The organism is Pseudomonas sp. Ost2 (assembly GCF_018326065.1).
In the GTDB taxonomy this organism is placed as follows: domain Bacteria; phylum Pseudomonadota; class Gammaproteobacteria; order Pseudomonadales; family Pseudomonadaceae; genus Aquipseudomonas; species Aquipseudomonas gingeri.
On the sequence record NZ_AP021904.1, the window covers coordinates 1,799,651 to 1,855,276 of the forward strand.

Sequence of the window (55,626 nt, forward strand, 5' to 3'; positions counted from 1 at the left end):
GATATGAGATGTTCATTCCATGAGTGAGAACCCCGTTTTTGAGCGCGCCACGCGTTTTCTCGGTGCACTGCGGCATTGCCAGGTTCTCGGCCTGTCCCTGCACAGTGCCGATACCCGTGGATTGACCTTGATCCTGCCCTACAGCCCGCAGATCGTCGGTGATCCCCAGAGCGGCGTGATCCATGGCGGTGCCCTGACGTCGCTGATGGACACCGCCTGTGGCATGGCGACCCTGTGCGTCCTGCCCGAGTTCGAAGTCTGTCCGACCCTCGACCTGCGGATCGACTACATGCACCCCGCGCAGCCGGGCCAGGACGTCTACGGCTTCGCCGAATGCTACCGAGTCACCCGCGACATCATTTTTGCCCGCGGTTTTGCCTACCAGGATGATCCGGCAAACCCCATCGCCCATGTGGTCGGGACCTTCATGCGCATGGGCAAGGGTATCAAGGGCAGCCAGCGCTTCGGTGGCTCGATCAACGGAGGAGCGGCATGAGCAACGACTTCAAGGACCTGCTCCAGCAGGCACACCAGCAAGGCGACTATGGCCAGCTCCTGCAACGGATTCCCTACGCCAAGCTGATCGGCATCGAATGCTCCCGCCTGGGGGACGAGTTGCTGTTCCGCCTGCCGGCGAACAGGGAAAATATTGGTAACCCTTTGTTGCCGGCGATCCATGGTGGTGTCATCGCCGGCTTCATGGAACTGGCGGCCGCCCTGCACCTGCTGGTCTTCACCGGTTCGCCCGGGGTGCCCAAGGTCATCGACTTCTCCCTCGACTACCTGCGTGCCGGGCAGTTTCGCGATACCTATGCCAAATGCCAGGTATGTCGCCAGGGCCGACGGGTGGCGAATGTCGCCATTACCGCCTGGCAGAGCACCGAGGCCGAGCCGATTGCCACCGCCCGGGCCCACTTCAAGATCGAGGAAACACTCCCCAGCACTTGAAATCCCCACCATAGCCCCCAACTTTGATGACAACCCGCCGCCAACCCTCAGGGGGGCGGCCACTGCCATCCAATTGGAGTTTGATGACCATGAGTGTGGAAACTCAAAAGGAAACCCTGGGCTTCCAGACCGAGGTGAAGCAACTGCTGCACCTCATGATCCATTCGCTGTATTCCAACAAGGAAATCTTCCTTCGCGAATTGATCTCCAACGCCTCCGACGCCGTCGACAAATTACGTTTCGAAGCCCTGTCCAAGCCTGAGTTGCTGGAAGGTGGCGCCGAACTGAAAATCCGCGTGAGCTTCGACAAGGACGCCAAGACCGTCACCCTCGAAGACAACGGTATCGGCATGAGCCGCGACGATGTGATCACCCACCTGGGGACAATCGCCAAGTCGGGCACCGCCGATTTCATGAAGAACCTCTCGGGCGACCAGAAGAAGGATTCGCACCTGATCGGCCAGTTCGGCGTGGGCTTCTACTCGGCCTTTATCGTCGCCGACCAGGTCGAAGTGTTCAGCCGCCGTGCCGGCCTGTCGGCCAGCGAAGGCGTGCACTGGTCTTCCAGGGGCGAGGGCGAGTTCGAAGTCGCCACCGTGGAGAAAGCTGACCGCGGCACCCGCATCGTCCTGCACCTGAAGTCCGGTGAAGACGAGTTCGCCGATGGCTGGCGCCTGCGCAATATCATCAAGAAGTACTCCGACCATATCGCCCTGCCGATCGAACTGCCGAAAGAAACCGCGGCCGCCGAAGGCGAAGAGAAACCGGCGCTGGAATGGGAAACCGTCAACCGTGCCAGTGCCCTGTGGACCCGTCCGCGCACCGAGGTGAAGGACGAGGAGTACCAGGAGTTCTACAAGCACATCGCCCATGACTATGAGAACCCGCTGAGCTGGAGCCACAACAAGGTCGAAGGCAAGCTGGAATACAGCTCGCTGCTCTACGTGCCGGCCCGTGCGCCGTTCGACCTGTACCAGCGCGAGGCACCGAAAGGTCTCAAGCTGTACGTCCAGCGCGTCTTTGTCATGGACCAGGCCGAGTCCTTCCTGCCGCTGTACCTGCGCTTCATCAAGGGCGTGGTCGACTCCAACGACCTATCCCTGAACGTATCGCGAGAAATCCTGCAGAAAGACCCGATCATCGACTCGATGAAATCGGCGCTGACCAAGCGTGTCCTCGACATGCTGGAAAAACTGGCGAAGAACGAGCCCGAGCAATACAAGGGCTTCTGGAAGAACTTCGGCCAGGTCATGAAAGAAGGCCCGGCCGAAGATTTCGCCAACAAGGAAAAAATCGCCGGCCTGCTGCGTTTCGCCTCTACCCAGGGCGAAGAAGGCGAGCAGGTGGTGTCCCTGGCCGAGTACCTGGCACGCGCCAAGGAAGGCCAGGACAAGATCTACTTCCTGACCGGCGAAACCTACGCCCAGGTCAAGAACAGCCCGCACCTGGAAGTCTTCCGCAAGAAAGGCATCGAAGTGCTGCTGCTGACCGATCGCATCGACGAGTGGCTGATGAGCTACCTCAACGAATTCGACGGCAAGAGCTTTGTCGACGTGGCACGGGGTGACCTGGACCTGGGCAACCTGGACTCGGAAGAGGACAAGAAGGCTGCCGAGGAAGTCGCCAAGACCAAGGAAGGCCTGGTTGAGCGCCTCAAGACCGCCCTGGGCGACGCTGTCAGCGAAGTGCGGGTTTCCCACCGCCTGACCGACTCGCCGGCGATCCTGGCCATTGGTGAACAGGACCTGGGCCTGCAAATGCGCCAGATCCTCGAAGCCAGCGGGCAGAAGGTGCCGGACTCCAAGCCGATCTTCGAATTCAACCCGACCCACCCGTTGATCGAGAAGCTCGATGCCGAGCCGGACGAAGACCGCTTCGGCGACCTGTCCCATATCCTGCTCGACCAGGCGGCCCTGGCGGCCGGCGACAGCTTGAAGGACCCGGCGGCCTATGTGCGCCGACTGAACAAGCTGCTGGTTGAACTGTCGGTTTGATCACGCTGTAGAAAAACCCGCTTCGGCGGGTTTTTTAATTTCCAGATGTCCTTGCGGAGTGTGCAATGAGCCAAATCACTGTGAGTTCTGTGGCCTATCAGATTGATGGCCAGTCCTACGAGGGTCGCCTGGCCTTCGATGCCAGCCACCAGGGCGCCCGCCCGGGGCTGTTGATGGCACCCAACTGGATGGGGGTCAGCGCCGGCGCGGAAAAGATTGCCGAGGCCGTGGCTGCCAAGGGTTATGTGGTGCTGATCGCTGACCTCTACGGGCAGTCGGTTCGCCCGCAGAACGGCGACGAGGCGGGTGCGGCGATGATGCCGCTGAAGAACGACCGGGCCGAATTGCGCAAGCGCATGCAGGCGGCGTTCGAGGCGTTGCAGGGGCAGGGCCTGGCGGCGGTCGACAAGTCGAAACTGGCGACTTTCGGTTTCTGCTTCGGCGGTTGCTGCTCGCTGGAACTGGCCCGTACCGGCGCGCCGTTGAAAGCGGCGGTGTCGTTCCACGGCACCCTGGATACGCCGAACCCGGCGGATGCGCGGAACATCAAGGGCGCGGTCCTGGTGCTGCACGGCGCGTCCGACCCGTTGGTGCCGAAGGAACAACTGCCGGCATTCGAGGACGAGATGAACGCCGCCGGTGTCGATTGGCAGCTGTTGAGCTACGGCGGTGCGGTACACTCCTTCACCGATCCGCATGCCAACGTACCGGGCAAGATGATGTACGACGCGAAGACCGCCAGCCGCGCCTTCGTCTCGATGCATAACCTGCTGGAAGAAGTGTTCAAGGGCTGACTCTTGTCGCAGCCCTGACGGCCTCTTCGCGGGCAAGCCCGGCTCCCACGGGTTTTGTGTTCGGTCGCTGAACCGCGGTGCGACGCGATCCCTTGTGGGAGCTGGCTTGCCAGCGATGAGGCCCTTGAGCCCCACGGCGCCCATCCGGACGCCATCGCCAGCAAGCCGGCTCCCACGGGTTTTGTGTTCGGTCGCTGAACCGCGGCTCGGCGCGATCTCTTGTGGGAGCTGGCTTGCCAGCGATGAGGTCCTTGAGCCCTACGGCGCCCATCCGGACGCCATCGCCAGCAAGCCGGCTCCCACAGTTTTGCGCCAGACGGGGTCCCTGTAGGAGCTGGCTTGCCAGCGATGAGGCCCTTGAGCCCCATGGTGCCCATCCGGACACCATCGCCAGCAAGCCGGCTCCCACAGTTTCGCGCCAGACGGGGTCCCTGTGGGAGCGGGCTTGCCCGCGAAGAACGATAACGCGGTCCCCCGACCTACCGCGGCAGGGCGATCCGCTCGCTTTCCCCCGGGACCGTCGGCCAGTCCCCGGCCGCCCAGCGTGCCCGCGCCTGATCGATCAAGGCCGGATCGCTGGCGACGAAGTTCCAGTTCATCCGCCGTGGTCCATCCAGCGGCGCCCCGCCAATCATCACCAGATGACACTCGCCCGCGGCGAACAGCGTGGGACTTTCCCCGCCCGGCAGCACCACCAGGCTGCGCGGCGCCAACGGCTCACCGTCCAGCTCGACCTCGCCGTCCAGCACGTACAACGCCCGTTCCTCGTGTTCATCGGGGATCAGCAGGGTGGTTGCCGTGTCCATCCACACCTCGGCATAGACCGTGGGCGACAGCACCGGCACGGGTGACGTCAGACAGAAGCCGCTGCCGGCGATCAGGCGGATCCTCACCCCCAGGTTGTCGCTGGTGGGCAGGCTGGCGGCGGGGTGATGGCTGTAGTGCCCCGGTCCCTGTTCATGCTCCCTGGGCGATGCCAGCCAGACCTGCAGGCCATGCAGGGCCGAACCGCTGGCCATCAGTTCGGCCGGCGTCCGCTCGACGTGGGCAATGGCGCTGCCGGCGGTCATCCAGCTGACTTCGCCGGGGCCTACCCGCTGCTCGGAACCGAGGCTGTCCTTGTGCAGCAGTTCGCCCTCGAACAGGTAGGTCAGGGTCGACAGGCCGATATGCGGGTGCTGCCGGATATTCATGCCGCTGCCCGGTGGATAGCGGGTTTCCAGCATATGGTCGAAAAACACGAAAGGCCCGACGCTGCGGCACTGGGCCGAGGGCAGGGGACGCAGGATCGGTTGACCTTCGACATCCTCGGCGCGAGGACGAATCACCAACGGTGTGTTCATGGGGCTTCCAGGCTCGGCGGGCAATGCGCAGAGCATAACCCGCTTTTTCGCCGCCGCCCTTACTGACTGAAGGCGCCTTCGGACAGCAGGGTTTCGATGCTGACTTCGCTGGTGGTCATCAATTTGTGGATCGGGCAGCGGTCGGCGACCTTGTGCAGCTCATCGCGCTGGGCATCGCTCAGCACGCCCTTGAGGGTGAGCTTGACCAGCAGGCCGTATTTGCCCTTCTGCTCCTGGCTGTTGTCGCGCTTGACCTCGACCGTGACGCCGGTCAGCGGGATGCCTTTCTTCTGCGCGTAGAGCTTCAGGGTCAGGGCCTTGCATGCACCCAGGGCGGCGTCGAAGTAGTCGTGGGGTTCCGGCGCGGAGCCTTCGCCACCGGCGGTTCTGGGCACATCGGCGAACAGCTGGTGATCATCGATCTGCACGCTGTGAAGAAAACCTTCGCTCGATTCGGTGTTGATGGTGATGGTCATGACATACCTCAGGCAGAGAGTGACGGGAAAAGACCCTGAACCTTATAGAACACTCCACCGGGGCGGTGTTCAGCTTTTTTCGCGTCCGCACGCCCTTGTGGAGCGCATATCGGACTTCTTGGGCGCTTTGATATCACGCTTTCGTCTAACGCAAATGTTGCAAATGCCTCTACCGTTGAAGACAGCGTGATAGCGGGTGGATGCCGCGTTTTTTGCCGAAGTTTTGCGACGAAACCGTTGTGAGCGAAGTTTTTTACATGAAGTCTTGCGGAGGGAGCCGAAGCGATGAGCAGTATCCGGAGTTTGAACATAGCGCCACGGGCGGGCCTGGGGTTTGGCCTGCTGGCGTTGATGGTGTGCCTGCTGGGCGGCTTTGCCCTGTTGCAGATGGGCAATATGCGCCAGCAGTCCGAAGCGGTGGAAACCAACTGGTTGCCCAGTGTGATGGCGGTCGGCGAGATCAGCCAGGATCTGCTGCGGGTCCGGGCGTTGACCCTGCGCCTGCTGCTCAACCGCGATCCCCAGGCCCTGGCGGAGAACGAAGCCAAGCTCAATCAACTGAAAAGCGGCCTGGACAAGGCGCAGGGGCGTTATGAGGCGCTGATGTCGTTGCCTCGGGAGCAGGAGATGTTCGAGCGTTTCAAGGGCGTCGAGCAGCAATACCTCCAGCGCCAGCAGCAGGTCATGGCCTTGTCCGGAGAGGGGCGGCTCGAAGACGCGGTGCGTATCGTCAACGGCGAGATGAACCAATTGGCCGATGAAATGGCCACGACCCTGCATGAGCTGGTGGAACTCAACAAGCACCATGCCACCCAGGCCACGGACCTGGCCCAGGCCGTGTTCAGTCGCTCGCGGATCTGGGTCGCCGGGATGATTGCCCTGACCGCTCTGATCACCGTCGGCCTCGCGCTGCTGCTGACCCGCAGCATCGTCCTGCCGCTGGCGCAGTCGCTGGGGGTGGCCGAGGTGGTGGCCTCCGGCGACCTGACCGCGGTGATCGATGTCGACGGCCACGACGAGCCGGCGCGCCTGCAGGCGGCGCTCAAGGACATGCAGCAGCGCCTGCGGGAGACGATCCGGCAGATTTCCGATTCTTCCAGCCAGTTGGCCTCCGCTTCCGAAGAGCTCAGTTGCGTCACCGAGGATGCCACCCGTGGCTTGCACCAGCAGAGCCTGGAGATCGAGCAGGCGGCCACCGCGGTCAACCAGATGACTGCGGCAGTGGAGGAAGTGGCGAGCAACGCGGTGGCGACGTCCGAGGCCTCGCGCGAGTCCGACCGGATTGCCCAGCATGGTCGCGAGCAGGTACGCCAGGCGGTGCTGTCCATCGAGTCGCTGGCCGATGACGTCAGTGGCAATGTGCTGCAGGTCGAGGACCTGGCGCAGAAGGTCTATGGCATCAGCAAGGTGCTGGAGGTGATCCGTTCGGTGGCCGAGCAGACCAACCTGCTGGCGTTGAACGCGGCCATCGAGGCGGCCCGGGCCGGGGAGGCCGGGCGCGGTTTCGCCGTGGTGGCCGATGAGGTGCGCGGGCTGGCCCATCGTACCCAGCAATCGACCCAGGAAATCGAGCAGATGATCGGGGCGATCCAGCAGGGCACCGAGCAGGCGGTCAGCGCCATGCAGAAAAGCAATGGCAGGGCCCGTTCGACCCTGGAAGTGGCCAAGGCCGCAGGCGATGCCCTGGATGAGATCGCCGCGGCGATCACCCTGATCAACGAGCGCAATATCGTGATTGCCAGCGCCTCGGAGGAGCAGGCGGCGGTGGCGCGGGAGGTGGACCGCAACCTGATGAATATCCGCGACCTGGCCCTGCAGACCTCGGCCGGGGCCAACCAGACCAGTGCGGCGAGCCAGGAGCTGTCACGGCTGGCGGTGGACCTCAATGGCCTGGTGGCACGCTTCTCGGTGTAAGAGCGCCGTGGCCTGTGGCACAGACTTGTAGGAGTGGGCTTGCCCACGAAGAACGATAATGCGCTGTATCTGAAACACCGCTTCGCGCCATTCGCGGGCAAGCCCACTCCCACACAAGCGGGGCTGATATTTCAGGCAAAAAAAACGCCCCGAACCGGTCGGGGCGTTTTTCATCTCGCGATCAGGTCGGGCTTACTTGCCCTGCCAGCGCTTCAGGACCAGGGTGGCGTTGGTGCCGCCGAAGCCGAAGCTGTTGCTCATCACGTTGTTCAGCTCGACGTTTTCGCGGGTCTTGGTCAGTACCGGCAGGTCGGCGACTTCCGGGTCCAGCTCGTCGATGTTGGCGGAACCGGCAATGAACTTGCCTTCCATCATCAGCAGGCAGTAGATCGCTTCGTGAACGCCGGCGGCGCCCAGGGAGTGACCGGACAGGCTCTTGGTCGAACTGATGGCCGGGGCCTTGTCGCCGAAGACTTCACGCACGCCCTTCATTTCCGCGACGTCGCCGACCGGAGTCGAGGTGCCGTGGGTGTTCAGGTAGTCGATCGGACCGTCAACGGTGGCCATTGCCATCTGCATGCAGCGCACGGCGCCTTCGCCGCTTGGCGCAACCATGTCGTAGCCATCGGACGTCGCGCCGTAGCCAACGATCTCGGCGTAGATCTTCGCGCCACGGGCCAGGGCGTGTTCCAGCTCCTCGACCACGACCATGCCGCCGCCGCCGGCGATGACAAAACCGTCACGCTTGGCGTCGTAGGCACGGGAGGCCTTTTCCGGCGTGTCGTTGTACTGGGTGGACAGGGCGCCCATGGCGTCGAACAGGAACGACTGGCTCCAGTGCTCTTCTTCACCGCCGCCGGCGAAGACGATGTCCTGCTTGCCCATCTGGATCTGCTCCAGCGCGGTACCGATGCAGTGGGCACTGGTGGCGCAGGCGGAGGAGATCGAGTAGTTCAGGCCCTTGATCTTGAACGGCGTGGCCAGGCACGCGGAAACAGTGCTGCCCATGGTGCGGGTCACGCGGTATGGACCGACGCGCTTCACGCCTTTTTCGCGCAGGATATCCAGCGCTTCCATCTGGTTCAGGGTCGATGCGCCGCCGGAGCCGGCCACCAGGCCGGTACGCGGGTTGGAAACCTGCTCGTCGGTCAGGCCGGAGTCGGCGATCGCGTCCTTCATGGCCAGGTAGGCATAAGCCGCCGCGTGGCCGACGAAGCGATAGATCTTGCGATCGATCAGTTCTTCGAGGTTGAGGTCGATGGAGCCGGAAACCTGGCTACGCAGACCCATTTCGGCATATTCCGGGTTGAAGCGGATGCCAGGGCGGCTTGCACGCAGGTTAGCGGAGACGGTCTCTTTGTCATTGCCCAGGCACGAAACGATGCCCAGACCAGTGATAACGACGCGGCGCATGCGGATAACCCTTAGAAGTTGTCAGTGGAGGTGAAAACGCCGACCCGGAGGCCTTCGGCGGTGTAGATCTCGCGACCGTCGACCGTCACCGAACCGTCGGCGATGGCCAGGTTCAGCTTGCCCTTGAGGACGCGCTTGATCTGAATGTTATAGGTGACCTTCTTGGCGGTCGGCAGGACCTGGCCGAAGAATTTCACTTCGCCCGAACCCAGCGCGCGGCCGCGGCCCGGCAGGCCCTGCCAGCCGAGGAAGAAGCCGACCAGTTGCCACATGGCATCGAGGCCCAGGCAGCCCGGCATCACCGGATCGCCTTCGAAGTGGCAGGCGAAGAACCACAGGTCCGGGGTGATATCCAGCTCGGCGACCAATTCACCTTTGCCGTACTTGCCACCCTCTTCGCTGATATGGGTGATGCGATCCACCATCAGCATGTTCGGGGCGGGCAGTTGCGCGTTACCTGGGCCGAACAGCTCACCGCGACTGCAGCGAAGCAGATCTTCCCGGGTAAAGGCGTTTTGTTTGGTCATGCGAGCTCCTCAATAATCCCATGCGGCAGGGTGGGGCAAATCTTCCCGGCCGATCGAAGCCTTCATGCCTCGAATCGACAGCCTACTCATAGACTATTGCGTTGTAGTGAAAGTCACAGCACAAGGGACATGAATGTACACTTGTGCACTGAAATTATTATTCAAGCCGGTTTCATGGCTCGTTTGGGTGCCTAAGACTGCCGCACTTTCGCCTTTCACGCCAGTCGCACATCGTATTCAAGGTACCCAACGCCGCAGAATCTGTTGCAGATCAGTGCGTTTGAAGGGCTTGGCCAGGTAATCGTTCATGCCCGCCACCAGGCACTGCTCGCGGTCGCCCTGCAAGGCGTTGGCGGTCAGGGCGATGATCGGCAACTGCGCGCCGTCGGGCAATTGGCGGATCTGCCGGGTGGCCTCGTAGCCGTCGACGAGCGGCAGCCGGCAGTCCATCAGGATTGCCGCGAAATCGCCGGTTTTCGCCAGCTCGACCGCCTCGATGCCGTCATGGGCCAGGCTGACCTCGAAGCCCAGGCTGCGCAACATGGCTTCGATGACGGTCTGGTTCACCGGGTTGTCCTCCACCAGCAGGACCTTGCGCCCTTCGCCGTGGCCGGCCAGCAGCTGCGGCAAGGCCTCGGGCTCGACCTGGCGGTACAGGGCGAGGGGGATTTCCAGGGTGAACACCGAACCCTGGCCCTCTTCGCTGCGCGCATGCAGGGTGCCGCCCATGCGCTCGGCCAGGGTCCGTGCAATCGGCAGGCCGAGGCCGGTGCCGCCATAACGCCGGGAGATCGAGCTGTCGGCCTGCTGGAAGGCATTGAACATCAGTTCCAGCCGTTCGGCGGAAATGCCGATGCCGCTGTCGCGCACCGTGCAACTGAACCAGATCACCTCATCGTCCAGGCCCTGCCAGGCCGGCTCGATACTGACGCTGCCGTGCTCGGTGAATTTCAGCGCATTGCCGACCAGGTTGACCAGGATCTGCCGGATCCGTGTCGGGTCGCCCTTGACCTGCAGGTTGTGCAGGCCCGGCGGGAACTGCAGGTTCAGTTGCAGCCCGCGTTGCACGGCACTGTGCTGGAAGGCCTGGGCACAGCTGCTGATCAGCTCGCCGAGGCCGAAAGGAATATGTTCCAGTTCCAGGGCCGAGCGCTCGATCCGCGAGAAATCGAGGATGTCATTGATGACCTTGAGCAGGTGCTCGGTGGACTCCGAGGCGAGGGTCGCGTACTCGGCCTGTTCGTCGGTCATCTCCGTGGTTTCGAGCAGTTGCAGCATGCCCAGCACGCCGTTCATCGGGGTACGCAACTCGTGGCTCATCATGGCCAGGAAGTCGGACTTGGCATTGTTCGCCCGTTCCGCTTCCTCGCGGGTCTGGATCAGTTGCGCGATGGCCTGGTGCTGTTCGCGACTGGCTTGTTCGAGGCCGGTGGCCAGGTTGTTGATATGCCGCGCCAGGTCGCCGAGCTCGGTGTCATCCGGCACCGGCAGCGGGGTCTTGTAGTCGCCCTGCTGGATGGCCTTGACCGCGTGGCCCATGGCGCTGATCGGCTGCGACAGGTTGGCCGCCAGGCGGCGGGCCAGCAGGAAGGTGAAGAGCAGGGCGAACAGCGCCAGGATCCCGGCCTTGAGCAGGATTTCCTGCTGGCGCTGGTTGAAGGCGTCGTTGGACATGCCGACGATCACCCGCCCCAGGTAATCCTCGCCCGCGGCCACGGCGGCGCCACTGGTGCCTTGCAGGAAATCGCTGTCGAGCTGGATGCGTTGCAGGCGCACGGGGGCCTGGAACACTTCGACCTGTTGCGCGCGACTATGGCTTTCCGAGGGTTGCTCGACATAGACCAGGATGTTGTTGCTGCGGTCCTGGACTTCGAGGAAACGCACATGCGGAGTGGTCAGGCTGGCCTTCATCAGGCTTTCGAGCACTTCATTGTTACCAGATATGACGCCGTACTCCGTGGCCGGTGCCAACTGGTTGGCGATCAACTGGCCGGTGTGATTGAGTTCCTGGCGCAGGTCCTGGATCCGCACGAAAGTGAAGAAGCTGATCAGCAACAGGGTCAGCAGCAGGGCCGGGCCGAGGCTGATCATCTGGGTACGGGCGTTGATGCCCCAGTGCCGGCGCAGGTTCATGGGTGGGATTCTCCTTCGGCCAGCCGGGTGGCGACCGAGACTTCGTCGATCGGCTCCAGGCTCAGCGAGCGGGCAACCTGCGGATTGCTCAGTATTTTGAAACGCGGGGGGTAGAGCGTGCGCGGCCAGCTGTTGGGGGATTGGTCGAGCAGCTTGTCGAGGATCGCCAGCCAGTCGTTCTGGTCGCTGTAGCTGCTGGCCAGGCTGCCGGCCTTGACGAAGCCGGCGTTCGGCCCGATCAGCGCCAACTGCCGGGAATAGCTGCTGAGCAGCAGGTTTTTCGCGGTCTTCGGGTTGTACAGCGTCGCATCGTCGATCCCCAGCAACACGTCGCTGCCGCGCAACAGGTTCTGCAGGGGGCGGCTGTCGGCGGTATCGTCCCAGCGCTGGGGGACGATTTCCAGTCCCAGCGGCTGGGCCGCCTGACGCAGTTCCGCGAGGAGGAACTCGCTGTCATCGTCATACAGCACGCCGACCCGTCGCGCCTGCGGCAACACCGCGTTGATCAGGTGCAATTGTCGCGAGGGCGGTGGATCGCTCCAGAGCAGGCTGAGCTGGTTCGGCAACTGTTCGCCGAGGCGCTGGCGCGCTTGCAGGCGGCTGATGCGCAAGACCAGGGTGGCCGGGCCCTGGCGATCGCCCAGGCGCCAGTCGAGGCTGGGCGGGTCGAGCAGGATCAGGCGTGTCCCTGGCGGCAGTTGGCTCGGCGGCGGCAGTTGCCCGAAAGGCACGAAGCGTACCCGGTCCTCGGGGCGCTGCTGCGCCAGGGCGCTGGTAAAGGCCTGTACCCCGGAACTGTCCTCGGCGCCGGTGAGCAGCACATCGGCGGCCCGGGCCTGGACTATCAGTACCAGCAGCACCAGCAGGCCGCTGGCCAGCTTGCCGAGCCAGGCTCCGCAGGCTGATGTCATCCTTGACTGACGGTCGTCCATGCTCAGAATTCCAGCTCGGCGCTGAAGTAGAACACCTGGCGCTGGTCGTAGTTGTTGTCGGGCCAGGTGACGGGCTGGTCATCCAGGCGTTGCTGCACGACCCCCGACAGCTCCAGGCTGGCCTTGCGCAAGGGGATGCGCTTGGCGACCCGCAGGTCGACCCGTTGGAAACGATACTGGTTGATCGCGTCGTCGCCGTAATAGAACAGCGCGCTCGACCAGCCCGCGCCCCAGTCGCGCATCCAGCCGGCGGAGCCGCTGTTGCGGGCGGTGAACTGTTCGTCGGTAGGATTGCTGGCCTGGGTATCGACATAGGCATAGGTCAGGCGTAGCCGGTCGGCGGCGCTCAGGTGCCAGTCGAGCTGGGTTTCAGTACCGCTGAAGCGGGCGCTGTTGGCATTGCTGGCGATGTACTGGTTGTTGCGCAGCGGCGAACTGACCATCGAGGTGATTTCGTCGTAGAACAGTTTCACGTCGAGGCTCAGCCCGATATCCGTGAAGAAACCGTTGTAACCCAGTTCCCGCGAGCGCATCCGCTCCTTGTCGAGGTTGCCCGGGCCGCGGGTCTTGACGAAATACTGGCCGCTGGTCTGGCCGTAGGTCGGTGAGTCGAGGTTGGTCACCCGGTAGCTCCAGTTGACGTTGTTCTCGAACATGTCCGGCGAACGGATGGCCTTGGAATACACGGCACGCAAGCCGTGTCGCGGATTGATCAGGTAGTTGACGGCAAACCGCGGGGTCAATGAGTCACCGGTCAGTTGCGCGTTTTCGTACATGGCGCCGCCTTGGAGCAACCAGTGTTCGCTGGCGCGCCACTCCAACTGCCCGAACAGGCGCCAGGTGTTGTCGTCGACGGTGCCATTGAAGTAGGTCTCGGAGTCTGCCCGGTCATAACGATAGTTCATGCCGCTGACCAGGCGCAGGCTGTCCGACAGGCTCAGGGTGTCCTGCAGTTCCAGGTCGTAGCGGGTCTCGCGGGTGCTCTGGTCGATATCGCCGCAGACGGTGTCCTTGCCGCCCTGGTTGTACCACTGGTCGAGGACCTGATTGGCCAATGCCTGCTCCGAAGTACTCCCCGCCGGCGGGCTGCCCACGTTGTAGTTGGTCATGCCACGCGCCAGCTTTTCCGCATAGTTGGGATTGAGCTGCCACAGCTGGGTCAACTGCGGGCTGAACGATACCTTGGCGTCACAGGCGCGCCAGACCTGCTGGCGATCCCAGTGCTGGGCCGAGCCCTGGATATAGAGGCTGTGCTGCGGACTGATATCCAGGTTCCAGCGCAGGGAACCGGCGTAATCCTTGGCCACCACATCGGAGTTGTCGCCTGCTTCCTGGATCCCCGGGAACACCGCCTGGTAGGTATACGGCCGCTGGTTGGTACCTTCCTTGGCGTTCAACTGCCAGTCGATGCTCTGGCTTTCATTGAGCATCTGGCTGACCGACAGGTTGAAGCGGTTCAGGCGCCGGCTGTCGCGGTAGTCGGCGCCGACACGGTCGCTGTCGAAACCGTCGTCCTGCTGGCCGGACATCGACAGGCGCAGGTCGCCGGTTTCCCAGCCGGAGCCCTCGCTGGCGTACCAGTCATTGATGCCGCGTTCGCCGCGGGTGACCTTGATGCGCGAGCCGTGGGTGCTGCCGGGGGACTTGGTCAGGATGTTGACCACCGCCATCAGCGCGTTCGCGCCGTAGCTGACGGTGTTCGGGCCCCGGAAGACTTCGATGCGCTCGATATCCTCCATGGCCACCGGGATATCGCTCCAGTCCACCGTCGCCAGCCCGGCCCGGTAGACCGAGCGCCCGTCGATCAGCACCTGCATGCGCCGGGCGTTGGCGGCGTCGGTCCCGTGGTAGTTGATCGCCGCCTGGTTGCCGTTGGTGTAGCCGACCATCATGCCCGGCACCAGGCGCAGCAGTTCGGCGATATCCCGGGCGCCACTGGCCTTGATCAGTTCGTTGTCGATCACGGTCATGCTGCCGGGCACCGAGGCCGGGGATTGTTTCAGGCGCGTGGCGGTCAATACCTCGGGCAGCGGCTGGTTTTCCAGGAACAGGTCGTCGGCCAGCACCGGGCTGCTGAGCAACAGCGCCAGGAGCATGGGGGAACGCGTGAGGGGAGGGCCAAAGTACACGGCTCAGCCTTGATAACAGATAATAGCCGCGCATGTTAACCGAGCCGGGCGGGTTTGCCATGGCACAGGGCCTGCATTCTGTCTGCAAATTCGGACAAATCCTTGTGTCAGAGCCCTTTGCGCCGAATGCGTTTGGGACTGGCTGCCGCCGGGTGGCTCCGTATAATGCGGCCATCGCCATTGGTATAAACGGATTGCATATGACTGAACAGCACCCTATCGCGGTCCTGGGAGGCGGGAGTTTTGGGACCGCCGTGGCCAATCTGCTGGCCGAGAACGGGCATCGGGTCCGCCAATGGATGCGCGACCCTGAACAGGCCGAGGCCATTCGTGTCAATCGCGAGAATCCGCGTTACCTCAAGGGCATCAAGATTCATCCGGCGGTCGAGCCGGTCACCGACCTGGCCGCGACCCTCGAAAGCTGCGAGCTGTTCTTTGTCGCCCTGCCATCCAGCGCCTTGCGCAGCGTGCTGGCGCCCCATGCCGGGCAACTGAGCGGCAAGTTGCTGGTGAGCCTGACCAAGGGCATCGAGGCGCAGACCTTCAAACTGATGAGCGAAATCCTCGAAGACATTGCCCCGCAGGCGCGGATCGGCGTGTTGTCGGGGCCGAACCTGGCCCGTGAAGTGGCCGAGCATGCGTTGACCGCCACCGTGGTCGCCAGTGAAGACGAAGAACTCTGCACCCGGGTCCAGGCCGCGCTGCACGGGCGGACTTTCCGCGTCTATGCCAGCGCCGACCGGTTTGGCGTCGAGTTGGGCGGGGCATTGAAGAACGTCTACGCGATCATTGCCGGCATGGCGGTGGCGCTGGGCATGGGCGAGAACACCAAGAGCATGCTGATTACCCGGGCCCTGGCGGAAATGACCCGGTTTGCCGTGAGCCAGGGCGCCAACCCGATGACTTTCCTCGGCCTGGCCGGGGTGGGCGACCTGATCGTCACCTGTTCCTCGCCCAAGAGCCGCAACTACCAGGTCGGTTTCGCCCTGGGCCAGGGCCTGAGCCTGGAAGACGCGGTGACCCGCCTGGGAGAAGTGGCCGAAGGGGTCAATACGCTCAAGGTGCTCAAGGCCAAGGCCCAGGAACTGGGGGTCTATATGCCGCTGGTGGCCGGGTTGCACGCGATTCTGTTCGAAGGGCGTACCCTTGACCAGGTGATCGCCTTGCTGATGCGCGGTGAGCCGAAGACCGATGTCGATTTCATTTCCACCAGCGGTTTCAACTGATCCACGGGACAGGAGCAAGACATGAACGAAGCCAAGTACGAATCCATTGTGTTGCGCGTGGTGTGGATGCTGCTGTTCCTGCTGGTCTGGCAGGTCACGCAATTCATCCTCGGCGCCCTGGTGCTGGTGCAACTGATCTACCGGCTGGTCTATGGCGCGCCAAGCGGCAACCTGATGAACTTCGGTGACAGCCTGAGCCAGTACCTCGCCCAGATCGGCCGTTTCGGCAGCTTCCACAGCGACCAGAAACCCTGGCCGTTCGCCGACTGGCCGACACCCCGCGCGCCCGAGGGCGAAGCCCCGCACAGCGTGCCGCCGGCTGCCCACCCGGCCCGTGACGAGGAACCCAAGCTATGAAGTTATGGGTGCTGCGTCATGGTGAAGCCGAGCCGCAGGTGCGCAGCGATGCCGAGCGCAACCTCACCGCCCATGGCCGCAAGGAAGTGCTGCGCAGTGCCGCGCACCTGATCGGCCAGCCACTGACGGCAATCTATGCCAGCCCCTATGTCCGGGCCCAGCAGACCGCGCAACTGGTACGCGAAGCCCTGGGGTTCGAGCCAGAGATCATCACGGTGCCCTGGCTGACCCCCGAGACCCATCCGTCGAGGGTGCTGGAGCACCTGGATACGCCCGACAACCTGCTGCTGGTCAGCCATCAACCGCTGGTGGGCAGCCTGATCGGATTGCTCGAAGACGGCCACCTGCGCACTGCCCAGCCGATGAGCACCGCCAGCCTGGCGGAGCTGGAAGGCGACTGGCCGCTGGCCGGTGGCATGACCCTCAACAGCGTCCGTCACCCCTGACAGGCTCGCGGACGGCGCCGGAAGCGGGCGCCGTCCGTTGCCTCATGGCGTCAGTACCGCGCCGATCAGCTCGGTCCGGGCCTGTTTCAAGGTCACCGTATTGACCTTGGCGCCTTTGAAGGTGCAGTGCTCGAAGTACCCCGAGAACATCGCGTGGCGCAGGTCGCTATGATCGAAGTTGTTGCCCTTGAAGCCACTCGACAGCAGGGCGCCCTTGAGATTGGCGGCCATGAAGTTCGCTCCGTGGTACTGGCCGAAAAAGCGCACTCCCGCCAGGTCGCCGCCACTCAGGTCGACCCCGATCATGTTGACGTTGGTCACCTGCAGCGTGCGCAACACCTGGCAGATGGCGTCCTTGTGCCAGTTCCTCAACGGCAGCCGGGTATCGACGTCGTGGAAGGGCAGCGCGTCCCCCGGATATCGGCCGCTTGCCGCGATATTCAAGGCGCACAGCTTCATCGCCCGGGTCAGTGACGGCGACAGCGTGGACGGCACCCGCAGGTCGAACAGCTTCTTTTCCACATGCAGGGACACCCGTCCGCCGCCTTCCAGCGGCACACCGTCCCAGCTTTGCAGGATGCCGGGAAAACGGCCGGTGCAGGCCACCATCAATTCCAGCAGCCCACCCAGGGGGTAACGGCGCAGGTCGGGAACGCCGCCGAGGAATGCCTGCGCCGACGACAGACAGTCCTTGAGTCCCAGCACGGCCATGTGCTGTTCGAGGGGGGCTGCCGCAAAGGCTCCCGGCATGGGCTGCCGGTGCGCGTGCGCCGGCGATGCGGGCGATACCGGCTGCTGTGCCTGCTGTGTTCGTGGGCTGCGGACAGGGATCAAGCTTCGAAAAAGGCTGCCTATCGTTGACATGAACGTCTCGTAAGGGGCTGGGAAACCGGAAATTCGACGCGATCCGCCGTCGGCCTGCTATCAGATTCCACCCGTTTTTCCCGACCGGGAACGATATCGCCGGGCTTGCGGTGCCGGCGTGCCCGTGAAATAGTCGGCCAAGCAAGTGCTTGGTTGGTTTTTATCCGGAATAAGAACAAGGGAGGGAGTCTTATGTCTGCCGCTTTTCGTTTGCCCCTGGAAGTCTTCTACGAGCGCGAAGCTCGCCATCCCCGCCAGGCTTACCTGGTCCAGCCGCTGGGCGGAGGCGAGGTGCAGACCCTGAGCTGGTCCGAGGTCGGTCACCAGGCACGTTGCGCGGCCCACTGGCTGCGGGCCCGGGAGTTGCCCCAGGGCAGCCATGTGGCGATCATCTCGAAGAATTGTGCCCACTGGATCATTGCCGACCTGGCGATCTGGATGGCCGGCCATGTCTCGGTGCCGCTGTACCCCAACCTGACGGCCGACTCCGTCGCCCAGGTGCTCGGGCACGCCGAGGCCGCGCTGGCCTTTATCGGCAAGCTCGATGACTGGCCGGCCATGCAGCCGGGGCTTCCCGCCGGCCTGCCGACCATCAGCCTGCCCCTGTGCCCGGCGGGGGATTTCGATTTCCGCTGGGCCGACCTGCAAGCCTGTTCGCCGATCCAGGACGACCCGCTGCCCGCCGCGCAGCAACTGGCGACAGTGATCTATACCTCCGGCACCACCGGCCAGCCCAAAGGCGTGATGCACAGCTTCGCGACCCTGTCGTTTGCCGCCAATCATGCGATTGGGCTGTTCGGCCTGGGGGAAAAAGACCGGCTGCTGTCATACCTGCCGCTGTGCCATGTGGCCGAACGGATGTTTGTCGAGCTGGCATCGCTCTTCACCGGGCAGACGGTGTTTTTCGCCGAAAGCCTGGACACGTTCCTGGTCGATCTCAGGCGTGCGCGGCCGACGGCGATGTTCGGCGTGCCGCGGATCTGGAGCAAATTCCAGATGGGCGTCCATGAAAGGATCGCGCCGGCGCGACTGGACCTGCTCCTGCGCCTGCCGCTGCTCGGGCGGCAGGTCGGCCGCAAGGTTCTCGCCGGGCTGGGGCTGGATGCCCTGCGCGTCGCGCTGTCCGGCGCGGCACCGGTGACGCGGGAGCTGCTGCACTGGTATCGGCGCCTCGGGCTGGAGGTGCGCGAGGTCTATGGCATGACCGAAAACAGCGGCTACTCCCATGTCTGCCGGGGCGGCCAGCATGTGTCGGGGTGGATCGGCCAGCCCTGTCCGGGCGTGGAGGTGCGGATTGACGAGCAGGGCGAGGTGCTGGTTCGCAGCGGCGCGACCATGCTCGGTTATTACAAGGACCCGCTCAAGACGGCCGAAGCCCTGACCGAGGAGGGTTTCCTGCGCACCGGCGACAAGGGGGAACAGGATGCCCTGGGCAATCTGCGGCTGACCGGGCGGCTCAAGGAAATCTTCAAGACCAGCAAGGGCAAGTACGTGGCCCCGGCGCCCATCGAGAACCTCCTGGCGGCCAATACCTGGCTCGAACAGGTCTGCGTCGTCGGTGATGGCTTGTCGGCCCCGCTGGGTCTCTGCGTGCTCTCGGCCGCAGCTGTCCAGGTTCCCCGGGCGAGCTTGCAGGCAGGGCTGGAAACCTTGCTGGAGGAGGTCAACCAGGCCCTCGACAAACATCAGCGCTTGCGTGCGCTGGTGGTGGTGAAAGATAGTTGGGCGGTTGAAAACGGCTTTCTGACGCCGACCCTGAAGCTCAAGCGCCCGGTGATCGAGCAGTGCTACGGCGCACGGTTCCAGGCGTGGAGCGAGCACGGGCAGCCCGTGTTGTGGCAGGAATGACAAATAAAAACTGAGGATTGCAAGATGGCCCTGTGGCGCACCGTTCCGAATATCGACCAACTCAATGCCTCGGCGAAGAACACCATCAGCGAAGTGCTGGACATTCGCTTCGAAGCCTTTGACGAGCAGTCACTGACCGCCAGCATGGTGGTCGACCACCGTACCCACCAGCCGTTCGGCCTGCTGCATGGCGGCGCCTCGGTGGTGCTGGCGGAAACCGTCGGCTCGATGGCCAGCTACCTGTGTGTCGACACCAGCCAGTACTACTGCGTCGGCCTGGAAATCAATGCCAACCATCTGCGCGGCGTGCGCAGCGGACGGGTGACGGCGGTGGCGACGCCGGTCCATATCGGGCGCACCACCCATGTCTGGGATATCCGCCTGAGCAGCGACGAGGGCAAGACCAACTGCGTCTCGCGCCTGACCATGGCGGTGGTGCCGCTGGGACAGACGCCGCCGAACCGCTGACAGGCGCCATGGCCATGGCCGGACTGTCATCATTCCTGGCAGTTACGGTCATTGCTGGCGGCGGACGTCCTGCCGACAATGAACACCTGTTTTCCATGAAGTGGTTCCGGTATGTCGCAACATGTGTTCTTCGCCCACGCCAACGGGTTTCCTTCGGGCACCTATGGCAAGCTGTTCGCCGCCCTGTCGCCGGAGTATGAGGTTGCACACCTGCAACAGCATGCCCATGACCCGCGTTTCCCGGTGGACGACAACTGGCGCAACCTGGTCGACGAACTGATCCATCACCTCGAACAGCAGCCCGAACCGGTCTGGGGCGTCGGCCATTCCCTGGGCGGGGTCCTGCACCTGCACGCGGCCCTGCGCTGCCCGCAACTCTACAAAGGCCTGGTGATGCTCGATTCGCCGGTGCTGACCCGCGCCGACCAGTGGGTGATCCGCGCGGCCAAGCGCCTGGGCTTTATCGACCGCCTGACCCCGGCCGGGCGTACCCTGGGGCGACGCGAGGAGTTCGCCGACCTGGAAGCGGCCCGCCAGTATTTTTCCGGCAAGACCCTGTTTCGCGGTTTCGACCCGGAATGCTTCGATGCCTACCTGCAACATGGCTTGCGCCCCGAGGGTGATCGCCTGCGGTTGAGCTTCGACCCGGCCACCGAAATCAGTATCTACCGCGGCGTGCCCCATACCAGCCCGGGCCTGGCCCGGCACCTGAAGGTGCCGCTGGCGGTGGTGCGTGGCCGTTCGAGCCGCGTGGTGATGCGTCATCACACCCGTTCCGTGGGACGCCTGCCCCTGGGCGAATCCCTGAGCATGCCCGGAGGTCACATGTTTCCCCTGGAACGCCCGCAGGACACCGCCCAGTTGCTCAAGGACATTTTCACCCGCTGGCAGCGGCGTGCCGCCGAAGGACGCCGGGCATGAGCACGGCGGTCGAGGAAGTCCGCCTGAGCCTGCCGCATATCGAGCTGGCGGCCCACCTGTTCGGTCCGGAAGACGGCCTGCCGGTGATCGCCCTGCACGGCTGGCTGGACAACGCCAACAGCTTTGCGCGCCTGGCACCCCGGCTCAAGGGGCTGCGCATCATCGCCCTGGACATGGCCGGTCACGGGCATTCCGGGCACCGTCCGGTCGGTGCCGGCTATGCCCTGTGGGACTACGTCCATGATGTGTTGCAGGTGGCGGAACAACTGGGTTGGCAGCGTTTCGGCCTGCTCGGGCATTCCCTCGGGGCGATCGTCTCGGTGGTGTTGGCCGGCGCATTGCCCGAGCGGGTCACGCACCTGGCGCTGATCGACGGGGTGATCCCGCCGACGGCCAAGGGCGAGAATGCCGCCGAGCGCCTGGGCATGGCCCTGCAGGCGCAGCTGAAACTGCAGGACAAGCGCAAGTCGCTGCACAAGACCCTCGACCTGGCCGTCGAGGCGCGCATGAAAGGCCTGGTGGCGGTCAGCCGCGAAGCCGCCGAACTGCTGGCCCAGCGCGGGCTGATGCCGGTGCCCGGCGGCTACACCTGGCGCAGCGACAATCGCCTGACCCTGGCCTCGCCCCTGCGCCTGACCGAAGAACAGGCCATGGCCTTTGTCCACCGGGTGGCGTGCCCGACCCAACTGGTGGTGGCCGAACAAGGCATGCTGGCCCAGCACCGGAGTCTGCTGGAGCAGCTACCCTTCAACCAGCAAGTGCTGCCCGGCGGTCATCATCTGCACCTGAACGACGAGGCCGGGGCGGTCCTTGTTGCAGACTGTTTCAATCGCTTCTTCGCCATTCCTTGACTTGCGCCCGGCAACTGTCGAGGCTTGGCGGGTTGAAAGGGAGACAACCATGCCAGATCTCGACACCACCGCGACTTCGTGTCACCACGCTCCGGCATCAGTGCCCAGCATTCAGGCGCCGCCGATTTGATGAAGTTATCCACAGCCCTTGCCAGCGCCCTGGGCCTGGCGTGTTTCAGTTCCGTGCTCCTGGCCGCCGATGTACCGGGCAGCCATGACCTGCCGCCCGTGCCGCGCCTGCCCGACGCGCAGATCGTCGACTACCGCGCGCCGATCGAGCTGGAGCGGATTTATCCACAGAGCTCGATCCGCAAGATCAGCAACCGCTTGCGCAGCGACGGCCAGGTCAACGCCCGTGGGCAGATGACCTCGGTGACCTACGAGTTGCCGCCGGAACGGACCGCCAACGAAGCCTTCACCGCGGCCCGCGAAGCCTTGCAGAAAGAGGGCGCGCAGTTGCTGTTCTGGTGCCAGGCACGGGATTGTGGCGAAAACAGCCTGTGGGCCAACGAGGTCTTCGGCAATGCGGTGCTGTCCGGCGCCGACGACCAGCAGGCCTACCTGCTGTTGCGCCTGGCCGCGCCGCAGGACAACTCGCTGGTGGCGCTGTACAGCATTACCCGGGGCAATCGCCGTGCGTACCTGCACGTCGAGCAGTTTGCCGCGAGCGCCCCCTTGGGTGAGCTGCTGCCGACCTCGGCGACCCTGTTGCGCGAGTTGCGTGACACCGGCAAGCTCGATTTCCCCAAACTCGCCGGGGAGCCGCAGGACACCTGGGTCACCCTGATTTCCCGTGGCCTGAACCTGGATACCACGTCGCGGGTCAGCCTGTCCGGGGCTGCCGCCGAAGCCTGGCGCCAGGCCCTGGTGGCCAAGGGCGTCAGGGCCGCGCGGCTGGAACTGGGCGACAGCGGCACCGGCGGCCTGCACCTCGAACTGTTGCGGTAGCGGCAGGAGTGGCGGACACACGCCCGTGTGTTCGCCTAGACTTTCCTTTCTGATCTCTTTCGTGGAATCCCCATGCTCAATAATGATCGGCTGTTGGTGCAGATACTGCTCCTGGTGCTGTTCGGCGCCAGCCTGTGGGTGATGGCGCCGTTCTGGTCGGCGCTGTTCTGGGGCGCGGTGCTGGCCTTTGCCAGTTGGCCGCTGATGCGCCTGCTGACGCGCCTGCTCGGTGGCCGCGAGTCGCTGGCCGCCGGCCTGTTGACCCTGGGCTGGATGTTGCTGGTGGCCGCGCCCCTGGTGTGGCTGGGGCTCAACCTGGCGGACCATGTGCGCGATGCGGTGGCCTTTATCAAGGATGTCCAGGTCGATGGCCTGCCGGAAGCGCCGACCTGGCTGGCCTCGGTGCCGATTGTCGGCGAGCGGCTGGTGGGCGCCTGGAACACCATCGATCAGCAGGGCGCGGCGCTGATGCTGGCGATCAAGCCTTACCTGGGGCAGGTCGGCAACTGGCTGCTGGCCCGCAGCGCGCAGATCGGCGGCGGCATTCTCGAACTGACCCTGAGCATTCTCTTCGTGTTCTTCTTCTATCGCGACGGCCCGCGCCTGGCGGCCTTTGTCCATGGCCTGCTGGAACGGCTGATCGGCGAGCGCGCCGATTATTACCAGGAACTGGTGGCCGGTACGGTGCAGCGGGTGGTCAACGGCGTGATCGGTACGGCGGCGGCCCAGGCCGTGCTGGCGCTGATCGGCTTCCTCATCGCCGGGGTGCCCGGGGCGCTGGTGCTGGGCATCGCCACCTTCCTGCTCAGCCTGATTCCCATGGGCCCGCCGCTGGTGTGGATCCCGGCCACGGCCTGGCTGGCCTGGAAAGGCGAGTACGGCATGGCGATATTCCTGGGGATCTGGGGCACGTTCATCATCAGTGGCGTGGACAACGTGCTCAAGCCCTACCTGATCAGCCGCGGCGGCAACCTGCCCCTGGTGATCGTGCTGCTGGGAGTATTCGGCGGATTGATCGCCTTCGGCTTTATCGGCCTGTTTATCGGCCCGACCCTGTTGGCGGTGGCCTACAGCCTGCTGCTCGACTGGAGCGCGAGCCAGGGGCGGCGGGAAGAAAAGCCCTGAGCATGCGCATGCAGAACTTGTGGGAGCGGGCTTGCCCGCGAGGTCTTTGGTGATCTTGCGGGCCTCTTCGCGGGCAAGCCCGCTCCCACAGAAGCCTGCTCCCACACAAACACCGCTTCCCACAAGTCCTTTTCTACAGGGGGATCACGCCGCGGCAGCGGTGCTGCCGGTCGCCGTCGCGCCACGCTGCTGATACTGGCTGTTGAGACCAACCATCAGGCGGCTGAGGGCTTCGGCAATATTGTCCTGGGCCGTCTGGCTGGTGCTGGTGGTGCCGCCGGTATTGGCCAGGGCCTTGAGCAGCAGGGCGCTGGTGGTTTCGCGGGTGCTGGCGGTGGTGGTGCTGCTGTCAGTGCCCTGTAGTGCGCTGGTCAGTTCAGCCTGGCTGATGCTGCCATCGCCGTTGCTGTCCAGTTGAGTGAACAGATCGCTGCCGGACAACTGTTGTGGCGGTGGCGGCGGTGGGGCCAGCGCCGCGGCCAGTTCGTCGGTGCTGATGCTGCCGCTGGCATCCTTGTCCAGCGCCGAGAACAGCGAAGCGCTGTCGGCGGTGCTGCCGGCATTGGTCAGGCCGGCCGCCAGTTCGTCGCTGCTGACGGAGCCGTCGCCATTGCTGTCGAGGGACTTGAGCAGGGCGTCGGCCAGTTGGGTGTCGGGGGCGTGGTGCCCATGTTCCGGACGCTTCATCGCCGACAGTTCATCGGTGCTGATGCTGCCGTTGCCATCGGTGTCCAGCGAGGCGAAATCCTGGCTCAGGTTATTCAGCAGCTTGCTGTCGGGCTTGTTCGCCAGGGCGGTTTTCAGCTCATCCTGGCTGATGGCGCCGTCGCCGTTGGTATCGAGCTTGGCAAGCAGTTGCTTCTGGAATTGTTGCTGGCGTTGGGTGGCCGTCGTCGTGCTGCTGGAGCCGACGTAGCTCAATAAACTACTGACGCTACCGATCATGGTGCTCACTCCCTAAGTGTTGGCAAAGCCGGTGGCGGTGCACCGGCTTGTGCAGACTCCCAATGGCAGGTGTCGAGGGGATGTGGGCTTTGTACCGGCTGGTACACACAGCGATCAGGCGCGGGGCAGGGCGACCACGGCGGTCAGGCCGCCGCCAGGGGTTTCTTCCAGGGTCAATTCGCCACCCAGGCGCTGGGCGGCCTCGCGGGCGATGGTCATGCCCAGGCCGACACCGCCGGAGTTGCGGTTGCGCGAGCCCTCCAGGCGATAGAAGGGTTCGAACACCGCCTCGCGTTTTTCGGCGGCGATGCCGGGGCCGTGGTCGATGACCCGGATGATCAACTGCCGCCGGCTGTCCTCCAGCGTGATCAACGCATCGCCGGCATAACGCAGGGCGTTGTCCATCAGGTTGTTCAGGCAGGAACGCAGGGCCATGGGTTGAACCAGCAGCGGCGCGCAGTGGCCGCTGGCACGGACCTGGGCGCCCTGGTCCTGGGCGTTTTCGCAAATCGACTCCACCAGCGCCTGCACGTCCATCCATTGCATGGCTTCACTGGTGCGTTGTTCGTGCAGGTAGCTCAGGGTGGCGTCGAGCATGCCGATCATGTCGTTCAGGTCCTGGCGCATCTGGCCCTGCAGCCTGGCGTCGTCGATCTGCTCCAGGCGCAGCTTGAGGCGCGACAACGGCGTGCGCAGGTCATGGGACACCGCTCCGAGCATCCGCCCGCGCTGCTGTACCTGTTCGCGGATGCGTTGTTGCATCAGGTTGAATGTCGCGGCTGCCTGCCGGGCTTCCCGCGGACCGGTTTCGTCAAGCGGCGGGCTGTTGAGGTCTTCGCTCAGGCGCTCGGCCGCATCGCTCAGGCGCTGGATCGGCCGGGCGAGCAGCTTGGCCCCGTACCAGGCGGCAATCACCAGGGCGATCAACTGGAACGTAAGGGGTACCACCGGCCCGCCAAACCACGGCCGTGGCGGTCGATGACCGCGCATGTGCGGCGGCGGGAAGCGTGGGTCGAAGTTTTCCGACATGCCCGCCGGGGGACGCGGCGGCGGTGGCGGCGGGCCGCCACCGTAATGACGGAACCAGAGGAAGGCCAGCAGGTGGGCCAGGACAATGGCCAGCAACAACACGCCGAACAAACGACCGAACAGCGTGTTGAAGCGTGGGCGCATCAGCCGATGTCTCTCGCGTCGAACAGATAGCCTTCGCCGCGCACGGTCTTGATCAACTGCGGCGATTTCGGATCGTCACCGAGTTTCTGTCGCAGACGCGAGACCAGCAGGTCGATGCTGCGATCGAAGGCTTCGATCGAGCGACCGCGGGCGGCGTCGAGCAACTGCTCGCGGCTGAGCACCCGGCGCGGGCGTTCGATAAAGACCCAGAGCAGGCGGAACTCGGCATTCGACAGCGGCACCACCAAGCCATCGTCGGCGATCAACTGGCGCAGCACACTGTTCAGGCGCCAGTTGTCGAAGCGGATATTGGCCCGCTGTTCGGTGCGGTCGTCGCGCACCCGACGCAGGATGGTCTGGATCCGCGCCACCAGCTCGCGCGGCTCGAAGGGCTTGGCCATGTAGTCGTCGGCGCCCAGTTCCAGGCCGATGATGCGGTCGGTGGGTTCGCAGCGGGCGGTCAGCATCAGGATCGGGATATCCGATTCGGCACGCAGCCAGCGGCACAACGACAAACCGTCTTCGCCCGGAAGCATCAGGTCGAGGACCACCACGTCGAAGGTTTCCAGCTGCAGCGCCTGGCGCATCGCGGCGCCGTCGGTGACACCGATGGCCTGGATGCTGAAGCGGGCCAGGTAGTCGATCAGCAGTTCACGGATCGGGATATCGTCGTCGACGATCAGCGCGCGGACATTCCAGCGCCTGTCATCGCCCGGAGAGAGCGGCTTGTTGACATCAGCCAGAGGAGCGGGAGTGTTCTGCATGCGTGTGGTTATCTGCCGGTAAAGCCGCGAAGCACCAGAGGCCCTCGCGAGATTGTTGCACGATAGAGCCCCGGCCCGAAGGCGGGGAGTCCATTTCAAGTGTAGCTGCGCCAGAAGCTACAGGCGCCGGGTGTTGGCCGGTTGTCGGTTGTGTATCGGTGTCGATACAAAGCCGGGGACGCCAGAAGCCTTGCCGGGAGCAGGGCAGCGTCGGCGTCCTGCGGATTCTAGGGCGTAATGCCTACGTAAACTCAGTCTTTACGCCTTCTTTACGCATCGCCCCGGGCGTCGCTCTCGTTCCTTTACAGCCTTCCTTCCGACAATGACTCCACACGCGGCAATCGCCGTACCACGGAGAAATCCCATGAGCATTCTGGACGGGGTGTCACTGCTGCTGGCAGTGGCACTGTTCATTTATCTACTGGTTGCGCTGTTGCGCGCGGATCGGAACTAGGAGCGGCGGTTATGCACAGTTATGACTATTTGCTGATCCTGGCCTTCCTGGCGCTGGTATTGGTCCCGGCCCCTTTCCTGGGGCGCTTCTATTACAAGGTGATGGAAGGTCAGCGTACCTGGCTGAGCCCGGTGCTCGGGCCGGTGGAGCGGGCTTGCTATCGCCTGTCCGGGGTCGATGAAAAGGCCGAGCAGAGCTGGCAGAAATATGCCCTGGCCTTGCTCGTCTTCAACCTGGCGGGTTTCCTCCTGTTGTTCGCGATCCTGCTGTTCCAGCAGTACCTGCCACTCAACCCGCAGAACCTGCCGGGCCTGGAGTGGACCTTGTCGTTCAACACCGCCATCAGCTTCATGACCAATACCAACTGGCAGAGCTACAGCGGTGAGGCATCCCTGAGCTACCTGAGCCAGATGGTCGGCCTGACCGTGCAGAACTTCGTCAGCGCCGCCACCGGCCTGGCCGTGCTGGTCGCCCTGTGCCGTGGTATCGGTCGGCGTTCGGCGGCGACCCTGGGCAACTTCTGGGTCGACATGACCCGCGCCACCCTCTATGGCCTGCTGCCCCTGTGCCTGGTGCTGGCGCTGTTCCTGGTCTGGCAGGGCGTACCGCAGACCTTTGCCCACTACGTCAACGCCGTGACCCTGCAGGGCGCTGACCAGGTGATCCCCCTCGGCCCGGCGGCCAGCCAGATCGCGATCAAGCAACTGGGTACCAACGGCGGTGGCTTCTTCGGGGTCAACTCGGCGCATCCGTTCGAGAACCCGACGGCCTGGAGCGACCTGTTCGAACTGGTCTCGATCATCCTGATCCCGGCGGCCCTGGTGTTCACCTTCGGCCACTACGTCAAGGACCTGCGTCAGAGCCGCGCGATCATGGCCTGCATGATGGCCCTGCTGCTGATCGGTGGCGCGGTCTCGCTGTACGCCGAGTACCAGCCGAACCCGACCCTGAACAACCCGGTGGTGGAACAGAGCGCGCCGATGGAAGGCAAGGAAAGCCGTTTCGGCACCACTGGCACCGTACTCTGGGCAGTGGCCACCACGGCGGCGTCCAACGGCTCGGTCAACGCCATGCACGACAGCCTCAGCCCGCTGAGCGGGATGGTCGCGCTGGCCAACATGATGGTCGGCGAGGTGATCTTCGGCGGTGTCGGCGCGGGCCTCTACGGCATGCTGCTGAACGTCCTGATCGCGGTGTTCCTCGCCGGCCTGATGATCGGTCGTACTCCGGAATACCTGGGCAAGAAGCTCCAGGCCAAGGAAGTGCAACTGCTGGTGGTGACCTTGCTGGTGATGCCGGTGGGCACCCTGGTGCTCGGCGCGATTGCCGCCAGCCTGCCAGGCCCGGCCGGCGCGATCAGCAACCCCGGCGCCCATGGTTTCAGCCAGTTGCTCTATGCCTACACCTCGGCCAGTGCCAACAACGGTTCGGCGTTCGGTGGCTTCAGTGCCAACACCCCGTTCCACAACCTGATGCTGAGTCTGAGCATGCTGCTCGGTCGCTTCGGCTACATCCTCCCGGTACTGGCCCTGGCCGGCAGCCTGGCGATGAAGAAGACCGCACCGATCGGCCAGAACAGCTTCCCGACCCATGGCCCGCTGTTTGTCACCCTGCTGACCGTGACCATCCTGCTGGTGGGTGGCCTGACGTTCCTGCCGACCCTGGCCCTTGGGCCGATTGCAGAACATTTGAGTATGGCTGCCCTTGGATTCAAGAGCTGAGGACCTGATGATGAACATGCCTCTTCCCGCAACAAAACCTGCTGTCGTCGAACAGCCCAAGACCGCGATCGCCGATCTGTGGCGTCCGGCGCTGGTGCAAGCCTTCGTCAAGCTCGATCCGCGTCAGTTGCAACGGGCGCCGGTCATGCTGGTGGTGGAACTGACCGCGATCCTGACCACGATCCTCTGCGTCGTGCCCGATACGGCCGTACCGACCTACGTGTCCGCGCAGATTGCCCTCTGGCTGTGGTTCACCGTGCTCTTCGCCAACTTCGCCGAGGCCCTTGCCGAAGGTCGTGGCAAGGCCCGCGCCGACAGCCTCAAGGCCGGCAGCGAAGGTCTCAGCGCACGGCGCAAGAAGGCCGACGGCAGCTTCCAGGTGGTGCCTGCCGCCAGCCTGCGCAAAGGCGACGTGGTCCGGGTCGAAGCCGGGGAAATGCTTCCCGGTGACGGCGAGGTGATCGAAGGTATCGCGGCGGTCAACGAGGCGGCGATTACCGGTGAATCGGCTCCGGTGATTCGCGAGTCCGGTGGTGATCGTTCGGCGGTGACCGGCAACACCCGGCTGGTGTCCGACTGGTTGCTGGTGCGTATCACCGCCAACCCCGGTGAATCGACCCTGGACCGCATGATCGCCCTGGTGGAAGGCGCCAAACGCCAGAAGACCCCCAACGAAGTCGCGCTGGACATCCTGCTGATCGGCCTGACGCTGATCTTCCTGCTGGTGGTGGTGACCCTGCAGCCGTTCGCCCACTTCGCTGGCGGCAATCTGCCGCTGGTGTTCCTGGTGGCGCTGCTGGTGACCCTGATCCCGACCACCATCGGCGGCCTGCTGTCGGCCATCGGTATCGCCGGGATGGACCGCCTGGTCCGCCTGAACGTGATCGCCAAGTCCGGTCGGGCGGTGGAAGCCGCCGGTGACGTGCATGTGCTGCTGCTGGACAAGACCGGCACCATCACCTTCGGCAACCGTCGCTGCACCGCGATCCACCCGGCCCCGGGCGTGCATGTCCGCGAACTGGCCGAGGGGGCCTTGCTGGCCTCGCTGGCCGACGACACCGCCGAAGGCAAGTCGATCGTCGAATACCTGCGCGACCTTTATCCACAACAGGAACCGGCCGCGACGGAACTGATCGCGGTGCCGTTCAGCGCCGAGACACGTCTGTCGGGTGTCGACCATCAAGGCCGGATCTATCGCAAGGGCGCGGTGGATTCACTGTTGAGCTTCATCGGCCAGAAACGCGGCGACCTGCAATCGGCGCTGTCCCGGGAGATCGACAAGATCGCCCAGAGCGGCGGTACCCCGTTGCTGGTCTGCGCCAATGGCAAGCTGCTTGGCGCCATCCACCTCAAGGACGTGGTCAAGCCGGGGATCCGCGACCGCTTTGCCGAACTGCGCAAGCTGGGGATCCGTACTGTCATGGTGACCGGCGACAACCCGTTGACGGCGGCGGCGATTGCCGCGGAAGCCGGGGTGGACGACGTGCTGGCCGAGGCGACGCCGGAGAAGAAACTGGCGCGCATCCGCCTGGAGCAGAACGACGGCCGCCTGGTGGCGATGTGCGGCGACGGCGCCAACGACGCCCCGGCGCTGGCCCAGGCCGACGTCGGCATGGCGATGAATGACGGCACCCAGGCCGCGCGGGAAGCGGCCAACATGGTCGACCTCGACAGCGACCCGACCAAGCTGCTGGACGTGGTGCAGATCGGCAAGGAGTTGCTGGTGACCCGCGGTGCACTGACCACCTTCTCGATTGCCAACGACGTGGCCAAGTACTTCGCGATCTTGCCGGCCCTGTTCGCGGCGATTTATCCACAGCTCGGCGTGCTCAACATCATGCAGCTGGCCAGTCCGCAGAGCGCGATTCTCTCGGCGATCGTGTTCAACGCCCTGATCATCGTCGTGCTGATCCCGCTGGCGCTGCGCGGTGTGCGGGTGCAGGCGGCGAGTGCCGCGCACTTGCTGCGGCGCAACCTGCTGATCTATGGCCTGGGCGGGATCCTGGTGCCGTTCGTGGGCATCAAGGCCATCGACCTGCTGCTGACGGCGTTGCATCTGGTGTGAGTTTGCGGGTTTGCCCGCGTATGAAAACTGTGGGAGCCGGCTTGCCGGCGATGAGGCCCCTGGCTCCTGCAGTCGATCGTTCTCCCGCAGAGCGTGGGAACGATCATCTCCCTGAATTCGAGGAATTGAACATGTCTACTGTATGGCGTCCGGCCTTGAGCCTGTTGGTGTTGATGACCCTGATTACCGGTGTCGCCTATCCCCTGGTGGTCACCGGCGTGGCCCAGGCGGTTTTCCCGGGACAGGCCAATGGCAGCCTGGTGCGCGATGCCGATGGCAAGGTGCGCGGCTCGGCCCTGATCGCCCAGGATTTCACCGGTGATGCCTGGTTTCACCCGCGTCCTTCGGCGGGGGCCTTTGCCACCGTGTCCAGTGGCGCGAGCAACCTGTCGCCGAGCAACCCGGCGCTGGCCACGCGGATTTTCGATGACGCGGCCAAGCAGGCCGTGCCCGGCCAGGGCCCGGTGCCGCTGGCTTCGCTGACCACCTCTGGCAGCGGCCTCGATCCGCACTTGCCACCGGCGGCGGTTCGCTATCAACTGGCGCGGGTGGCGCAGGCGCGCAACCTGCCGGCGGCGACCGTCGAGAAATTGCTGGAAGCGCATATCGAACAACCGCTGATTGGCCCGCCGGTGGTCAATGTGCTTGCATTGAATGCGGCGCTGGCTGATATCGCGAAATAAATTGGTAGAGGTAGGAACCCCAAGATGAGTGATTCCGGTCGCGCCGACGCGCTGTTAGCAGAACTGCCCCGCGACGGTCGTGGCCGGCTCAAGGTGTTCCTCGGTGCCGCCCCGGGCGTGGGCAAGACCTACGCGATGCTGCAGGCTGCCCATACGCAGTTGCGCCAGGGCGTGAAACTGATCGCCGGGGTGGTGGAAACCCACGGCCGGGCCGAAACCGAGGCCCTGCTCGGTGGTTTGCCGCAACAACCCCTGGTGCGCTCCGAATACCGTGGCGTGGTGCTGGAGGAAATGGACCTTGACGGTCTGCTCAAGGCCAGGCCGAAACTGGTGCTGGTCGATGAGCTGGCCCACAGCAATGCCCCCGACAGCCGCCATGTGAAGCGCTGGCAGGATGTCCAGGAACTGCTGGCCGCCGGTATCGACGTGTTCACCACGGTCAATGTCCAGCACCTGGAAAGCCTCAATGACCAGGTGCGCGGAATCACCGGGGTGCAGGTGCGCGAGACCCTGCCCGACTGGGTTCTGCAGGAGGCCGACGAACTGCTGCTGATCGACCTGCCGCCCCGGGAACTGCTGGAGCGCCTGCGCGACGGCAAGGTCTATGTGCCGGAACAGGCGCGGGCGGCGATCGATGCGTTTTTCACCCAGACCAACCTCACCGCCCTGCGCGAACTGGCGATGCAGACCGCTGCGGCCCAGGTCGACAATGATCTGGCCCAGGGTTACCGGACCCTCGGTCAGGCCGCGCCGGCCATTCGTGGACGCCTGCTGGTGGGGGTCGACGGCGATGCCCAGGCCGAGCGCCTGGTGCGCCATGCCAGCCGGGTCGCGCAACGCCGGCACCTGCCCTGGAGCCTGGTGCATGTGGATAACGGCAGGGCCCGCGACGAACAATCGCGACTGCGCCTGCAGAGTGCCCAGCAACTGGCGGAACGGCTGGGCGGCGAAGTGGTGCTGCTGCGGGCCGGGGAAGTGGCCAAGACCCTGATCCAGCATGCCGCCGAACGCCGGGCCAGCCTGGTGCTGGTCGGCCAGTCGCGCCGGCGCCTGCGTCGCCGGCTGTTCGGCGGTGGCCTGGCGGCGCGGCTGTTGCGCAATGCCCGGGGCCTGGAAATCAACGTCCTCGACAGCCAGGAAGAGCAACGCCAGCCGCGCGTGCGCGAGCCGCAGAGCGTGGTCTGGCTCGACTACCTGCTGGCGCTGCTGGCGACGGTGCTGGCCAGCGCCCTGGCCTGGGGCGTGGCCAGTGTGTTGCCGTTGCCGAATATCTCGCTGGTGTTTCTCGCCGCCGTGCTGCTGGTGGCTGTGCGCAGCAGTCTCGGCCCGTCCCTGGCCTGCGCGGTGCTGTCCTTCCTGACCTATGACTTCCTGTTCATCCCGCCGAACTTCTCCTTCGCCATCCAGCGTGAAGAGGATGTGCTGACCCTGCTGTTCTTCCTGATGATGGCGGCGCTCACCGGTAACCTGGCGGCACGCCAGCGCCGGCAATTGCAGGCCCTGCGCGATACCCAGGAAGAAACCACCGAGCTGCTCGACCTGTCGCGCAAGCTGACCGCCGCCACCGACCGCCAGGCGGTGATCAGTGCCGCGTCGCAGCATCTCAGTGGCTGGGAGGAGCTGGAGCTGTGCCTGCTCAACCGCGATGGCCAGGGCGGCTGGAAGGTCGAGACCGGCGGACCGTTGCAGTTTTCCGAATTCGAACGGGCGGCGGCCGACTGGGCCTGGCAGCACGATCAGCCGGCGGGGATGGGCACCGGCACCTTGCCTTCCGGCAGTTGGTGGTGGTGGCCGTTGTCGGTGGAAGAGGGGCCGCTGGCGCTGCTTGGCGTGCGTCCGCGGGAAGGCCAGCAGCTCACCGGCCAGCGCCGTCGCCTGCTGACCGCCCTCAGCCAGCCGCTGGCCCAGGCCCTGGCCCGGGCACAACTGGCCGACGACCTCGAGGCGGCGCGCCTGCATGGCGAAACCGAGCAGTTGCGCAGTGCCTTGCTGGCGTCGGTGTCCCACGACCTGCGCACACCGCTGACCTCGATGCGCGGCAGTATCGACAGCCTGCTGGCGTTGGGCGAAGCGATTCCCCTGGCCGATCGCCAGGAACTGCTGGAAGGCACCCGCGACGAGGCCGAGCGGCTGGACCGCTATATCCAGAACCTGCTGGACATGACGCGCCTGGGCCATGGCGCGCTGAAGCTGGCGCGGGACTGGGTGTCGCCGGCGGACATCGTCGGTAGCGCGCTGAACCGCCTGCGGGCGGTCCTCGCGCCGTTGCAGGTGAGCACCGAGGTGCCGGCCGAATTGCCGTTGCTCTACGTGCATGCGGCACTGATCGAACAGGCGCTGATCAATGTCATGGAAAACGCCGCGCGTTTTTCCGCGCAGCATGGTCGCCTGCAGGTGCGTGCCGGGGCCACCGACAGCGAGCTGTTCTTTGCCGTCAGCGACGAAGGCCCGGGGATCCCGGAAGAGGAGCGGGCGAAGATCTTCGATATGTTCTACACCGCCGCCCGTGGCGATCGCGGCGGCCAGGGCACCGGCCTGGGCCTGGCGATCTGCCAGGGCATGGTCGGCGCCCACGGCGGGCATATCGGCGTCGATGACGGTATCGACGGCCGTGGCACCTGTATTACGTTATTCCTTCCCTTGCAGGAGCAACCGGGATTTGAAAGTGAAGCCTGATATGCTTTGGCGAACCCTCGCCACGATGTTTCAACCATGAGCCAGACCTCGACCATCCTGGTCATCGACGACGAACCGCAGATCCGCAAGTTCCTGCGCATCAGCCTCGCCTCCCAGGGCTACAAGGTGCTGGAGGCCGGCACGGGGACCGAAGGCCTGGCCCATGCCGCGCTGAACAAGCCCGACCTGCTGGTACTCGATCTCGGCCTGCCGGACATGGACGGCCAGCAGGTGCTGCGCGAGTTTCGCGAATGGTCCACGGCGCCGGTGCTGGTGCTGTCGGTGCGGGCCAGCGAAGGGCAGAAGGTCCAGGCCCTGGACGGCGGCGCCAATGACTATGTGACCAAGCCCTTCGGTATCCAGGAGTTCCTCGCGCGAATCCGCGCCTTGCTGCGCCAGGCGCCCAGCGGTGAAACCCAGGAAGCCGCCCTGAAGTTCGGTCCGCTGACCGTGGACCTGGCCTATCGGCGGGTGCTGCTGGACGGTGCCGAGGTGGCGTTGACGCGCAAGGAGTACGCGGTGCTCGCCCAGTTGGCGCGCCATCCCGGACGGGTGATCACCCAGCAGCAACTGCTCAAGGATATCTGGGGGCCGACCCATACCGAGGACAGTCACTACCTGCGGATCGTGGTCGGGCACCTGCGCCAGAAGCTGGCGGACGATCCGACCCAGCCACGCTTTATCGTCACCGAGGCCGGTGTCGGCTATCGCCTGCTCGATAGCCAGGGTTGAACGGCACTTTCCTGCCGGGAATCGGCTGACGTGTGCAGGGCTTATGCAGGAATCGGCTTGTGTAGGAATCGGCTTGTGTGGGAGCGGGCTTGCCCGCGAAGCTTTTGGCGATCTCAAGGGCCTCTTCGCGGGCAAGCCCGCTCCCACAGGGGGCCTGCTCAACCCCCAACACAGATTGTGCAGCCTCAGCGCCGGTCTTCCTCGTAACGATCCATGGTGTCGCGGGCAATCTCGCGACCCAGGGCGATCAGTTCCGGTGCCTTGTAGAACTCGAAGAAGCGACACACGCGCTTGGGCACGTTGATCAGGATATCCGGTGGATAGCCGGCGATCTTGTATTGCGCCAACGAGGTCTGCATCACCTCGAAACTCTGGTTGATCAGGTCCAGCAGCGAAGCCGGGCCGACATTGTCGATGATGAACGAACCGGTGGCGGACTTCGGCGCGCCGGCGGCCTGTGGTGCCGCCGCCGGTTGCTGGGCCTCGGGTTCCGCCGATTCCAGCCAGGGATTGGCGATATCCGCGGATTCGGCGGCCAGGGTCTGCTGTTCGAGGCGCAGCAGTTCCTCGGCCTGCTTGCGTCGGAACGGCAGGCGCGATCCCATGGAACTGAGCAGGCTGTTGAAGCGGCTCTTGAAGGCCGGCGGGCGCTGGATCACCGGCAGTTGATAGTGCTTCTGGTTGGTCGAGTTGAGGTTGACGGCGATGATCAGGTCGCAGTGGCTGGACACCACCGGCACGATGGGCAGCGGGTTGAGGATGCCGCCGTCGACCAGCATGCGATTGCCCTGCATGACCGGCGTGAACAGACTGGGGATCGCCGCCGAAGCGCGCATGGCCTGATGCAGGCAACCTTCCTGGAACCAGATTTCCTGCTGGTTGGTCAGGTCGGTGGCGACGGCCGTGTAGGGAATGCGCAGGTCTTCGATATTGATCTCGCCGACGATCTTGCGGATCTGGCCGAAGACCTTTTCGCCACGGATCGCCCCCAGGCGGAAACTCACGTCCACCAGGCGCAGGACGTCGAGGTAGTCCAGGCTTTCGATCCAGTTGCGGTACTCGTCGAGCTTGCCGGCGGCGTAGATACCACCGACCACCGCGCCCATGGAGCAACCGGCGATGCAGGCGATTTCATAACCACGTCGTTCGATTTCCTCGATCACCCCGATATGGGCATAACCCCGGGCCCCACCCGAGCCCAACACCAATGCGACACGCTTCTTCATCATGGATTCCTTAACGGCCGGTTGCTAACAATGCGCTTACCCGGCACCGGGGTACAATCGCCACGTGTGCCCGATCAGGCGAATGCGCCTTATCTTCATATTGATTAGCTAAGCTTGTAGAGCAGGGCAAGGCACTTTTTGCCCGGCGCACCGTCATAATCTGCACGACTGTTTCTTTATCTTGAGGTGTCATCGATGAAAGCCTGGATCTGTGTGCCATTGATTGCGTTGGCGTTGGCGGGTTGCGCGGGCAAGACGGCCTACCGCGAGAGCTGCGGAACCCAGCTGGATGCCGCCTGGCGTGAGCTTGACCTGGCCAAGGCCGAAGGCTTTGCCGGCACCGTGAGTTACTCCAAGGCCCTGTCGCTGTTGACCGGGGCCAAGACCCAGCAACAGTTCGAAGCCTACGAGGGCTGTTCGGCCAAGGCCGAGAAGGCGCGTTTCTACATCCGCGAGTCGCGCGCCGGGCGTTGAGTCTCTGAGGATGGTCGAGGATCGTTCCCACGCTCTGCGTGGGAATGCCTCGCCGGACGCTCCGCGTCCGCTCTGCGACGCAGAGCATGGGAGCGATCATTGAGCGGGCAAAGGATGTAGTATTCCCGGCGTCTCCCCGCGTTTGGATGTCTGCCTATGCGCAGTAAACTGGAAGCCTGCCTGCAGGCTGTCAACCAGGTGGTATTGGGCAAGGATGCCCAGGTTCGCCTGGCCCTCACCTGTCTTCTGGCCGACGGCCATCTGCTTATCGAGGACCTGCCCGGCATGGGCAAGACCACCCTCAGTCACACCCTGGCCAAGGTGCTTGGCCTGAGCTTCCAGCGTATCCAGTTCACCTCCGATCTGCTGCCCAGCGATATCCTCGGCACCTCGGTGTTCGACAAGGACAGCGGGCGTTTCGTCTTCCACCCGGGGCCGATCTTCGCCGAGCTGGTGCTGGCTGATGAAATCAACCGCGCCACGCCCAAGAGCCAGAGCGCGTTGCTCGAAGCGATGGAGGAGGGGCAGGTGACCATCGAAGGCGCCACCCGCCCGTTGCCCTCGCCGTTCTTTGTCATCGCCACGCAGAACCCCACCAGCCAGGGCGGCACCTTTGCCTTGCCCGAGTCGCAGCTGGACCGCTTCCTGATGCGCGTGTCCCTCGGCTATCCGGCCCGGGCGGCGGAAAAGGCACTGCTGCTCGGGGCCTCGCGCCGGGACCTGTTGCCGCAATTGCAGCCGATCCTCAGTCACCACGAACTGGCGGCGTTGCAGCAGGAGGTCAAGCAGGTCCGGGCCAGCGATGCCCTGGTGGACTATGTGTTGCGCCTGGTCGGCGCGACCCGCAGTGAAGCGCAGTTCGCCTGGGGCCTCTCGCCGCGGGCGAGCCTGGCGATCCTCGCCGCGGCCCGGGCCTGGGCGTTGCTGGCCGGGCGTGACTATGTGATTCCGGAAGATGTCCAGGCGGTGCTGCCGTCGGTGGTCAGCCATCGCCTGCGCGAGCGCGCCGATCCGGCCGGGCTGGGCGGTGGTGCGCTGGTGCAATGGTTGTTGCGCGAGGTGCCGGCGCTTTGACCGGCCGACTGCGGGCCGCCTGGCAGGCCTGGCTGGGCCGGCGCCTGCCGCCCTCGGCACGGATCGAACTGACCCAGCGACGCATCTTCATCATGCCCAATCGCGCCGGCGGTGTCTTTGCGGCGTTGTTGCTGCTGATCCTGCTGGTGGCGATCAATTACCAGAACAGCCTGGCCTACGGCTTGTGTTTCCTGCTGCTGTCGCTGTTCGTCGTGGCGATCCTGCACACCTACCGCAACCTGCGGGGGCTTGTGCTGAGCGCCGGGGTCGGTCCGGCGGTGTTTGTCGGTGAAGAAGCGCGTTTTGTCGTGCGCCTGGAAAGTGCCGGGAGAAGTCACCAGGCGATCCAGCTCGGCTGGTCGAATCCGCCGACACAGGTCGTCGATGTACCGCCGGCGGGATTCTGCGAACTGGAACTGACGCATGCGACCCAGGTCCGCGGCTGGTTGCCGGCTCCGCGTATCGGCGTGCGCAGCAGCTTCCCCCTGGGCATCCTGCGGACCTGGAGCTGGGTCGATCTCGGCCAGCAGGTGCTGGTTTATCCACAGCCCCTGGAAGGCGAGCTGCCGAGCCTCGCCAGCGTGCCCGACGATGAGCAGGAGGAAGGCGTGCGGGCCCACGGCCAGGGTGTCGATGACTACCAGGGCTTGAAGTCCTACCAGCCCGGCGATTCCTGGCGACGCTTGCACTGGAAGGCCTATTCCCGAGGCCAGGGGCTGCTGATCAAGGACTTCGCCCGCCTTGAGGGGCGCGAGCGCTGCCTGGATTTCCTCGCGCTGGGTGGTGATGTCGAGCAGCGCCTGTCGCGTCTGTGCTACTGGGTACTGGAGTTTTCCCGGCGCCAGGAGCCGTTCGCCTTGCAGTTGCCCGGGCAGCGGTTCGCCACGGATTCCGGCGCGGCCCATTGCGAGGCCTGCCTGCGGGCCCTGGCGCTGTTCGGGAAAAACCCATGAGCAGTGCGCCGCTGATTTCCCGGGCCAGCCTGGTCTGGCTGCTGGTGGCCCAGGCCCTGGTGATGCTGCCGTTCTGGTTGCATGTGCCGGTGTGGATGGTCGCGTTCTGGCTCGGTTGCACGATCTGGCGCATCCAGGTCTACCGCATGCGGGCGCGGTTTCCCGGCAAGGTGCTGGAAGTCCTGTTGCTGGTTGCGACCATCGCCGGCATCTGGCTCTCGCGCAAGAGCCTGATCGGCCTGGATGCCGGTGCCGTGCTGCTGGTGGCGATGTTTATCCTCAAGCTGGTGGAGACCCGGACCCGTCGCGATGCGCTGGTGCTGATCTTCCTCGGGCTGTTTTGCGTGGCGGTGGCCTACCTGTTCGAAGACAGCCTGCCGTGGGCGGCCTACAGCCTCTTGCCGGTCGGTGCCTTGCTGGCGGCCCTGATCGGTTTGCAGCAGGGCCCCGGCACCCGCCCGGCGGCCACGCTGAAGCTGGCCGCGGTCCTGTTGGCGCAGGCGTTGCCGCTGATGCTCCTGCTGTTCCTGTTTTTCCCGCGCATTGCGCCGTTGTGGTCCTTGCCGCTGCCGAGCGACAAGGGCATGACCGGGCTTGCGGAGAGCATGTCGCCCGGCGAGGTGGCCGAGCTCGGCCGTTCCGCCGAACTGGCGTTCCGCGCCAGTTTCGAGGGGCCGCTGCCGCCGCGTCGGGCACTGTACTGGCGCGCCCTGACCCTGGAGCAGTTCGATGGCCAGCGCTGGAGCCAGTCGCCGGGCGTGTCTTTCAGTCCTGCGCCGAAATGGCAGGCCAGTGGCGAGCCCTGGCGCTACAGCGTGATCCTGCAGCCGAGCGGCAAGCCCTGGCTGCCGACCCTGGATGTCGCCAGCAGCGACCAGGGCGATGTGCGCCAACTGGCGGACTATCGCCTGCAGCACCAGCGCCCGGTGCAACAGGCGCTGCTGTACCGGGCCAGTTCCTGGCCGCAGGTCGCGCGCGATCTCCAGCTCAACGAGCGGGCCCGGCGCCAGGATCTGCAACTGCCCGCCCAGGGCGACCCGCGCACCCGGCAGTGGGCCACGGAACTGCGGCAACGTTATCCACAGCCCCGGGACCTGGTGGCGGCACTGCTCACGCATTTTCACGACGAGCCCTATCACTACACCCTCAAGCCGCCGACGCTGGGCGCGGACAGTATCGATGCCTTCCTGTTCGACAGCCGCCAGGGCTTCTGCGCGCATTTTGCCGGTGCCATGACCTACGTGTTGCGCGCGGCGGGTATCCCCGCGCGAGTGGTGGCCGGTTACCAGGGCGGTGAGTTGAACCCGGCGGGCAATTTCCTCACCGTGCGCCAGTACGACGCCCATGCCTGGGTCGAATACTGGCAGGCCGGACAGGGCTGGCGCAGTGTCGATCCGACCTACGCGGTGGCGCCGGAACGGATCGACCAGGGCCTGGAGCAGGCCCTGGCCGCGGATGAAGGTGCGCCCGGGGCTTCGGTTTTCTCGCCGCTGCGCTACCGCCATCTGACCTGGCTCAATGAGTTGCGCCTGGGCTGGGATAATCTCAATTACGGCTGGCAGCGCTGGGTCCTGGGGTATCAGGGCGAGCAGCAGTTCAAACTGATGGGACGCTGGTTCGGCGATCTCGCCGGGCTGATGCTGCCGGTCGGCCTGGTGTTGATCCTGGCGCTGCTGGCGTTGTGGTTGTTGCGTCCCTGGCAGGCCAAGGCCGACCCGCAGCTACGGCTATTCGCGGCCTTTGAAAAACTGCTGGCGCGCCGCGGCCTGGTGCGCGAGCCGGGCGAGGGCCCGGCGGCGTTCGCCGAGCGCGCGGCCCGGCAGTTGCCTCGCCAGGCCGAGCTTATCCGCGAGTTCACCCGGTTGTTCATCAGGCAGCGCTATGCTGAACAGATCCCGTCGATGGATGCATTGCAACAGGTGTTGCGGTCATTGCGTCGCAGTCTTGGAAGTTCGATTTGGGAGTGAGTGTCGATGTCGGTCCTGGTAGATCGCTTGGTGGCTCAGGTGCTGAGCCTGGAAGTACGCCTGTTGGCCTGTCATGCGCGGGTGGATGCGCTGACCGATGACGAGGGGCTGCATGACCTGCGCACCACCGTCCGACGCCTGCGCAGCCTGTTGCGGCCGTTGCGCGGGTTGCCGGGTGTCGAGCAACTGGAGCAGGCGGCGGCCGAGGTGGGGCGGCTGACCACGCCGATCCGCGATCGCGAGGTGCTGGCGGCCTATCTGCACCGGCAGGGGCATCATGTCGCGGCGGCCCGGCGGACCGCGCAGTTGTCCGAGGATTACTGGAAAGTGGCGGGCAGCGATGAGCTGAAGAACCTCTTCAGCACCCTCGATGCCTTCCCGCGTTTCTTGCGTGCCTCGCAGTATCAGGGGCTGCTCAGGGGGTTGCGCAAGCGCATCGAAAAGCGCCTGGCGAAACAGTGGGACGCTCTCGACCAGGCGCTGCATGATCCGATGCACGACCGCCATCGCCTGCGCCTGCTGATCAAGCGGGTGCGTTACGCCGCCGAGGCCTACCCGGAACTGGATCGCCTGCCGGCGCCGGCGTTGAAGCAGCTCAAGGCGGCCCAGGAGGCGCTTGGCGACTGGCACGATTGCTGGCAATGGTTGTTGCAGGCCGAGCAGCAGCCGGACCTGCAGCCTTGCGTGAGTGGCTGGCGCAGCGCCATGGCGCGGGCCGAGGGCAAGGCCGACCGGGTACTCGATCGGCTGAGCGAGACCTGTTTCAACTGACCGGCTGCAACTGACTTGTTTGACAGGCTGTTTGGCCGGTATGAGCGCTGTATCCCGCGGACGGGCTGGTTAAGATTCATCCCTGTCCTGGTTTCGAGCCGCAGGGCTCGCGCCAGGGCCCAGGGAATTTTTCGCCAGCCGAGGTGTGCATGCGCTTTTCAGATTTGCTTGATGAGGTCCGTCGCGACCCGCAGGGTTTGACCATTCCGGCCGAATGGGGGCAGGGGCGCGCCACGTTCGGCGGCCTGGTGGTGGCCCTGCAGTACGAAGCCCTGCGTGCCCGCGTGCCGGCCGAGCGTCCGTTGCGTTCACTGGCGGTGACCTTTGTCGGTCCGGTCGAACCGGAAGTCCCGGTGACCTTCGAAGTCGAGGTGCTGCGCGAAGGCAAGGCGGTCAGCCAGGTGCTCGGGCGGGCGGTGCAGAAGGGCCAGGTGGTGACCCTGGTCCAGGGCAGTTTCGGTGCGTCCCGTGAATCGGCGGTGGACGTGGGCGCCGAGCCGGCCCCGGAAATGAAGCACTGGGACAAGTGCCAGGAACTGCCCTACGTCAAGGGCGTGACACCGGAGTTCATGCGCCACCTGGCCATGCGCTGGGGTGTCGGTGGCTTTCCGTTCACCGGCAACACATCCCGGGAAATGGGCGGCTGGGTTCGCCTGCGCGGCGACGTCAAGCAGGAACCCCTGACCGAAGCCCACTTGCTGGCCCTGGTGGACGCCTGGCCGCCGGCGCTGTTGCCGCACCTGAACAAGCTGGCGGCGGGCAGCACCCTGACCTGGACCGTGGAGTTCGTCCAGCCGTTGCTGGCGCTCGATACCCTGGACTGGTGCAAGTACCTGGCGGTGATCGAGCACGCCCGCGACGGCTACGGGCATGTGGCGGCGGCGCTGTGGAGTCCGGACGATCGGCTGATCGCCCTGAGCCGGCAGACCGTGACCGTTTTCGGCTGAATGTGGGAGCGGGCTTGCCCGCGAAGACGATGTTCGTGTCACGGGAAATGTGACGGATGTACCGGCCTCTTCGTGGGCAACCCCACTCCCACACCACCAGATCGTTCCCATGCTCGGGCTTGTTGTGGGAGCGGGCTTGCCCGCGAAGACGATGTTCGTGCCACGGGAAATGTGGCGGATGTACCGGCCTCTTCGTGGGCAAGCCCACTCCCACACCACCAGATCGTCCCCATGCTCTGCGTCCGCTCTACAGGTGACGCGGAGCATCACGGGCCGTATTCCCACGCGGAGCGTGGGAACGATCGACAATGATCGGCAAGGAAAGGTTCAGGCTTCGAGCGTATGCCCTTTGCGCCTGAGGCTGTAGGCCGCCACCAGGCCGATCACACCGATGGCCACGTTGGTCGGGTCTTCGCTGAACACGCCCGAGGCGACCAGCAGGAAGGCCAGGGCAAACAGGATCACCGAGAGCAGATGCATGCCTTCGCGGGTGCCGTCGTTCGAAGTGTTCGGCGCAACGCGCCATTGCCAGGCAGGAAGGTGGGGGTGACGTTTGCCCATGGTTATGCTCCTTGGTTCATGTTTTCGATGAACCAAGGATAGGCCGGGCAAACCTCGGCGGCGAATCAACTCTTGCTATCGATTCTATAGCTTGAGCTGGCCAATGGCTTTGCTCAGCTCACCGGCCAGGGTCGCCAGTTCATTGCTGGTGGTGGCCGAGTCCACCGTCTGCTGCACGGTGTTCTCGGTGACGTCGCGGATGCTCACCACCGCCCGGTTCATTTCCTCCGCGACCTGGCTCTGCTGCTCGGCGGCCACGGCGATCTGGGTGTTGCTTTCACGCATCTGTGCCACCGCACCGGTGATCTCGGCCAGGGCCGCGCCGGCTTCCTGGGCCTGTTGCACACAGTCATCGGCCTTGTACGAGCTCTCCTGCATGAAGTCCACGGCATCGCGGGTGCCGGACTGCAGGGCTGAAACCATGGTGGTGATTTCGTCGGTGGAGGTCTGCACGCGCTTGGCCAGGTTGCGCACTTCATCGGCCACCACCGCGAAACCGCGACCCATTTCCCCGGCCCGGGCCGCTTCGATGGCGGCATTCAGGGCCAGCAGGTTGGTCTGTTCGGCGATGCTGTGGATCACGCTGACCACGCCGTTGATCTTCTGGCTGTCCTCGGCCAGGCGCTGGATCATCTCGGCGGTCTGCTGCACGCCGCTGGACAGTCCGGCGATCGATTGCTGCACCCGGCTGACCACCGCCTGGCCGCTGCCGGCCAGGGTGTCGGCGGTCTGCGAGAGATCGCGGGTGGCGCCGGCGTGCTGGGCGATGTGATAGACCGTCGCCGACATCTCGTTGATCGCGGTGGCGGCCTGGTCGGTCTCGCTCTGCTGGCCGAGCATGCCGTGGCGCACATCGTTCATGCTCGAGGCCAGCCGCGCGGCACCGACGTCCAGTTGCGCGGCGGTGCGGGCGACGGTGCCGACCACACGCTGGTAGCCGGCCTGCATGGCATTGAAGGCGCTGGCCATCTGTCCGACTTCATCCTTGCAGGCCAGCGGCACGCGGGCCGACAGGTCGCCGGTTTTCTCGACGTGGAGCATCACGTCCTTGAGGGTATTGAGCTGGCTGAGCAGAAAGCGGATCAGCAACTGCGAGGCGCCGAGCATCGCCAGCATCAGGATGAACACGGCAATGGCGTAGTTGGCGAAGCGCTCGCTGAACACCTGCGCCAGGCTCGGTGCATGGGCGAGCACGGCTACCCGCTGGCTGCCGTGGTTGACGACCTCGGCACCGAGCAACGGGTTCTCGCCGAACAGCGGCATGTAGTCGTAGGCGACCCAGCCCTGGGCGTCACTCAGGCGCGGCAGCATCTGGCCGTTCAGGGTCGGGGTCTGGCCAGCCTGGAACAGCAACAGGTTGTCGCCCTCGGGCAGGGCCTGGGTGGCGGGCCAGGCGGCCAGCAGGCGCGCCTGGGCCTGGGCGGCGCTGCGCGAAGCATCGGTGCGGGCCTGCTGTTCGAGCTGTACCGCGTACAGCACCAGCAGCAGCGTGGTGACGAAGGCCACCGCGTTGACGGCCCAGAATTTGTATTTCAATGAGATGTTGCTGAGCCAGGCACCCATGGAAGGTCTTCTCTGATTGAGCGGAAACAATTTTGGCAAGGTGCCACTATTGTGCCGCTACTCAGGAAGAGGCTTCTTGATATGGATCAAGCAATCGACGGCAAGCCGAAGAACGCCCGGGCGCAGGCGGTGCTATGGGCGGCCAGGTCGGCTTCGCTTTCGCCGCGATGCAGCGCGACTTCCCGCAGCACTTCGGTCAGGTAGGCCGGTTCGTTGCGACCGTTTTTCGGTTTCGGCCGCAGGCTGCGGGGCAACAGGTACGGTGCGTCGCTTTCGAGCATCAGGCGCCCGCGGGGAATTTCCTTCACCAGCGGATGCAGGTGGGTGCCACGGCGTTCGTCGCAGATCCAGCCGGTGATGCCGATATGCAGGTCGAGATCGAGGTAGCTGAACAGGGCCCGTTGCTCGCCGGTGAAACAATGCACCACGGCGGCGGGCAGGCGGTCGCGATAGTCGCGCAGGATCTCCAGCAGGCGCGGGTTGGCGTCGCGCTCATGGAGGAACACCGGCAACTGCAGCTCCACCGCCAGGGCCAGGTGTTCTTCGAGGACCTTCTCCTGCTGCGGGCGCGGGGAGAAATCCCGGTTGAAGTCCAGTCCGCACTCACCCACCGCACAGACGTTCGGCTCCTTGAGCAGGGCTTTCAGACGAGCGGCGCTGTCGGCGCTCCAGTCACTGGCGGAGTGGGGGTGAATACCGGCGGTGGCGAACAACTGGCGACCGCTTTCATCCAGGGTTCGGCACAGCTCCAGGGCCTGCTCGCTGCCCTCGATGCTGGTGCCGGTGAGGACCAGTTGGCAGACCCCGGCGGCATGGGCGCGGTCCAGTATTTCCTGGTGTTTTCCGGCAAAACTGGGGTTGGTCAGGTTGACGCCGATATCGATGAGTTGCATGGTGCTACCTCAGGCCACAGGCCGGAAAGCATATCAGAGCTGTAGATTTATAATAAAAACCAAGAACTACAACGAGTTATGACTGTCTTTTAAAGCCGGAAGAAAGCATCGGTTGGCACCACCTCCGTTGCTGTGCCAGTCTTCCGCACTTTTTTGCGTTCAAAGACGCTCGATTTCTGTCGCTCCCTATCAAGCAATGACGTCACGTCATGACGCTTGAGACGGGACAGTATTCTTTCCGGAGAACGGATGAAGCGACCCTCGCTGTTGCTCCTGCTGTGCCTGTCCTTGCTGCTGCCGCTGCCGGCGGTCGCGCGCCTGGCCGGTCCCCTGGAAATCGGCCAGCCGGGCAAGGTCCGCGACCTGGCGGAGATCCGCGGCAGCCGGGTTCTGCGGGTGCTGGTCAACCAGAGCCGCAACAGTTCCGGGGAAGTCCAGGGCGAAGCGATCGGCGTCGAGTACCACCGGCTGCGCGCCTTCGAGCTGTATCTCAACGGGCACGCCCGCGACAATCAGGAAATCACCTTCAAGATCATTCCCAAGGCCAAGGACCAGTTGCTCGCTGCGTTGCAGCGTGGGGAAGGGGACCTGGTCGCGCCCGGTGAATTGCTCGAGGCGCAGCCCGGGCATGCGGTGAGTGCCAGCGAGCCGATCGGCAATCCGGTGCCCTTGCTGCTGGTGGGGCTCAAGGGCGAAAAACGCTTCAGCCATCTCGAACAGCTTTCCGGCCGGACCCTGGCCCTGACCACCGGCAGCGCCGCCGGCGATGCCGTGAACCAGATCAACCAGAAGCTGGCGCTGCGCAAGTTGCCGCCGGTGAAGATCGAGTGGGTCGATCCGAGTCTGGCCGTGGAGGATGTGCTGGAGATGGTCCAGGGCGGCATTTTCCACCTGACCATCGTCGAACAGCCGATTGCCGAGCGCTGGGCCAAGATCATGCCCAAGTTGCGCTTCGACAAGCAGGTGCTGGTCAGCGAGCCGGGGGAGATGCACTGGTTCGTGCGACGCGACGCGTCGATGCTGCTGGCCAGCGTCGACCGCTTTTTCAAGACCTACAAATCGCCTTCCGACCAGGATGTGGCATTCCTGCGGATCTACCGGCGCCTGTATCAGGTGCATTACCCGCTGGCCAGGTCCGATCGGCAAAAGCTCGAGAAGCTGCGGCCGGTGTTGCAACGTCATGCCCAGGCCCAGGGTATCGACTGGCTGAACCTGGCGGCGCTGGCGTTCAAGGAATCGACGCTGGACCCCAATGCCCGTGGCGCGAGCGGTGCCACCGGGCTGTTGCAGATCACTCCTTCGGCGGCGCAGCGGGTCGGCGTCGGCAATATCCAGAATGTCGATAACAATGTGCAGGCCGGGGCCAAGTACCTGGCGATGATCCGGCGCAAGTTCTTCTCCAGTCCCAAGCTCAACGAGCGCGAACGCATGGCCTTTGTCCTCGCGGCCTACAACATGGGGCCGGAGCGGGTCCAGGGCATGCGGGCCGAAGCCCGGCGGCGTGGCCTGAATCCCAACCAGTGGTTCTTCCAGGTCGAACGGGTGGCGATGGAGCAGGTAGGAATGGCTTCGGTCAACTATGTTAACAGTGTGAACAAGTACTACCTGGCATTCGACCGGGAGCGCGGCTCCCTGGAAGGCCATGCGCTGGAAGGCAACGGGCGAAAAATTGCCTCACGGAAGTAATCGATAAATTCGATGGTTATACAGCGGTTTTTGCGCTTTTGTCATTTTATAAACTGATTAATATGACGCCCATCAACCCGACATTTGAATAAGGATTCATCCCATGAGCACACTGACCCAACGCGTTCTGAGCACCCGTGCCGGCTACGGCCTGACTGTCCTGCGGATCTTCGTCGGCATCATCTTCGCCGCCCACGGCTCGCAGAAACTCTTCGGCCTGTTCGGCGGCTACGGCCTGGCGGGCACCGCGCAATGGATGGAAAGCATCGGCCTGGCACCAGGTCACCTGATGGCCCTGTTGGCCGGCGGCACCGAGTTCTTCGGCGGCCTGGCCCTGATCATCGGCCTGCTGGCGCGCCCGGCGGCACTGGGCCTGGCGTTTCTCTCGCTGGTGGCGATCTTCTCGGTGCATATCCACAACGGCCTGTTCATGGCCAACAACGGCTACGAGTTCGCCCTGGCCCTGCTCGGCGGCACGATCGCGGTACTGTTCGAAGGGGCCGGCAAGCTCTCGGCCGACGCGGCCATCGCCAGGTAGGCGCGAGGATGGTTCGATGAGGCCCGCAGCAGCGGGCCTTTTTCGTTGGGCACGATTCTTGACAGCGGCCCGCGCGGTTCTCTAGGATATTGATTATGCGCCGATTTAAACAGCTACTTGCGGGGCGCCAGGGGAGTCGAACGATCTCCGACAGAAGCCTGATCCAGGCTTCGAAATACCGCTAAAGCGCTGGTTCGGTGTTGCCTCACACCTGCCCGGCAGATCGTTGAGGCGGAGACACGCACTTTGAACAACCCACGCCCCGTTGTACGTCTGGCGCCGATCACGGCCAACCTTCCCGATCGCAATCCGAAAATCCTCCTGGGCGGCAAACACCAGCCGACGCTGCTGCGTTATCTCGATGGCTGGCCACGGCGCAAGGGCCGTGCCTCGGCGTTCCTGATCCAGTTCGTCGAAGACGGTGATTCCCTGGAGCGTTTTGCCGATAACAGTTTCGACCTCGCGGTGATCCAGTCGCCTGCGGCCGAGCAGGCCGAAGCGGTCATCCGGCAGTTGACCCGGGTGGCGCGCCAGGGCCTGATTACCCGGCGCTGAACAAAGACTAGGTGATGATCGTTCCCATGCTCCGCGTGGGAATGCCTCTCGGGACGCTCTGCGTCCGCTGTAGATCTGTGACGCGGAGCGTCACGGGTTGTATTCCCACGCGGAGCGGGGGAACGATCGACAGTTTCGGGGGATCGATCAGTGTGTCTTCAGGGATAGTCGATGGCGGTGATGTACACCAACTGCTCGCCAGTCGGTGTCATGACCCGGACTTCGGCATCCAGCGCCTTGCCTATCAGGGCGCGGGCCAGGGGCGAGTCGATGCTGATCAGGTTCAGCTTGAGATCCAGTTCGTCGGGACCGACGATGCGGTAGCGCGATTCCTTGCCGTCCTCGTTCTCGATGGTCACCCAGGCCCCGAAGTACACCTTGTTCGGGTCGCTCGGGCGCTCGCCGACCACCTTGAGGTTTTCCAGGCGCTTGGTCAGGAAGCGCACGCGGCTGTCGATCTCGCGCAGCATCTTCTTGCCATAGGTGTATTCGGCGTTCTCCGAACGATCGCCCTGGGCGGCCGCCTCGCTGACCGACTGCGTGACCTGTGGCCGCCGCACGTGCCACAACTCGTGCAGTTCGGCACGCATGCGGGCCTCGCCCTCGGGGGTGATCAGGGCGGTGCCGGCGGTGCGAGGCGGGCGGTAACGGCTCATCGTCGATCCATCAGGTTAACGGGGGCGCGAGTCTATCAGCCCTCGCGCAGCACTGTCAGCGGGCTGGCATTCAGCGCCCGGCGGGTGCCGAAGACACCCGCGCCACCGACCATCAACGCACCGATCAGCGGCAGCAGCAACAGCCACGGATGAGGGTGCCAGGGCAGGTCGAAGGCAAACCGGTACAACACTAGGCTCACCAGTTCCGCGCCCAGTGCCGCCAGCAGGCCGCTGGCCGCGCCGAGCAAGCCGAACTCGATCCGCCGGGCCTTGACCAGCAGGCGCCGCTCCGCCCCCAGCGCGCGCAACAGCGCACCCTGGCGAATGCGTTCGTCGAGGGTCGCCTGCAGGCCGGAGAACAGCACCGCCATGCCCGCCGCGAGGACGAACAGCAACACGTATTCGACGGCGATGGTGACCTGCGCGAGGATGCTGCGCAGCTGTTCGAGCAGGGCTTCGACCTGCAGGATGGTCACCGCCGGGAAGGCCCGGGACAGCTCGACGATATCCTTGTCATGTCCTGGCGCCAGATAGAAGCTGGTCAGGTAGGTGGCCGGCAGGTCCTGCAAGGTGCCGGGCTGGAAGATCATGAAGAAGTTCGGCTGGAAGTTGTCCCAGTTGATGCTGCGCAGGCTGGTCACCCGCGCCTCGCGGTTGGCCCCCCGACGGTGAAGACCAGGTGATCGCCGAGCTTGAGTTTCAGGCTGTCAGCGACCTTGGCTTCCACCGAGACACCGGGGATATCGGTGTCCGGCTGGCCCGACCACCAGCTGCCGGCGGTCAGGAGGTTGCCCGGAGGCAGGTCGGCGGCCCAGGTCAGGCTCAGGTCGCGCTGGATCGCGCGGTCGCCGCTGGAATCCTTGCTGACGATCTCCTGCACCGGCTCGCCGTTGATGCTGATCAGGCGGCCCGGCACCACCGGGTAGATCGGCGCCGACTGGGCCGACAGCTTGATCAGGTGGTCACGGAAGCCGTCCTTGTCCGCCGGCAGGATATTCAGGGCGAAATAGTTCGGTGCGTCCTTGGGCAACTGGTTCTGCCAGGTGTCCAGCAACTCGCCACGCAGCAGCGCGATCAGTGCCATGGACAGCAGGATCAGGCCGAAGGCCAGGGATTGGCCGGCGGCGGCCAGTGGATGGCGCAGCAACTGGCCCAGTCCCAGGCGCCAGGGCAGCGCCGCGCCGGCCAGCAGCCGGCGCAGGCTTTGCAGGCCAAGGAGCAGCAGGCCGCCGAGCACCAGCGCGGCAATCACGCCGCCGCCGAGGAGGGCGAAAGTCAGCACCAGGTCGAGGCTCAGGCGCCACATGATCAGGCCGAGGGCCAGCAGTGCGGTGCCGTAGACCAGCCAGGTGCTGGCCGGGATCGGCAACAGGTCGCGGCGCAGTACCCGCAGCGGCGGTACCCGACCCAGCGCGGCCAGTGGCGGCAGGGCGAAACCGGCCAGGGCCACCAGGCCTGTGCCGATCCCGGCGATGGCCGGGATCAGGCCGCCGGGCGGCACATCGGCGGGCAACAGGTCGTGCAGCAGATAGAACAGTCCCAACTGCGCGAGCCAGCCGAGCAGGGCGCCGCTGATGCTGGCGAGCAGGCCGAGGATCGCCAGTTGCAGGCTGAACAGGGCCATGGTTTCCCGGCGCGACAGCCCGAGGCAGCGCAGCAGGGCGCTGGCATCGAAGCGGCGGGCGGCGAAGCGGGTCGCGCTGAGGGCCACGGCCACCCCGGACAACAGCACCGCCACCAGGCTCGCCATGTTCAGGTAACGCTCGGCCTTGCCCAGGGCCCCGCCGATCTGCTGGTTGCCGTCGCGGGCATCGAGCAGGCGCTGGTTCGCCGCCAGTCCCGGCTTGATCAGGTCGCGGTAGGTGAGCAGGGCGCTGGCCGGGCCGCGCCAGAGCTCCCGGTAGTTGACCCGGCTACCGGGCTGCACCACGCCGGTGGCTTCCAGGTCCGCGAGGTTGATCAGCACGCGTGGGGTCAGGCTGTAGAAGTTTCCGGCCCGGTCCGGTTCATAGGTGAGCACCCGGGCCAGGCGCACGGTCTTCATGCCGACATCGATGCTGTCGCCGATCTTCAGGTCCAGCGCGGTCATCAGCCGGGCTTCGACCCAGGCCTCGCCGGGCCGCGGGCCGCCGCCGGCGGTTTCGGCGCCAAACGGCTCGGCGGCGCTTTTCAGTTCGCCGCGCAGGGGGTAGCGGTCGTCGGCGGCCTTGATGCTCGACAGCTGGATGCCGTTGTCGGTGGCGATCACGCTGGAGAATTCGACGATCCGCGCATGCTCCAGGCCGAGGTCGCGGCCGCTCTGGATCTGCTCCGGGCGGGCTGTCGAAGTGCCGTCGAGCACCAGGTCGGCGGCGAGGAATTCGGTGGCGCGCAGCATCATCGCGCCGTTCAGGCGGGCGCCGAAATAGCCGATGGCGGTGCTGGCCGCCACGGCGACCAGCAGGGCGAAGAACAGTACCCGCAACTCGCCGGCACGGGCATCGCGCAGGAGCTGGCGGGTGGCGAGGCTGAACAGGCGCAACAGCGGCAGGCGTGCCATCAAGGCTCCAGGGGGCCGACCAGCTGGCCGGCTTCAAGGCGGATCAGGCGCCGGCAACGGTGGGCCAGGCGTTCGTCATGGGTCACCAGCACCAGGGTGGTGCCGCGCTCCTTGTTCAATTCGAACAGCAGGTCGCTGATGCGTTCGCCGGTGTGGCTGTCGAGGTTGCCGGTCGGCTCGTCGGCGAACAGTACATCCGGTTCGGCGGCAAAGGCCCGGGCGATGGCCACCCGTTGCTGCTCGCCCCCGGACAACTGGCGCGGCGAATGGGTCAGGCGTTGGCCCAGGCCGACCCGTTCCAGCAGGTGGCGCGCGCGCTCGCGGGCGTCGCTGCGGCCGTCCAGTTCCAGCGGCAGCATGACGTTTTCCAGGGCGTTGAGGCTGTCGAGCAACTGGAAGCTCTGGAACACGAAACCGACGTGTTCGGCGCGCACGCGTGCACGCTGGTCCTCGTCCAGGCTGCTCAGGGCACGCCCGGCCAGGGTCACTTCGCCGCTGCTGGGCAGGTCGAGGCCGGCCAGCAGGCCGAGCAGGGTGGATTTGCCGGAACCGGAGGCGCCGACGATGGCGAGGCTGTCGCCCTTGTTCAATGTCAGGCTCAAAGGGTGCAGGATGGTCAGTTCACCTTCCGCGCTGGGAACCACTTTGCTAAGGTTCTGCGCGGTGAGAATGCTTTCGCCCATGGAGAATCCGATGCGAGTGTGGTTTTTGAGTGCCGGCCTGGCCTTGATGTGCATGGCCCAGAACGCGGCGGCGGGTACAGTCCTGATCGTTGGCGATAGTATCAGCGCGGCTTTCGGCCTGGATACCCGTGTCGGTTGGGTGTCGCTGCTGGAAAAGCGCCTCAGGGACGAGGGTTTCCAGGACAAGGTGGTCAATGCCTCGATCAGTGGCGACACCAGTGCCGGAGGCCAGGCGCGGCTGCCGGCGCTGCTTGCAGAGCACAAGCCGGACCTGGTGATTCTCGAACTGGGGGGCAACGACGGCCTGCGCGGACAACTGCCAACGCAATTGAAACAAAATCTTGCATCGATGATCGACCAGTCCCGGGCCAGTGGTGCCAAGGTCCTGCTGCTGGGCATGCAACTGCCTCCCAACTATGGCGCGCGCTACGTCAAGGCGTTTGCCGAGGTGTATCCGACCCTGGCCCAGGAGAAGAACATCCCGCTGGTGCCGTTTTTCCTCGACGGTGTGGGCGGTCATCCGGAGCTGATGCAGGCCGACGGCATCCACCCGGCGCCCGCCGGTCAGGGCAAGTTGCTCGATAACGTCTGGCCGACCCTGAAACCGCTGCTTTGAGCTTTTTTAGCGACGGTTTTTCGGCTAAGGTGGCGCCCCCGATCTGGAGCCCCCGATGCAGCGTCCCGCCTGGTCCCTATTTGCCTATCAACTGATCGAACCCGACGAACAGCTGGATCTGTTCGCCTGCCAGGAAGTGCGGGTGCACCTGGTCACGCGTCAGCTTGAGCTGGGCGGCTCCGCCGATCGGACGCTCTGCGGCACCTTGTTGCCCGCGCAGCCACGCTGGTCGGGGGTGGACAAGTCGATCTTCCGCGACCAGCGCCTGTGCCCGCTGTGCCGGGCGATTCTCGAATCGCAGAAGCGTGGTACGCCGCCGATCTGGCCGGAATTGCGTTTCGAACTGTAAAACCTGCCTGTCTGCCAGCTGAAGCGCTGCTAATGTCCTCGGGGACGACCTCCCGCTGCGGGGCGGCGTCGGTGTACAATCGCGTTTTATTTTTCCGTTGATCATGCGAAGGATTTCCCGGATGTTGTCGCGCTTTCCTGCCGTCACCCGTTGCCTGTCCATTGCCGCCCTGTGCGCGGCGGGTCCCGTTAGCGCGCTGGAATTGCCGCTGCCACCACCGGGCGAGGACATCGTCGGCCAGGTCCAGGTGATCAAGGCCAAGTATGAAGATACCTTTGCCGACCTGGGCACCACCTACGACCTGGGCTATTCGGAGATGGTCGCGGCCAACCCGGGCGTCGATGCCTGGTTGCCGGGGCAGGCACCGATATCGTCCTGCCGACCCGCTTCATCCTGCCGCCCGGGCCGCGCGAAGGCATCGTGATCAACCTGGCCGAGTATCGCCTGTACTACTTCCCGAAAGGCCGGAACGTGGTCTACACCTTCCCGCTGGGGATCGGGCGCGAGGGCTGGGGCTCGCCGATCGCCCACACCACCATTACCGCCAAGACGCCGAACCCGACCTGGACGCCGCCGGCCTCGATCAAGGCCGAACACGCCGCCAACGGCGATCCGCTGCCCAACGTGGTGCCGGCCGGTCCGGACAACCCGCTGGGGCCGTTCAAGTTCACCCTCGGTACGCCGGGCTACCTGATCCATGGTTCGAACATGAAGTTCGGTATCGGTACCCGGACCAGCCACGGCTGCTTCCGCATGTTCAACAACAACGTGCTGGAAATGGCCGGCATGGTGCCGGTCGGTACTTCGGTACGGATCATCAACGAGGCCTACAAGTTCGGCATCAGTGGCGGCAAGGTCTACCTGGAGGCGCACACGCCGCTGGATGACAACGGCAACCCGTCGGTGGTCGACAAGCACACCGCGGTGATCAACGCCCTGCTCAAGCGTGACGACCTGGCGAAGAACCTGCGGGTGAACTGGGACGAGGTGCGTGACGTGGTCGCCGCCGAAGATGGCCTGCCGACCGAAATCGCCGTGCCGGGTGCGGCGCCGCTGGTGTCGAACGCGCCTATCGACCTGCAGCAGTAACGGTTTCAATCGACCCGCCCGGGCACTGCTGTCCGGGCGGGTTTTTTATGCGCCATGGAAAACACACGGGCATAAAAAAGCCGATCCAAAGATGGATCGGCTTGATAACAGCCCCGAGGGACTATTACTTGCGGCTTGCTTTTTCCAGCATGCGCAGAGCGCGCTCGTTAGCTTCGTCAGCAGTCTGTTGTGCTTTTTGAGCAGCAGCCAGAGCTTCATCAGCTTTGCGGTAGGCTTCGTCAGCACGAGCCTGAGCACGAGCAGCAGCGTCTTCAGTAGCAGTCAGACGAGCTTCGGTTTCTTTGGATACGCTGCTGCAACCGGTAGCCAGAACAGCGGCCAGGGCCAGAGCCGAGAATTTCAGAACGTTGTTCATCGTGTTCCCCTTCAAGGACTTTCTATTAATGACCATAACCCCAGAGTGAGGAAATAGCCGGCGTACATACTACCCATTACTTGTAGTAAGTAAACTGACGTAACGCAAGAAGCAAAAAAAATTCTTGATGCTGAATATTTTTCAGCTAACTTTTCATGATCCTGTATAAAAAATATGCAGCTGTAGACCCTGTTCTGAGCGCATTGTGCGATCTTCAAGTGCACTAGTGTGCCATCAGCGACGTGTCGCCAGTGTGCATCTAAGAGTCGTTCTAACAGTAGCGGATGACTCTTGCTCTCTACCGTCGTCGCGGCGGGGGAGGCTCTTTTGCTAAATGAAAAGTGACTTTAACCAAGGGCGCTCGTCATAACAGCACAACATTCCGGCAATCTTCAGCCCGTGTTCAGGTTTTCCACCCAAAGGGTGTGTTCGGCCGCGCTATCATCGAAGCGGTGATAGAGCACGTGACGAGCGTGTCTTGAGCATTTGGGCCAAGGGTGCCTACTATTTGATACGTGCTCGGTTTTTCAGGGAGCGGTCGGCTTTTCTCGTTGTCCAAATCGGCACGGGGTGGCGTAGTGGTTCCTTCGCCGGAAAAAGATCGGTAAGGTAGGGTCGAATACCAAGACCCGCGAGGAGTAGTGATGAGCGAGGCGTTGTCCATCCACCATGACCAGGCTGGTCATCAGTTCGAGACCAATGTGGACGGTCATCGTGCCTACCTGACCTATATGGACCTGGGTAAGCAGACCCTGGATATCTACCGCACGTTCGTGCCCAACGCGTTGCGTGGCCGAGGCATTGCGGCGGCCCTGACCGAACAGGCGCTCGAGTACGCCGATCGCATGGGGTATACGGTGATTCCTTCCTGCTCCTATGTAGAGCGCTACATGGAACGTCATCAGCGGCACGCCGCGAAGATCTGAGTCAATCGAACACCTGCAAAAACGCCGGGCATTGCCCGGCGTTTTTGTGTGCGGCAGATCAATCCGCCATCAGCTGCGTGTCCGCTTGGGCAGCACATCCTTGAGCTTGGCATGCATGCTGCGCAAGGTTTTCTCGGTGCTTTCCCAGTCGATGCAGGCATCGGTGATGGACACGCCGTATTGCAGGTCGGCGAGGTCTTTCGGAATGGCCTGACAGCCCCAGTTCAGATGACTTTCGACCATCAGGCCGATAATCGACTGGTTGCCTTCGAGGATCTGGTTGGCGACGTTCTCCATCACCAGCGGCTGCAGGG

At 64.5% G+C, this 55,626-nt stretch carries 51 protein-coding genes and 2 pseudogenes (1 of these 53 running past the window's edge); 33 read left to right on the forward strand and 20 right to left on the reverse strand.

Annotated features, from left to right (window positions below; translation table 11 throughout):
- Nucleotides 1–19 precede the first annotated feature (19 nt).
- From KI243_RS07940 to KI243_RS07955, 4 genes are all read left to right on the forward strand, one after another.
- Nucleotides 20–496: a PaaI family thioesterase gene (locus KI243_RS07940; protein ID WP_017127976.1), complete on the forward strand. Its 477-nt coding sequence runs from the start codon at nt 20–22 to the stop codon at nt 494–496.
- Nucleotides 493–948, forward strand: a complete 456-nt coding sequence (locus KI243_RS07945; protein ID WP_212810668.1) for a PaaI family thioesterase — start codon at nt 493–495, stop codon at nt 946–948. The genes KI243_RS07940 and KI243_RS07945 overlap by 4 nt, the downstream gene beginning before the upstream one ends.
- Before the next feature lie 89 nt (nt 949–1,037).
- The gene (htpG, locus tag KI243_RS07950) at nt 1,038–2,942 is read left to right on the forward strand and encodes a molecular chaperone HtpG (RefSeq protein ID WP_042936275.1); all 1,905 of its coding nucleotides are present in this window, start codon (nt 1,038–1,040) and stop codon (nt 2,940–2,942) included.
- Nucleotides 2,943–3,007: 65 nt separating this feature from the next.
- The gene (locus tag KI243_RS07955) at nt 3,008–3,736 is read left to right on the forward strand and encodes a dienelactone hydrolase family protein (protein ID WP_177085256.1); all 729 of its coding nucleotides are present in this window, start codon (nt 3,008–3,010) and stop codon (nt 3,734–3,736) included.
- Between the two features lie 479 nt (nt 3,737–4,215).
- On the opposite strand, the gene KI243_RS07960 is transcribed toward KI243_RS07955, so the two are convergent.
- Complete coding sequence (locus KI243_RS07960; RefSeq protein ID WP_177119641.1) at nt 4,216–5,079, reverse strand: pirin family protein; 864 nt, start codon at nt 5,077–5,079, stop codon at nt 4,216–4,218.
- 59 nt (nt 5,080–5,138) lie between these two features.
- Entirely contained in the window at nt 5,139–5,555 is a 417-nt protein-coding gene (locus KI243_RS07965; protein ID WP_017127981.1) for an OsmC family protein, read from the reverse strand.
- Nucleotides 5,556–5,840: 285 nt separating this feature from the next.
- On the opposite strand from KI243_RS07965, the gene KI243_RS07970 reads away from it, so the two are divergent.
- Nucleotides 5,841–7,469: a methyl-accepting chemotaxis protein gene (locus KI243_RS07970; protein WP_212810669.1), complete on the forward strand. Its 1,629-nt coding sequence runs from the start codon at nt 5,841–5,843 to the stop codon at nt 7,467–7,469.
- 192 nt (nt 7,470–7,661) lie between these two features.
- Here the strand turns inward: KI243_RS07970 and fabB are convergent, their stop codons facing one another.
- The 5 genes from fabB to KI243_RS07995 all read right to left on the reverse strand — a co-directional run bounded on the left by fabB (nt 7,662) and on the right by KI243_RS07995 (nt 14,603).
- The gene (fabB, locus tag KI243_RS07975) at nt 7,662–8,882 is read right to left on the reverse strand and encodes a beta-ketoacyl-ACP synthase I (protein ID WP_177085250.1); all 1,221 of its coding nucleotides are present in this window, start codon (nt 8,880–8,882) and stop codon (nt 7,662–7,664) included.
- Between the two features lie 11 nt (nt 8,883–8,893).
- A complete protein-coding gene (gene fabA, locus KI243_RS07980; RefSeq protein ID WP_017127984.1) occupies nt 8,894–9,409 on the reverse strand; it encodes a 3-hydroxyacyl-[acyl-carrier-protein] dehydratase FabA in 516 nt (171 codons plus the stop codon).
- Between the two features lie 237 nt (nt 9,410–9,646).
- Entirely contained in the window at nt 9,647–11,542 is a 1,896-nt protein-coding gene (locus KI243_RS07985; RefSeq protein ID WP_017127985.1) for an ATP-binding protein, read from the reverse strand.
- The gene (locus KI243_RS07990) at nt 11,539–12,453 is read right to left on the reverse strand and encodes an ABC transporter substrate-binding protein (protein ID WP_017127986.1); all 915 of its coding nucleotides are present in this window, start codon (nt 12,451–12,453) and stop codon (nt 11,539–11,541) included. The genes KI243_RS07985 and KI243_RS07990 overlap by 4 nt, the downstream gene beginning before the upstream one ends.
- Before the next feature lie 23 nt (nt 12,454–12,476).
- The gene (locus KI243_RS07995; RefSeq protein ID WP_212810670.1) at nt 12,477–14,603 is read right to left on the reverse strand and encodes a TonB-dependent receptor; all 2,127 of its coding nucleotides are present in this window, start codon (nt 14,601–14,603) and stop codon (nt 12,477–12,479) included.
- Between the two features lie 200 nt (nt 14,604–14,803).
- On the opposite strand from KI243_RS07995, the gene KI243_RS08000 reads away from it, so the two are divergent.
- Genes KI243_RS08000 through sixA form a run of 3 tightly spaced genes read left to right on the forward strand, consistent with a single transcriptional unit; the run spans nt 14,804 to nt 16,632 of the window.
- A complete protein-coding gene (locus KI243_RS08000; RefSeq protein ID WP_017127988.1) occupies nt 14,804–15,829 on the forward strand; it encodes an NAD(P)H-dependent glycerol-3-phosphate dehydrogenase in 1,026 nt (341 codons plus the stop codon).
- Nucleotides 15,830–15,850: 21 nt separating this feature from the next.
- Nucleotides 15,851–16,186, forward strand: coding sequence for a DUF4389 domain-containing protein (locus KI243_RS08005; protein ID WP_017127989.1), 336 nt, complete (start codon nt 15,851–15,853; stop codon nt 16,184–16,186).
- Nucleotides 16,183–16,632: a phosphohistidine phosphatase SixA gene (gene sixA, locus KI243_RS08010; protein ID WP_017127990.1), complete on the forward strand. Its 450-nt coding sequence runs from the start codon at nt 16,183–16,185 to the stop codon at nt 16,630–16,632. Before KI243_RS08005 ends, sixA begins: the two co-directional genes overlap by 4 nt.
- 42 nt (nt 16,633–16,674) lie before the next feature.
- Here the strand turns inward: sixA and KI243_RS08015 are convergent, their stop codons facing one another.
- The gene (locus tag KI243_RS08015) at nt 16,675–17,382 is read right to left on the reverse strand and encodes a pentapeptide repeat-containing protein (RefSeq protein ID WP_244861824.1); all 708 of its coding nucleotides are present in this window, start codon (nt 17,380–17,382) and stop codon (nt 16,675–16,677) included.
- A gap of 306 nt (nt 17,383–17,688) precedes the next feature.
- On the opposite strand from KI243_RS08015, the gene KI243_RS08020 reads away from it, so the two are divergent.
- The 6 genes from KI243_RS08020 to KI243_RS08045 all read left to right on the forward strand — a co-directional run bounded on the left by KI243_RS08020 (nt 17,689) and on the right by KI243_RS08045 (nt 23,657).
- On the forward strand, nt 17,689–19,344 hold the full coding sequence (locus KI243_RS08020) for an AMP-binding protein (RefSeq protein WP_177146543.1): 1,656 nt from the start codon (nt 17,689–17,691) through the stop codon (nt 19,342–19,344).
- Between the two features lie 24 nt (nt 19,345–19,368).
- The gene (locus tag KI243_RS08025; RefSeq protein ID WP_017127993.1) at nt 19,369–19,812 is read left to right on the forward strand and encodes a hotdog fold thioesterase; all 444 of its coding nucleotides are present in this window, start codon (nt 19,369–19,371) and stop codon (nt 19,810–19,812) included.
- A 111-nt stretch (nt 19,813–19,923) separates the two neighbouring features.
- Entirely contained in the window at nt 19,924–20,733 is an 810-nt protein-coding gene (locus tag KI243_RS08030; RefSeq protein ID WP_017127994.1) for an alpha/beta hydrolase, read from the forward strand.
- Entirely contained in the window at nt 20,730–21,584 is an 855-nt protein-coding gene (locus KI243_RS08035; RefSeq protein ID WP_017127995.1) for an alpha/beta hydrolase, read from the forward strand. The genes KI243_RS08030 and KI243_RS08035 overlap by 4 nt, the downstream gene beginning before the upstream one ends.
- 129 nt (nt 21,585–21,713) lie before the next feature.
- Nucleotides 21,714–22,532 (forward strand): DUF4892 domain-containing protein, encoded by an 819-nt coding sequence (locus KI243_RS08040; protein ID WP_212810671.1) that lies wholly within the window; start codon nt 21,714–21,716, stop codon nt 22,530–22,532.
- A gap of 72 nt (nt 22,533–22,604) precedes the next feature.
- Nucleotides 22,605–23,657: an AI-2E family transporter gene (locus KI243_RS08045; protein ID WP_103032966.1), complete on the forward strand. Its 1,053-nt coding sequence runs from the start codon at nt 22,605–22,607 to the stop codon at nt 23,655–23,657.
- A gap of 144 nt (nt 23,658–23,801) precedes the next feature.
- Here the strand turns inward: KI243_RS08045 and xopAW are convergent, their stop codons facing one another.
- The 3 genes from xopAW to KI243_RS08060 form a co-directional block, all read right to left on the reverse strand.
- Nucleotides 23,802–24,602, reverse strand: a complete 801-nt coding sequence (gene xopAW / locus KI243_RS08050; RefSeq protein ID WP_042936147.1) for a XopAW family type III secretion system calcium-binding effector — start codon at nt 24,600–24,602, stop codon at nt 23,802–23,804.
- A 114-nt stretch (nt 24,603–24,716) separates the two neighbouring features.
- Nucleotides 24,717–25,775, reverse strand: a complete 1,059-nt coding sequence (locus KI243_RS08055) for a HAMP domain-containing sensor histidine kinase (protein ID WP_103032965.1) — start codon at nt 25,773–25,775, stop codon at nt 24,717–24,719.
- Nucleotides 25,775–26,539, reverse strand: coding sequence for a response regulator (locus KI243_RS08060; protein ID WP_017128000.1), 765 nt, complete (start codon nt 26,537–26,539; stop codon nt 25,775–25,777). The genes KI243_RS08055 and KI243_RS08060 overlap by 1 nt, the downstream gene beginning before the upstream one ends.
- 364 nt (nt 26,540–26,903) lie before the next feature.
- On the opposite strand from KI243_RS08060, the gene kdpF reads away from it, so the two are divergent.
- From kdpF to KI243_RS08090, 6 genes are all read left to right on the forward strand, one after another.
- Nucleotides 26,904–26,993 carry a K(+)-transporting ATPase subunit F gene (gene kdpF / locus KI243_RS08065; RefSeq protein WP_017128001.1) on the forward strand — a complete coding sequence of 30 codons (90 nt, stop codon included), beginning with the start codon at nt 26,904–26,906 and terminating at the stop codon, nt 26,991–26,993.
- 11 nt (nt 26,994–27,004) lie between these two features.
- A complete protein-coding gene (gene kdpA, locus KI243_RS08070) occupies nt 27,005–28,714 on the forward strand; it encodes a potassium-transporting ATPase subunit KdpA (protein WP_017128002.1) in 1,710 nt (569 codons plus the stop codon).
- Nucleotides 28,715–28,724: 10 nt separating this feature from the next.
- Nucleotides 28,725–30,779, forward strand: a complete 2,055-nt coding sequence (gene kdpB, locus KI243_RS08075) for a potassium-transporting ATPase subunit KdpB (protein WP_042936277.1) — start codon at nt 28,725–28,727, stop codon at nt 30,777–30,779.
- 131 nt (nt 30,780–30,910) lie between these two features.
- The gene (gene kdpC / locus KI243_RS08080; RefSeq protein ID WP_103032964.1) at nt 30,911–31,462 is read left to right on the forward strand and encodes a potassium-transporting ATPase subunit KdpC; all 552 of its coding nucleotides are present in this window, start codon (nt 30,911–30,913) and stop codon (nt 31,460–31,462) included.
- Between the two features lie 24 nt (nt 31,463–31,486).
- Entirely contained in the window at nt 31,487–34,138 is a 2,652-nt protein-coding gene (locus KI243_RS08085) for a sensor histidine kinase KdpD (RefSeq protein WP_103032963.1), read from the forward strand.
- A gap of 36 nt (nt 34,139–34,174) precedes the next feature.
- On the forward strand, nt 34,175–34,870 hold the full coding sequence (locus KI243_RS08090) for a response regulator (RefSeq protein ID WP_017128007.1): 696 nt from the start codon (nt 34,175–34,177) through the stop codon (nt 34,868–34,870).
- 185 nt (nt 34,871–35,055) lie between these two features.
- Here the strand turns inward: KI243_RS08090 and KI243_RS08095 are convergent, their stop codons facing one another.
- A complete protein-coding gene (locus tag KI243_RS08095) occupies nt 35,056–36,096 on the reverse strand; it encodes a patatin-like phospholipase family protein (RefSeq protein ID WP_017128008.1) in 1,041 nt (346 codons plus the stop codon).
- 195 nt (nt 36,097–36,291) lie between these two features.
- Here KI243_RS08095 and KI243_RS08100 point away from each other — a divergent pair, with 195 nt between their 5' ends.
- The 6 genes from KI243_RS08100 (at nt 36,292) to KI243_RS08125 (ending at nt 42,282) form a co-directional block, all read left to right on the forward strand.
- Nucleotides 36,292–36,570 (forward strand): hypothetical protein, encoded by a 279-nt coding sequence (locus KI243_RS08100; RefSeq protein WP_017128009.1) that lies wholly within the window; start codon nt 36,292–36,294, stop codon nt 36,568–36,570.
- A gap of 156 nt (nt 36,571–36,726) precedes the next feature.
- Nucleotides 36,727–37,644, forward strand: coding sequence for an AAA family ATPase (locus KI243_RS08105; protein WP_017128010.1), 918 nt, complete (start codon nt 36,727–36,729; stop codon nt 37,642–37,644).
- Nucleotides 37,614–38,597: a DUF58 domain-containing protein gene (locus tag KI243_RS08110; RefSeq protein ID WP_177116411.1), complete on the forward strand. Its 984-nt coding sequence runs from the start codon at nt 37,614–37,616 to the stop codon at nt 38,595–38,597. Before KI243_RS08105 ends, KI243_RS08110 begins: the two co-directional genes overlap by 31 nt.
- Entirely contained in the window at nt 38,594–40,564 is a 1,971-nt protein-coding gene (locus KI243_RS08115; RefSeq protein WP_017128012.1) for a DUF3488 and transglutaminase-like domain-containing protein, read from the forward strand. Before KI243_RS08110 ends, KI243_RS08115 begins: the two co-directional genes overlap by 4 nt.
- Nucleotides 40,565–40,570: 6 nt before the next feature.
- Nucleotides 40,571–41,335: a CHAD domain-containing protein gene (locus KI243_RS08120; protein WP_017128013.1), complete on the forward strand. Its 765-nt coding sequence runs from the start codon at nt 40,571–40,573 to the stop codon at nt 41,333–41,335.
- 149 nt (nt 41,336–41,484) lie between these two features.
- The gene (locus KI243_RS08125) at nt 41,485–42,282 is read left to right on the forward strand and encodes an acyl-CoA thioesterase domain-containing protein (RefSeq protein WP_017128014.1); all 798 of its coding nucleotides are present in this window, start codon (nt 41,485–41,487) and stop codon (nt 42,280–42,282) included.
- Between the two features lie 327 nt (nt 42,283–42,609).
- On the opposite strand, the gene KI243_RS08130 is transcribed toward KI243_RS08125, so the two are convergent.
- The 3 genes from KI243_RS08130 to KI243_RS08140 form a co-directional block, all read right to left on the reverse strand.
- Nucleotides 42,610–42,843 carry a hypothetical protein gene (locus KI243_RS08130; protein WP_017128015.1) on the reverse strand — a complete coding sequence of 78 codons (234 nt, stop codon included), beginning with the start codon at nt 42,841–42,843 and terminating at the stop codon, nt 42,610–42,612.
- An 84-nt stretch (nt 42,844–42,927) separates the two neighbouring features.
- Nucleotides 42,928–44,406 carry a methyl-accepting chemotaxis protein gene (locus KI243_RS08135; RefSeq protein ID WP_017128016.1) on the reverse strand — a complete coding sequence of 493 codons (1,479 nt, stop codon included), beginning with the start codon at nt 44,404–44,406 and terminating at the stop codon, nt 42,928–42,930.
- Nucleotides 44,407–44,492: 86 nt separating this feature from the next.
- Nucleotides 44,493–45,299 carry a TatD family hydrolase gene (locus KI243_RS08140; RefSeq protein WP_017128017.1) on the reverse strand — a complete coding sequence of 269 codons (807 nt, stop codon included), beginning with the start codon at nt 45,297–45,299 and terminating at the stop codon, nt 44,493–44,495.
- Between the two features lie 249 nt (nt 45,300–45,548).
- On the opposite strand from KI243_RS08140, the gene KI243_RS08145 reads away from it, so the two are divergent.
- The 3 genes from KI243_RS08145 to KI243_RS08155 all read left to right on the forward strand — a co-directional run bounded on the left by KI243_RS08145 (nt 45,549) and on the right by KI243_RS08155 (nt 48,078).
- A complete protein-coding gene (locus tag KI243_RS08145; RefSeq protein ID WP_103032962.1) occupies nt 45,549–46,985 on the forward strand; it encodes a transglycosylase SLT domain-containing protein in 1,437 nt (478 codons plus the stop codon).
- Between the two features lie 103 nt (nt 46,986–47,088).
- Complete coding sequence (locus tag KI243_RS08150) at nt 47,089–47,523, forward strand: DoxX family protein (protein ID WP_017128018.1); 435 nt, start codon at nt 47,089–47,091, stop codon at nt 47,521–47,523.
- Between the two features lie 246 nt (nt 47,524–47,769).
- Nucleotides 47,770–48,078, forward strand: a complete 309-nt coding sequence (locus KI243_RS08155) for a class I SAM-dependent methyltransferase (protein WP_017128019.1) — start codon at nt 47,770–47,772, stop codon at nt 48,076–48,078.
- 158 nt (nt 48,079–48,236) lie between these two features.
- On the opposite strand, the gene greB is transcribed toward KI243_RS08155, so the two are convergent.
- The 3 genes and pseudogenes from greB to KI243_RS08170 all read right to left on the reverse strand — a co-directional run bounded on the left by greB (nt 48,237) and on the right by KI243_RS08170 (nt 51,956).
- A complete protein-coding gene (gene greB / locus KI243_RS08160; RefSeq protein WP_017128020.1) occupies nt 48,237–48,734 on the reverse strand; it encodes a transcription elongation factor GreB in 498 nt (165 codons plus the stop codon).
- A 35-nt stretch (nt 48,735–48,769) separates the two neighbouring features.
- Nucleotides 48,770–51,273 (reverse strand): annotated as a pseudogene (locus KI243_RS08165) (ABC transporter permease).
- Nucleotides 51,273–51,956, reverse strand: coding sequence for an ABC transporter ATP-binding protein (locus KI243_RS08170; RefSeq protein WP_017128021.1), 684 nt, complete (start codon nt 51,954–51,956; stop codon nt 51,273–51,275). The pseudogene KI243_RS08165 and the gene KI243_RS08170 overlap by 1 nt, the downstream one beginning before the upstream one ends.
- Nucleotides 51,957–51,966: 10 nt before the next feature.
- Between KI243_RS08170 and KI243_RS08175 the strand changes: the two genes are divergently transcribed.
- The 3 genes and pseudogenes from KI243_RS08175 to KI243_RS08185 all read left to right on the forward strand — a co-directional run bounded on the left by KI243_RS08175 (nt 51,967) and on the right by KI243_RS08185 (nt 54,010).
- On the forward strand, nt 51,967–52,572 hold the full coding sequence (locus tag KI243_RS08175; protein ID WP_017128022.1) for an arylesterase: 606 nt from the start codon (nt 51,967–51,969) through the stop codon (nt 52,570–52,572).
- Between the two features lie 55 nt (nt 52,573–52,627).
- A complete protein-coding gene (locus KI243_RS08180; RefSeq protein WP_017128023.1) occupies nt 52,628–52,921 on the forward strand; it encodes a hypothetical protein in 294 nt (97 codons plus the stop codon).
- Between the two features lie 121 nt (nt 52,922–53,042).
- Nucleotides 53,043–54,010 (forward strand): annotated as a pseudogene (locus tag KI243_RS08185) (L,D-transpeptidase family protein).
- A gap of 124 nt (nt 54,011–54,134) precedes the next feature.
- Here the strand turns inward: KI243_RS08185 and oprI are convergent.
- On the reverse strand, nt 54,135–54,386 hold the full coding sequence (oprI, locus tag KI243_RS08190; protein ID WP_003448337.1) for an outer membrane lipoprotei OprI: 252 nt from the start codon (nt 54,384–54,386) through the stop codon (nt 54,135–54,137).
- Nucleotides 54,387–55,030: 644 nt separating this feature from the next.
- Here oprI and KI243_RS08195 point away from each other — a divergent pair.
- Complete coding sequence (locus KI243_RS08195) at nt 55,031–55,312, forward strand: GNAT family N-acetyltransferase (protein WP_017128025.1); 282 nt, start codon at nt 55,031–55,033, stop codon at nt 55,310–55,312.
- A 69-nt stretch (nt 55,313–55,381) separates the two neighbouring features.
- Here KI243_RS08195 and KI243_RS08200 read toward each other — a convergent pair whose 3' ends face one another.
- Nucleotides 55,382–55,626 carry the 3' portion of a 3-deoxy-7-phosphoheptulonate synthase gene (locus KI243_RS08200; RefSeq protein WP_017128026.1) on the reverse strand. 832 nt of this gene lie beyond the right edge of the window, so only the last 245 of its 1,077 coding nucleotides appear in the window; its start codon lies beyond the right edge, outside the window; it ends in the stop codon at nt 55,382–55,384.

What these genes read in the sequence shown, in the direction of transcription:
- KI243_RS07940 (WP_017127976.1), top strand. Translation starts at nt 20, where the DNA reads ATGAGTGAGAACCCCGTTTTTGAGCGCGCCACGCGTTTTCTCGGTGCA.
- KI243_RS07945 (WP_212810668.1), top strand. Translation starts at nt 493, where the DNA reads ATGAGCAACGACTTCAAGGACCTGCTCCAGCAGGCACACCAGCAAGGC.
- htpG (WP_042936275.1), top strand. Translation starts at nt 1,038, where the DNA reads ATGAGTGTGGAAACTCAAAAGGAAACCCTGGGCTTCCAGACCGAGGTG.
- KI243_RS07955 (WP_177085256.1), top strand. Translation starts at nt 3,008, where the DNA reads ATGAGCCAAATCACTGTGAGTTCTGTGGCCTATCAGATTGATGGCCAG.
- KI243_RS07960 (WP_177119641.1), bottom strand. Translation starts at nt 5,079, where the DNA reads ATGAACACACCGTTGGTGATTCGTCCTCGCGCCGAGGATGTCGAAGGT.
- KI243_RS07965 (WP_017127981.1), bottom strand. Translation starts at nt 5,555, where the DNA reads ATGACCATCACCATCAACACCGAATCGAGCGAAGGTTTTCTTCACAGC.
- KI243_RS07970 (WP_212810669.1), top strand. Translation starts at nt 5,841, where the DNA reads ATGAGCAGTATCCGGAGTTTGAACATAGCGCCACGGGCGGGCCTGGGG.
- fabB (WP_177085250.1), bottom strand. Translation starts at nt 8,882, where the DNA reads ATGCGCCGCGTCGTTATCACTGGTCTGGGCATCGTTTCGTGCCTGGGC.
- fabA (WP_017127984.1), bottom strand. Translation starts at nt 9,409, where the DNA reads ATGACCAAACAAAACGCCTTTACCCGGGAAGATCTGCTTCGCTGCAGT.
- KI243_RS07985 (WP_017127985.1), bottom strand. Translation starts at nt 11,542, where the DNA reads ATGAACCTGCGCCGGCACTGGGGCATCAACGCCCGTACCCAGATGATC.
- KI243_RS07990 (WP_017127986.1), bottom strand. Translation starts at nt 12,453, where the DNA reads ATGACATCAGCCTGCGGAGCCTGGCTCGGCAAGCTGGCCAGCGGCCTG.
- KI243_RS08000 (WP_017127988.1), top strand. Translation starts at nt 14,804, where the DNA reads ATGACTGAACAGCACCCTATCGCGGTCCTGGGAGGCGGGAGTTTTGGG.
- KI243_RS08005 (WP_017127989.1), top strand. Translation starts at nt 15,851, where the DNA reads ATGAACGAAGCCAAGTACGAATCCATTGTGTTGCGCGTGGTGTGGATG.
- sixA (WP_017127990.1), top strand. Translation starts at nt 16,183, where the DNA reads ATGAAGTTATGGGTGCTGCGTCATGGTGAAGCCGAGCCGCAGGTGCGC.
- KI243_RS08015 (WP_244861824.1), bottom strand. Translation starts at nt 17,382, where the DNA reads ATGCCGGGAGCCTTTGCGGCAGCCCCCCTCGAACAGCACATGGCCGTG.
- KI243_RS08020 (WP_177146543.1), top strand. Translation starts at nt 17,689, where the DNA reads ATGTCTGCCGCTTTTCGTTTGCCCCTGGAAGTCTTCTACGAGCGCGAA.
- KI243_RS08025 (WP_017127993.1), top strand. Translation starts at nt 19,369, where the DNA reads ATGGCCCTGTGGCGCACCGTTCCGAATATCGACCAACTCAATGCCTCG.
- KI243_RS08030 (WP_017127994.1), top strand. Translation starts at nt 19,924, where the DNA reads ATGTCGCAACATGTGTTCTTCGCCCACGCCAACGGGTTTCCTTCGGGC.
- KI243_RS08035 (WP_017127995.1), top strand. Translation starts at nt 20,730, where the DNA reads ATGAGCACGGCGGTCGAGGAAGTCCGCCTGAGCCTGCCGCATATCGAG.
- KI243_RS08040 (WP_212810671.1), top strand. Translation starts at nt 21,714, where the DNA reads ATGAAGTTATCCACAGCCCTTGCCAGCGCCCTGGGCCTGGCGTGTTTC.
- KI243_RS08045 (WP_103032966.1), top strand. Translation starts at nt 22,605, where the DNA reads ATGCTCAATAATGATCGGCTGTTGGTGCAGATACTGCTCCTGGTGCTG.
- xopAW (WP_042936147.1), bottom strand. Translation starts at nt 24,602, where the DNA reads ATGATCGGTAGCGTCAGTAGTTTATTGAGCTACGTCGGCTCCAGCAGC.
- KI243_RS08055 (WP_103032965.1), bottom strand. Translation starts at nt 25,775, where the DNA reads ATGCGCCCACGCTTCAACACGCTGTTCGGTCGTTTGTTCGGCGTGTTG.
- KI243_RS08060 (WP_017128000.1), bottom strand. Translation starts at nt 26,539, where the DNA reads ATGCAGAACACTCCCGCTCCTCTGGCTGATGTCAACAAGCCGCTCTCT.
- kdpF (WP_017128001.1), top strand. Translation starts at nt 26,904, where the DNA reads ATGAGCATTCTGGACGGGGTGTCACTGCTGCTGGCAGTGGCACTGTTC.
- kdpA (WP_017128002.1), top strand. Translation starts at nt 27,005, where the DNA reads ATGCACAGTTATGACTATTTGCTGATCCTGGCCTTCCTGGCGCTGGTA.
- kdpB (WP_042936277.1), top strand. Translation starts at nt 28,725, where the DNA reads ATGAACATGCCTCTTCCCGCAACAAAACCTGCTGTCGTCGAACAGCCC.
- kdpC (WP_103032964.1), top strand. Translation starts at nt 30,911, where the DNA reads ATGTCTACTGTATGGCGTCCGGCCTTGAGCCTGTTGGTGTTGATGACC.
- KI243_RS08085 (WP_103032963.1), top strand. Translation starts at nt 31,487, where the DNA reads ATGAGTGATTCCGGTCGCGCCGACGCGCTGTTAGCAGAACTGCCCCGC.
- KI243_RS08090 (WP_017128007.1), top strand. Translation starts at nt 34,175, where the DNA reads ATGAGCCAGACCTCGACCATCCTGGTCATCGACGACGAACCGCAGATC.
- KI243_RS08095 (WP_017128008.1), bottom strand. Translation starts at nt 36,096, where the DNA reads ATGAAGAAGCGTGTCGCATTGGTGTTGGGCTCGGGTGGGGCCCGGGGT.
- KI243_RS08100 (WP_017128009.1), top strand. Translation starts at nt 36,292, where the DNA reads ATGAAAGCCTGGATCTGTGTGCCATTGATTGCGTTGGCGTTGGCGGGT.
- KI243_RS08105 (WP_017128010.1), top strand. Translation starts at nt 36,727, where the DNA reads ATGCGCAGTAAACTGGAAGCCTGCCTGCAGGCTGTCAACCAGGTGGTA.
- KI243_RS08110 (WP_177116411.1), top strand. Translation starts at nt 37,614, where the DNA reads ATGGTTGTTGCGCGAGGTGCCGGCGCTTTGACCGGCCGACTGCGGGCC.
- KI243_RS08115 (WP_017128012.1), top strand. Translation starts at nt 38,594, where the DNA reads ATGAGCAGTGCGCCGCTGATTTCCCGGGCCAGCCTGGTCTGGCTGCTG.
- KI243_RS08120 (WP_017128013.1), top strand. Translation starts at nt 40,571, where the DNA reads ATGTCGGTCCTGGTAGATCGCTTGGTGGCTCAGGTGCTGAGCCTGGAA.
- KI243_RS08125 (WP_017128014.1), top strand. Translation starts at nt 41,485, where the DNA reads ATGCGCTTTTCAGATTTGCTTGATGAGGTCCGTCGCGACCCGCAGGGT.
- KI243_RS08130 (WP_017128015.1), bottom strand. Translation starts at nt 42,843, where the DNA reads ATGGGCAAACGTCACCCCCACCTTCCTGCCTGGCAATGGCGCGTTGCG.
- KI243_RS08135 (WP_017128016.1), bottom strand. Translation starts at nt 44,406, where the DNA reads ATGGGTGCCTGGCTCAGCAACATCTCATTGAAATACAAATTCTGGGCC.
- KI243_RS08140 (WP_017128017.1), bottom strand. Translation starts at nt 45,299, where the DNA reads ATGCAACTCATCGATATCGGCGTCAACCTGACCAACCCCAGTTTTGCC.
- KI243_RS08145 (WP_103032962.1), top strand. Translation starts at nt 45,549, where the DNA reads ATGAAGCGACCCTCGCTGTTGCTCCTGCTGTGCCTGTCCTTGCTGCTG.
- KI243_RS08150 (WP_017128018.1), top strand. Translation starts at nt 47,089, where the DNA reads ATGAGCACACTGACCCAACGCGTTCTGAGCACCCGTGCCGGCTACGGC.
- greB (WP_017128020.1), bottom strand. Translation starts at nt 48,734, where the DNA reads ATGAGCCGTTACCGCCCGCCTCGCACCGCCGGCACCGCCCTGATCACC.
- KI243_RS08170 (WP_017128021.1), bottom strand. Translation starts at nt 51,956, where the DNA reads ATGGGCGAAAGCATTCTCACCGCGCAGAACCTTAGCAAAGTGGTTCCC.
- KI243_RS08175 (WP_017128022.1), top strand. Translation starts at nt 51,967, where the DNA reads ATGCGAGTGTGGTTTTTGAGTGCCGGCCTGGCCTTGATGTGCATGGCC.
- KI243_RS08180 (WP_017128023.1), top strand. Translation starts at nt 52,628, where the DNA reads ATGCAGCGTCCCGCCTGGTCCCTATTTGCCTATCAACTGATCGAACCC.
- oprI (WP_003448337.1), bottom strand. Translation starts at nt 54,386, where the DNA reads ATGAACAACGTTCTGAAATTCTCGGCTCTGGCCCTGGCCGCTGTTCTG.
- KI243_RS08195 (WP_017128025.1), top strand. Translation starts at nt 55,031, where the DNA reads ATGAGCGAGGCGTTGTCCATCCACCATGACCAGGCTGGTCATCAGTTC.